Source organism: Flavobacterium piscinae (genome assembly GCF_004122145.1).
Lineage (GTDB): Bacteria > Bacteroidota > Bacteroidia > Flavobacteriales > Flavobacteriaceae > Flavobacterium > Flavobacterium piscinae.
In genome coordinates this window covers 57672-115342 of record NZ_SBKQ01000003.1, presented here as the reverse complement: position 1 = coordinate 115342, position 57671 = coordinate 57672, and the positions used below count along the sequence as shown (strand labels likewise).

Annotated in this window: 49 protein-coding genes (2 of these 49 cut by a window edge); 18 read left to right on the top strand and 31 right to left on the bottom strand. The window is 33.2% G+C overall.

Annotated elements, in window-relative coordinates; translation table 11 throughout:
- Nucleotides 1–688: the 3' portion of a DMT family transporter gene (locus EQG68_RS03475; protein ID WP_129463396.1), read on the top strand. The gene continues 179 nt to the left of window position 1, outside the view; the window shows 688 of its 867 coding nt (coding positions 180–867); its start codon lies off the left edge, out of view; the stop codon is at nt 686–688.
- A 267-nt stretch (nt 689–955) separates the two neighbouring features.
- Here the strand turns inward: EQG68_RS03475 and EQG68_RS03470 are convergent, their stop codons facing one another.
- Nucleotides 956–2995 (bottom strand): M16 family metallopeptidase, encoded by a 2040-nt coding sequence (locus EQG68_RS03470; RefSeq protein WP_187347457.1) that lies wholly within the window; start codon nt 2993–2995, stop codon nt 956–958.
- A gap of 9 nt (nt 2996–3004) precedes the next feature.
- Nucleotides 3005–4330, bottom strand: coding sequence for a M16 family metallopeptidase (locus EQG68_RS03465; RefSeq protein WP_129463395.1), 1326 nt, complete (start codon nt 4328–4330; stop codon nt 3005–3007).
- A gap of 200 nt (nt 4331–4530) precedes the next feature.
- Between EQG68_RS03465 and rplU the strand changes: the two genes are divergently transcribed.
- Nucleotides 4531–5157, top strand: coding sequence for a 50S ribosomal protein L21 (rplU, locus tag EQG68_RS03460; protein ID WP_129463394.1), 627 nt, complete (start codon nt 4531–4533; stop codon nt 5155–5157).
- 31 nt (nt 5158–5188) lie between these two features.
- Nucleotides 5189–5449, top strand: coding sequence for a 50S ribosomal protein L27 (rpmA, locus tag EQG68_RS03455; RefSeq protein WP_129463393.1), 261 nt, complete (start codon nt 5189–5191; stop codon nt 5447–5449).
- A 135-nt stretch (nt 5450–5584) separates the two neighbouring features.
- Here the strand turns inward: rpmA and ahcY are convergent, their stop codons facing one another.
- Nucleotides 5585–6901, bottom strand: coding sequence for an adenosylhomocysteinase (ahcY, locus tag EQG68_RS03450; RefSeq protein ID WP_129463392.1), 1317 nt, complete (start codon nt 6899–6901; stop codon nt 5585–5587).
- A 139-nt stretch (nt 6902–7040) separates the two neighbouring features.
- On the opposite strand from ahcY, the gene EQG68_RS03445 reads away from it, so the two are divergent.
- From EQG68_RS03445 to EQG68_RS03420, 6 genes are all read left to right on the top strand, one after another.
- Nucleotides 7041–7676: a 4'-phosphopantetheinyl transferase family protein gene (locus EQG68_RS03445; protein WP_129463391.1), complete on the top strand. Its 636-nt coding sequence runs from the start codon at nt 7041–7043 to the stop codon at nt 7674–7676.
- Nucleotides 7676–8395, top strand: a complete 720-nt coding sequence (locus EQG68_RS03440; protein WP_129463390.1) for a geranylgeranylglyceryl/heptaprenylglyceryl phosphate synthase — start codon at nt 7676–7678, stop codon at nt 8393–8395. The genes EQG68_RS03445 and EQG68_RS03440 overlap by 1 nt, the downstream gene beginning before the upstream one ends.
- Before the next feature lie 50 nt (nt 8396–8445).
- Nucleotides 8446–9069: a nicotinamide riboside transporter PnuC gene (pnuC, locus tag EQG68_RS03435; RefSeq protein WP_129463389.1), complete on the top strand. Its 624-nt coding sequence runs from the start codon at nt 8446–8448 to the stop codon at nt 9067–9069.
- Complete coding sequence (locus tag EQG68_RS03430) at nt 9030–11144, top strand: DUF4301 family protein (RefSeq protein ID WP_129463388.1); 2115 nt, start codon at nt 9030–9032, stop codon at nt 11142–11144. The genes pnuC and EQG68_RS03430 overlap by 40 nt, the downstream gene beginning before the upstream one ends.
- 1 nt (nt 11145) lies before the next feature.
- Nucleotides 11146–11547, top strand: coding sequence for an alternative ribosome rescue aminoacyl-tRNA hydrolase ArfB (gene arfB / locus EQG68_RS03425; RefSeq protein WP_129463387.1), 402 nt, complete (start codon nt 11146–11148; stop codon nt 11545–11547).
- A 306-nt stretch (nt 11548–11853) separates the two neighbouring features.
- A complete protein-coding gene (locus EQG68_RS03420; RefSeq protein WP_129463386.1) occupies nt 11854–14115 on the top strand; it encodes a TonB-dependent receptor in 2262 nt (753 codons plus the stop codon).
- A 38-nt stretch (nt 14116–14153) separates the two neighbouring features.
- Here the strand turns inward: EQG68_RS03420 and EQG68_RS03415 are convergent, their stop codons facing one another.
- A complete protein-coding gene (locus EQG68_RS03415; protein WP_129463385.1) occupies nt 14154–14582 on the bottom strand; it encodes a Rieske (2Fe-2S) protein in 429 nt (142 codons plus the stop codon).
- A gap of 227 nt (nt 14583–14809) precedes the next feature.
- Here EQG68_RS03415 and greA point away from each other — a divergent pair, with 227 nt between their 5' ends.
- Both greA and EQG68_RS03405 read left to right on the top strand, forming a co-directional pair.
- The gene (gene greA, locus EQG68_RS03410) at nt 14810–15286 is read left to right on the top strand and encodes a transcription elongation factor GreA (protein WP_129463384.1); all 477 of its coding nucleotides are present in this window, start codon (nt 14810–14812) and stop codon (nt 15284–15286) included.
- A gap of 17 nt (nt 15287–15303) precedes the next feature.
- Entirely contained in the window at nt 15304–15693 is a 390-nt protein-coding gene (locus EQG68_RS03405; RefSeq protein ID WP_129463383.1) for an HIT family protein, read from the top strand.
- Nucleotides 15694–15745: 52 nt separating this feature from the next.
- Here the strand turns inward: EQG68_RS03405 and EQG68_RS03400 are convergent, their stop codons facing one another.
- Nucleotides 15746–16894, bottom strand: coding sequence for a sensor histidine kinase (locus EQG68_RS03400; protein ID WP_129463382.1), 1149 nt, complete (start codon nt 16892–16894; stop codon nt 15746–15748).
- A gap of 102 nt (nt 16895–16996) precedes the next feature.
- Here EQG68_RS03400 and EQG68_RS03395 point away from each other — a divergent pair, with 102 nt between their 5' ends.
- From EQG68_RS03395 to aat, 3 genes are all read left to right on the top strand, one after another.
- On the top strand, nt 16997–17875 hold the full coding sequence (locus tag EQG68_RS03395; RefSeq protein WP_129463381.1) for a flavin reductase family protein: 879 nt from the start codon (nt 16997–16999) through the stop codon (nt 17873–17875).
- A gap of 35 nt (nt 17876–17910) precedes the next feature.
- Complete coding sequence (locus tag EQG68_RS03390) at nt 17911–18285, top strand: DUF3127 domain-containing protein (protein WP_129463380.1); 375 nt, start codon at nt 17911–17913, stop codon at nt 18283–18285.
- Nucleotides 18286–18369: 84 nt separating this feature from the next.
- Nucleotides 18370–19011, top strand: coding sequence for a leucyl/phenylalanyl-tRNA--protein transferase (gene aat / locus EQG68_RS03385; protein WP_129463379.1), 642 nt, complete (start codon nt 18370–18372; stop codon nt 19009–19011).
- On the opposite strand, the gene EQG68_RS03380 is transcribed toward aat, so the two are convergent.
- Nucleotides 19008–19568, bottom strand: a complete 561-nt coding sequence (locus tag EQG68_RS03380) for a DNA-3-methyladenine glycosylase I (RefSeq protein ID WP_129463378.1) — start codon at nt 19566–19568, stop codon at nt 19008–19010. The two genes, aat and EQG68_RS03380, sit on opposite strands and share 4 nt — an antisense overlap.
- 161 nt (nt 19569–19729) lie before the next feature.
- Between EQG68_RS03380 and ald the strand changes: the two genes are divergently transcribed.
- Nucleotides 19730–20818 carry an alanine dehydrogenase gene (gene ald / locus EQG68_RS03375; protein ID WP_129463377.1) on the top strand — a complete coding sequence of 363 codons (1089 nt, stop codon included), beginning with the start codon at nt 19730–19732 and terminating at the stop codon, nt 20816–20818.
- Nucleotides 20819–20883: 65 nt separating this feature from the next.
- Here the strand turns inward: ald and EQG68_RS03370 are convergent, their stop codons facing one another.
- The 6 genes from EQG68_RS03370 to rplM form a co-directional block, all read right to left on the bottom strand.
- Nucleotides 20884–21099: a VF530 family protein gene (locus EQG68_RS03370; protein ID WP_129463376.1), complete on the bottom strand. Its 216-nt coding sequence runs from the start codon at nt 21097–21099 to the stop codon at nt 20884–20886.
- 26 nt (nt 21100–21125) lie between these two features.
- Nucleotides 21126–24782: a TraB/GumN family protein gene (locus EQG68_RS03365; RefSeq protein WP_164975380.1), complete on the bottom strand. Its 3657-nt coding sequence runs from the start codon at nt 24780–24782 to the stop codon at nt 21126–21128.
- Between the two features lie 108 nt (nt 24783–24890).
- Nucleotides 24891–25856 carry a translation elongation factor Ts gene (gene tsf, locus EQG68_RS03360; protein ID WP_129463374.1) on the bottom strand — a complete coding sequence of 322 codons (966 nt, stop codon included), beginning with the start codon at nt 25854–25856 and terminating at the stop codon, nt 24891–24893.
- Nucleotides 25857–26001: 145 nt separating this feature from the next.
- Entirely contained in the window at nt 26002–26796 is a 795-nt protein-coding gene (gene rpsB / locus EQG68_RS03355; protein ID WP_129463373.1) for a 30S ribosomal protein S2, read from the bottom strand.
- 144 nt (nt 26797–26940) lie between these two features.
- Entirely contained in the window at nt 26941–27327 is a 387-nt protein-coding gene (gene rpsI, locus EQG68_RS03350) for a 30S ribosomal protein S9 (protein ID WP_129463372.1), read from the bottom strand.
- On the bottom strand, nt 27327–27782 hold the full coding sequence (gene rplM, locus EQG68_RS03345; RefSeq protein WP_129463371.1) for a 50S ribosomal protein L13: 456 nt from the start codon (nt 27780–27782) through the stop codon (nt 27327–27329). The genes rpsI and rplM overlap by 1 nt, the downstream gene beginning before the upstream one ends.
- A 302-nt stretch (nt 27783–28084) precedes the next feature.
- Between rplM and EQG68_RS03340 the strand changes: the two genes are divergently transcribed.
- Nucleotides 28085–29107: a LacI family DNA-binding transcriptional regulator gene (locus tag EQG68_RS03340; RefSeq protein WP_129463370.1), complete on the top strand. Its 1023-nt coding sequence runs from the start codon at nt 28085–28087 to the stop codon at nt 29105–29107.
- On the opposite strand, the gene EQG68_RS03335 is transcribed toward EQG68_RS03340, so the two are convergent.
- The 17 genes from EQG68_RS03335 to EQG68_RS03255 all read right to left on the bottom strand — a co-directional run bounded on the left by EQG68_RS03335 (nt 29091) and on the right by EQG68_RS03255 (nt 52831).
- A complete protein-coding gene (locus EQG68_RS03335; protein WP_129463369.1) occupies nt 29091–30800 on the bottom strand; it encodes a sulfatase-like hydrolase/transferase in 1710 nt (569 codons plus the stop codon). The genes EQG68_RS03340 and EQG68_RS03335 overlap by 17 nt on opposite strands.
- A gap of 11 nt (nt 30801–30811) precedes the next feature.
- A complete protein-coding gene (locus tag EQG68_RS03330) occupies nt 30812–31183 on the bottom strand; it encodes a 6-pyruvoyl trahydropterin synthase family protein (RefSeq protein ID WP_129463368.1) in 372 nt (123 codons plus the stop codon).
- A gap of 10 nt (nt 31184–31193) precedes the next feature.
- Nucleotides 31194–32120, bottom strand: a complete 927-nt coding sequence (locus EQG68_RS03325; protein ID WP_129463367.1) for an MDR/zinc-dependent alcohol dehydrogenase-like family protein — start codon at nt 32118–32120, stop codon at nt 31194–31196.
- Between the two features lie 3 nt (nt 32121–32123).
- Nucleotides 32124–33023, bottom strand: coding sequence for a RibD family protein (locus tag EQG68_RS03320; RefSeq protein WP_129463366.1), 900 nt, complete (start codon nt 33021–33023; stop codon nt 32124–32126).
- On the bottom strand, nt 33024–34418 hold the full coding sequence (locus tag EQG68_RS03315; RefSeq protein ID WP_129463365.1) for a lipopolysaccharide biosynthesis protein: 1395 nt from the start codon (nt 34416–34418) through the stop codon (nt 33024–33026).
- Nucleotides 34415–35182, bottom strand: a complete 768-nt coding sequence (locus EQG68_RS03310; protein WP_129463364.1) for a class I SAM-dependent methyltransferase — start codon at nt 35180–35182, stop codon at nt 34415–34417. The genes EQG68_RS03315 and EQG68_RS03310 overlap by 4 nt, the downstream gene beginning before the upstream one ends.
- A 1-nt stretch (nt 35183) precedes the next feature.
- A complete protein-coding gene (locus tag EQG68_RS03305; RefSeq protein ID WP_164975379.1) occupies nt 35184–35888 on the bottom strand; it encodes a class I SAM-dependent methyltransferase in 705 nt (234 codons plus the stop codon).
- Nucleotides 35885–36505, bottom strand: a complete 621-nt coding sequence (locus tag EQG68_RS03300) for a methyltransferase family protein (protein ID WP_129463362.1) — start codon at nt 36503–36505, stop codon at nt 35885–35887. Before EQG68_RS03300 ends, EQG68_RS03305 begins: the two co-directional genes overlap by 4 nt.
- Nucleotides 36502–37464 carry a glycosyltransferase family 4 protein gene (locus EQG68_RS03295; RefSeq protein ID WP_129463361.1) on the bottom strand — a complete coding sequence of 321 codons (963 nt, stop codon included), beginning with the start codon at nt 37462–37464 and terminating at the stop codon, nt 36502–36504. The genes EQG68_RS03300 and EQG68_RS03295 overlap by 4 nt, the downstream gene beginning before the upstream one ends.
- Entirely contained in the window at nt 37461–38129 is a 669-nt protein-coding gene (locus EQG68_RS03290) for a CDP-alcohol phosphatidyltransferase family protein (RefSeq protein WP_129463360.1), read from the bottom strand. Before EQG68_RS03290 ends, EQG68_RS03295 begins: the two co-directional genes overlap by 4 nt.
- 1 nt (nt 38130) lies before the next feature.
- On the bottom strand, nt 38131–38718 hold the full coding sequence (gene ribA / locus EQG68_RS03285) for a GTP cyclohydrolase II (protein ID WP_129463359.1): 588 nt from the start codon (nt 38716–38718) through the stop codon (nt 38131–38133).
- Between the two features lie 162 nt (nt 38719–38880).
- Nucleotides 38881–39261: a hypothetical protein gene (locus EQG68_RS03280; protein WP_129463358.1), complete on the bottom strand. Its 381-nt coding sequence runs from the start codon at nt 39259–39261 to the stop codon at nt 38881–38883.
- Nucleotides 39262–39452: 191 nt separating this feature from the next.
- The gene (locus EQG68_RS03275; RefSeq protein ID WP_129463357.1) at nt 39453–39800 is read right to left on the bottom strand and encodes a hypothetical protein; all 348 of its coding nucleotides are present in this window, start codon (nt 39798–39800) and stop codon (nt 39453–39455) included.
- Nucleotides 39801–39898: 98 nt separating this feature from the next.
- A complete protein-coding gene (gene polA, locus EQG68_RS03270) occupies nt 39899–42772 on the bottom strand; it encodes a DNA polymerase I (protein WP_129463356.1) in 2874 nt (957 codons plus the stop codon).
- 112 nt (nt 42773–42884) lie between these two features.
- Complete coding sequence (locus tag EQG68_RS03265; protein ID WP_129463355.1) at nt 42885–48323, bottom strand: tail fiber domain-containing protein; 5439 nt, start codon at nt 48321–48323, stop codon at nt 42885–42887.
- Between the two features lie 13 nt (nt 48324–48336).
- Nucleotides 48337–48654, bottom strand: a complete 318-nt coding sequence (locus EQG68_RS03260; RefSeq protein ID WP_129463354.1) for a hypothetical protein — start codon at nt 48652–48654, stop codon at nt 48337–48339.
- Between the two features lie 160 nt (nt 48655–48814).
- Complete coding sequence (locus tag EQG68_RS03255) at nt 48815–52831, bottom strand: hybrid sensor histidine kinase/response regulator transcription factor (RefSeq protein ID WP_129463353.1); 4017 nt, start codon at nt 52829–52831, stop codon at nt 48815–48817.
- 105 nt (nt 52832–52936) lie between these two features.
- Here EQG68_RS03255 and EQG68_RS03250 point away from each other — a divergent pair, with 105 nt between their 5' ends.
- Complete coding sequence (locus EQG68_RS03250) at nt 52937–54169, top strand: metallophosphoesterase (protein ID WP_129463352.1); 1233 nt, start codon at nt 52937–52939, stop codon at nt 54167–54169.
- Between the two features lie 71 nt (nt 54170–54240).
- Nucleotides 54241–54537, top strand: a complete 297-nt coding sequence (locus EQG68_RS03245; RefSeq protein ID WP_129463351.1) for a thioredoxin family protein — start codon at nt 54241–54243, stop codon at nt 54535–54537.
- On the opposite strand, the gene EQG68_RS03240 is transcribed toward EQG68_RS03245, so the two are convergent.
- Entirely contained in the window at nt 54534–55178 is a 645-nt protein-coding gene (locus tag EQG68_RS03240; protein ID WP_129463350.1) for a polysaccharide deacetylase family protein, read from the bottom strand. The genes EQG68_RS03245 and EQG68_RS03240 overlap by 4 nt on opposite strands.
- Before the next feature lie 38 nt (nt 55179–55216).
- Nucleotides 55217–57671 carry the 3' portion of a DUF2723 domain-containing protein gene (locus EQG68_RS03235; protein ID WP_129463349.1) on the bottom strand. It continues 743 nt past the right edge of the window, so 2455 of the gene's 3198 nt are visible here — the last part of the coding sequence; its start codon lies off the right edge, out of view — the gene reads right to left on this strand; it ends in the stop codon at nt 55217–55219.

Here is a 57671-nt window from a genome sequence, read left to right as displayed (position 1 = left end):
TCAGCTTCGGCATTGGAAATACTTGGCTTTGACGGCTTGTTTTGGCACGTTTGTTCCGGTTTATTTATTTTCTTATGCTCAAATGGAAATTAGCAGTACGATTAGTGCCATTTTGAATTCGCTTACTCCTTTAAATACTTTATTGCTTGGAATTTTATTATTTAAAATCGATTTTCAACGCCGGCAGATTTATGGGGTGTTTTTTGGATTGTTGGGTAGTGCATTGCTCATTTTGAATGGAGCAGCTACGCATCCGGATCAAAACTACAGTTATGCTGTTTTGTTAATTCTTGCTTCGGTTTGTTATGCATTAAACGTGAATTTTATAAATCGCTATTTGTCTGATTTAAGTCCGCTCAGCATCACAACCGGAAATTTTGTAGTCATGTTGTTGCCTGCTTTTGCAGTCCTTTTTTACTCCGGTTTTTTTGAGGCGGTTCAAGTAGAAAAAACACAGGATGTTTTGGTTTACATTGCCATTTTGGGCATTGTGGGAACGGCTTTGGCGAACATTTTGTTTTATAAATTGATAAAAATATCCTCTCCTGTTTTTGCTTCTTCGGTAACGTACTTAATTCCTGTTGTGGCCTTTTTTTGGGGATTAATTGACAATGAAGGGTTAACACTCGTGCAGCTATTGGGTGCTGTGATTATTATGTTTGGTGTTTATCTTTCGGCGAAGAAGTGAGAAGTTGTTTTGTTTAAGGTTTCAAGTTTCAGGTTTCAAGTTTCACGTTGAGACCAGTAGAAAGAAAATTTTATATTAAGATAATCTGATTTGAAAATATCAATAAGTGCGAAAATCAGGAAAATAGTTTAAATCCTTATAATCTTTGTTCCATTTAAGAGAAGTGTTTTTTTGTTTTGCGATTAAAAATGAAGTTTCTTCTATCAAGTGATAAAAAAAAGACTGCCATTGCTGACAGTCTCATTTTAAGAATTATTTTTTTATTGATTATTGAAAATCAGCTTCGCTAACCCCTTCGTTAATAATTACTTCTGAAGTGATCATTTCTAACTCCATGCCAATATTCAAAGTAGTTTTGTGGGGAATCTTAATCCCTTTTACATCTTTGTAATCGGCATAATTGGTTGTTTGAGTCATTTTTTGTCCCATTTGTTCCATTTCTTTTGCTTCAGCCACTTTTAACCCTGATTTTACATCATAATAATACGTAGTCTTTCCGTTTTTAATAGCATAAGCATCAGAACCACCAATGTTTTCAATTCCTCCCAAAGTGATTGAGTTATCGTTTAATAAGTTTAACTCCTCAAATGGATAGGCTGCTGCTTTCATTTCGTTTAATTCTTCAGCAGAAAAATCTTTGCGTTGTCCTTGTTGTACCATGTAACCATTATCTTTTGTGACTACTTGTTTCATCATTGTCATTCCCATTGCTTTCATTTCTACCATCATTTTGTTTTCTGCACTTACTTTTGTAGTCAACTCTAAAGCTGTTCCTTGAATTGTTCCACTAGATTTAGTCATAATGGTTTTTACATCAGCAACTGCTTTTAGTCCGCCAATTGCGGCTATGTATTTTTCTAAAACAGACTTAACAGTAACATCTGCACTTGCCTTCTTTTCTTCCGGTTTTTCAACTTTATTTCCATATTTGTCAAAATAGAAGATTGGAATGTTTAGTTTTTCAAGACCAGGCAAAACATCGGCTGCTTTACTCACAATAACGATTCTTAAGTTATCAGCAAGGAAATATTTTTTAGCAACTCTCAAAACATCATCAGCTGTAACTGCGTTAATATTTTTGATGTAGTTTTCATAGAAATCTGCCGGTAAACCTTGTGTTTTAGTTTGCAAAGCATAACGAGCAACAGTGGTTGGTTTTTCAATATCCATAACGAATTTTCCAATATAGCCGGCTTTTACATTTTTCAATGTTTCATCCGTTACTTTTTCTGTTCGGATACGTTTGATTTCTTTCAAAATTTCTACTACTGCACTATCGGTAACAGCATTTCTAACTTGCGTAGTTGCACTGAAGTTTGAGATGTATTTGTTTCCTCTTAATCCTGAACGAGCTCCATAAGTCCATCCGTGAGCTTCTCTCAAATTCATGTTCAAATAACTATTAAAGTCTCCACCTAAGATTTGATTGGCTACAATTGCAGCAAAATAATCTTTATCTGTCATTTTTAAGTTTGTAATGTGAACTGCAGCAATTTCAGATTGCACCGCATTGGGAGCATCTACAAAGTTAATTTGAGTGTATTGAACATCTTTTGGATCAGAATAAGAAACTTGAGGAGCTACTTCTTTTTTCCAAGCACCAAATAATCGTTCAACATTTGCTTTGACTTCATCAAATTTTACATCTCCTACAATGACCAAATAAGCATTTTGAGGTGTGAAGTAAGTTACGTAGTTTTGACTTACATCTGCCAACGTAACTTTATTAATTGTTTCCTCGCTCAAATATTCTCCGTTAGGATGATTTTTTCCATAAGCTAAAACTCTTTGCACTCGACGAGCTATTGAAGGGACGCTTTTTTCATCTGCTTTCAAACCTTCTAACAACTTTGCTTTTTCTTTATCAAATTCTTCTTGAGTAAATACAGGATTTAAAGCACCGTCGGCCATCAATTCCATAATTCTGGTTGAATATTTTGAAAGGCCACTTGCAAAAGCACCACTTGCATCAAAATTAATGCTAGCTCCTAAGAAGTCGATTTCTTCGTTAAAAGCGTCTTTAGAAATGGTTTTTGTTCCATTTCCAATTAAGCTGCTGGTTAAATCTGAAACCCCTTTTTTAGCTCCTTCTGCATACGGAGCATTATCAATGGTTAGGTTATATGAAACTCGTGGAAGTTTGTTGTTTTCTACGACCAAAACTTTTAATCCGTTTTTTAATTCGAAAGTTTGTGGCTTACCAATATTAATTTTGGGAGCCGGTCCCGGTTTGGGTTGAGGTCTGTCTTGTGCTTGCATAGAAAGTGAAATAAACAAGCTCGTTGCTATAATGACTATTTTTTTCATGTTGATATCTTAATTTTGAGCTTTATCTGATTTAGGAGCGTAATCTAATAGTAAACGTTGGTTTGGGTTAAGGTACTTTTTAGCAGCCTCTCTTATTTCTTCTCTTGTGATAGAACGGTAAATTTCAATTTCGGTATTTATTAAATTGACATCGCCATATAACATGTGAAATGTAGCTAAGTTACCTGCAATTCCTTCTACAGAGGAATTACTGTTTACATATTGACTCTCATAAATGTTTTGTAGTTTTTGGAATTCTTTTTCAGAAATTAAATCGGTTTGCAGTTTAACAATTTCTTCATCAATTTCTGTCATTAAAGTTTCCGGAGTTGTTCCTCCCATCGGAAGTCCGTATAAAATGTACATTCCGTAATCTTCTTGACTAAAGTTGAACGCACCTACTTGTAATGCCATTTTTTTGTCGTCAACCAATTTTTTGTACAATCTCGAAGATTTTCCATCAGATAATAAAGTTGAAATCATATCTAAAACTCTAGCATCTCTGGTTTTCATTGATGGTGTTCTGTAGGAAGCCACCACCATTGGAATCTGTATATTTGGATCTTCATAACGGGCTCTGATGGTATTTGTTATAGGAGTTTCTTCAATTTTTTCTCTTGTAACTGGGGCACCTTTTGGGATAGACCCGAAATATTTGTCAATCCAAGCTCTTGTTTGAGCAGGGTCAAACTGTCCGGCAACAACTAAAGTAGCATTGTTTGGCACATAATATTTTTTATTAAATGCTTGAAATTCCTCTAGTGTTGCTGCATCTAAATGTTCCATCGAACCAATGGTTGCCCAACGGTAAGGATGTTTGGTAAACATGTTCTTTTTAACTTCAGCAATTAAATTTCCATAAGGTTGATTGTCTACTCGAAGTCTTTTTTCTTCTTTTACTACTTCGTTTTGTGTGTCTACCCCAATTTGGTTAATTACCGGATGCAATAAACGTTCTGATTCCATCCACAAACCTAATTCAAGGTTGTTTGATGGGAAGATTTCGTAGTAATACGTTCTGTCATCTGAGGTATTTGCATTGTTAGTCCCTCCGTTTCCTGTTACTATTTTAAACCATTCACCACGTCCGATGTTTTGTGTTCCTTCAAATAAAAGGTGTTCAAAAAAGTGAGCAAAACCTGTTCTTTCTGGGTTTTCATCTTTTGCACCTACGTGATACATTACTGAAGTGATTACCACCGGTGCAGAATTGTCCTGATGTAAAATAACATGCATTCCGTTATTGAGCGTGTAATGTTCAAACTCTACTTTTTGAGCAGAAACCGAACCTCCAAGCATAAGAACTGAACTTAAAGCCATTAAAGATTTTTTCATAAAAATTAGTTATTTATTTTTTGCGTTTGAAATAAGTATGCAATTTCGTGATTTTGTTACACTTTTTTAAATTTTAACTAAAAAAATCAAGTGTGTCCACTATTATTTTTTTGCTTTGAATATATTTTTATGTTTAAGTTGTATGATTCATAATAAGTTGTATATTTGCAAACTCAAAAAATTAATTAAAACACATTGTTATGTACGCAATCGTAGAGATAGCAGGGCAACAATTTAAAGTAAGCAAAGACCAAAAAGTATTTGTTCACCGTTTAGCAGCAGAAGAAGGAAACAAAGTTTCTTTTGACAAAGTAATGTTGTTAGATGATAACGGAACAGTTACTATAGGCGCCCCCGCTATAGAAGGAGCTTCTGTTGAAGCCAAAGTGTTACAACACTTAAAAGGTGATAAAGTAATCGTTTTCAAAAAGAAAAGAAGAAAAGGTTACAAGAAGAAAAACGGTCACAGACAGTCATTGACGCAAATTTTAGTAGAAGGTATTTTAGCTTCAGGCACTAAAAAAACGACTGCAAAATCTGAAAGCCCTAAAGCTGCAAAAGCAACTAAATCAGCTGATGATTTAACGCTTATTGAAGGTGTTGGACCAGTTGCTGCTGAAGTATTAGCTGCTGCAGGAATAACTTCATTTGCTAAATTAGCAAAAACAAAAGCAGATGATTTAAAATCTATTTTAGAAGCATCTGAAGCAAAAGTGTCACATTTAGATCCAACTACTTGGGCTCAACAAGCTCAATTAGCTGCTGATGGAAAAATGGATGAATTAAAAAAATTACAAGATGAATTAAATGGTGGTAAAGCTATTTAATTTTAATATTAACTTATAAAACCCTAACATCATGGCTCACAAGAAAGGTGTCGGTAGTTCCAAGAATGGTAGAGAATCAGAATCGAAACGTTTAGGCGTTAAGATTTATGGTGGTCAAGCAGCTATCGCAGGAAATATCATTGTAAGACAAAGAGGTTCTAAACACAATCCGGGAGAAAACGTTTACATCAGTAAAGATCACACTTTACATGCAAAAGTTGACGGAGTGGTTAAGTTTCAGAAAAAAGGTGATAACAAATCATTTGTATCTGTTATTCCTTTTGAAGCATAAGTAGAATTTACTTCAAAATATAAAAAACCCATTTCGTAAGAGATGGGTTTTTTGTTTTTTCACACATTGATTAAAAAAACCCTCACTTTCAGCAAGGGTAATTTTATTTCTAAATTCTGAACTCAAAATTCAAAATTAATATCTGTAATACTCCGGTTTAAACGGCCCTTGAACATCCACACCAATATAGGCCGCTTGTTCTTCGTTTAAAGTTTCTAATTCAACTCCTAATTTTTCTAAGTGTAAAGCGGCTACTTTTTCATCTAAATGTTTTGGTAACATATAGACTTCGTTTTTGTAAGCAGCACTGTTATTCCACAATTCTATTTGAGCTAAAGTTTGGTTGGTGAATGAATTACTCATTACAAAACTAGGGTGACCCGTAGCACAACCTAAGTTAACCAAACGACCTTCAGCTAAGATAATAATGTCTTTTCCGTTTACGGTATATTTGTCAACTTGTGGTTTGATTTCTATTTTAGAAGCTCCGTGGTTTTTGTTTAACCAAGCCATGTCAATTTCATTGTCAAAATGCCCGATGTTACAAACGATGGTTTTGTCTTTCATTTGTTCAAAATGTTTTCCAACCACAATGTCTTTGTTTCCGGTAGTGGTAATTACGATATCAGCATTGCCAATAACGGTATCTAATTTTTTTACTTCAAAACCGTCCATTGCAGCTTGTAAAGCACAGATTGGGTCAATTTCAGTAACCGTTACAATTGAACCGGCACCTCTAAATGAAGCCGCAGTTCCTTTTCCAACGTCGCCATATCCACAAACTACTACTCTTTTTCCGGCTAACATAATATCGGTAGCACGACGAACAGCATCAACCGCTGATTCTTTACAACCATATTTGTTATCAAATTTCGATTTTGTTACCGAGTCATTTACGTTGATGGCAGGAATGTGTAACGTTCCGTTTTTCATTCTTTCGTATAAACGGTGTACCCCAGTTGTTGTTTCTTCAGAAAGACCTTTAATTCCACTAATTAATTCAGGATATTTATCAAAAACCATATTCGTCAAGTCGCCACCATCATCCAAAATCATGTTCAATGGTTGTCTGTCTTCACCAAAAAATAAGGTTTGCTCAATACACCAGTCAAAATCAACTTCGTTCAATCCTTTCCATGCATACACTTGAATTCCGGCAGCAGCTATAGCAGCAGCAGCGTGATCTTGAGTAGAAAAAATGTTACATGAACTCCAAGTAACTTCTGCTCCCAAGGCTATTAGAGTCTCAATTAAAACAGCCGTTTGAATGGTCATGTGTAAGCATCCTGCAATACGAGCTCCTTTTAATGGTTGGCTATCTCCATATTCTCTGCGAAGAGCCATTAAGCCCGGCATTTCTGCTTCGGCTAGTTCAATTTCTTTTCTTCCCCAAGCGGCAAGCGAAATATCTTTCACTTTATACGCTACAAATGGCAATGTTTGTGTACTCATTTATAAAATAGTTATATTAGCTAAAAATTTTTTGCAAATTTACGGAATAGCTTAGGAAATTAAAAACCTTTTTGTGTTTTTTGTGATTTGTTTAGATAACTAACTTTTTGAATTACAATTTGATAAATACATTTTCGCAATGCCATTTTACCAAAGAATTAAGGTTGACGATAAAACGGCGGTTTTTGTTTGGAAGATAACAGAATCGTTTAATGATTTATTTCGTGAAGTTTCTTTAAAAGATACTTCATTAGCCAGATTGGAAGGGATGAAATCCGAAAGTCATCAAAAGGGTTTTATGGCGGTTCGAATGCTTTTACAATACAACGGTTATACTGATTTTGATTTGTATTATGATGAATTTGGAAAACCACATTTGAAAGATGGGGTCAATATTTCCATTTCACATTCTTTTGATTTTTCGGTTATAATTTTATCGGATAAAAATGTAGGAATTGATTTAGAACTTCGCCGTGATTTGGTTAAAAAAATTGCATACAAATTTGCAGAGGAAGTATTTGTTTATGAATGTAAAGACAATTCAGACGAATTTGTAAGTAAGCTAACCGTCATTTGGGGCGTAAAAGAAGCTGTTTTTAAAGTTCGAAACGAAATCGGAATTAGTTTTAAAGACCACATTTTTGTTCGTCCGTTTGAAATGAAGGATGAAAAAACAACCGCTTTATTGGATTTTAATTCGGTAGAAAGAGAATTTTTAGTTTATTTTATTGAAATAGAAAATTACACCTTAGTTTGGCTTTGGGAAGCAAAATGATGCAAAAAATCTACCAAGACATACTAGTGGCAAAAGCCCAAGACAAAAAATTATTAGCCATTTTATTGGATCCTGATAAAATTGAAATGGATAATTTGACTCTTTTATTTGAAAAGATAAAATCAAGTCCGGCCACTCACATTTTTGTAGGAGGAAGTATTGTTAAATCAAATAAAATCGATGAATTAGTGCTTTTTTTAAAAGAAAGAGTTAGTTTGCCAATATTACTTTTCCCTGGAAATCCGTCACAAATATCTACTTTTGCAGATGGCATTTTATTCCTAAGTTTGTTGTCTGGAAGAAATCCGGACTATTTAATCGAACATCATGTGAATGCTGTTCCGATTCTAAAAAAATCAAATTTAGAAGTCATTTCAACCGGATATCTTTTGATTGAAAGTGGAGGACAAACAGCTGTTGAAAGAGTCAGTCAAACCAAACCATTAGACAGGAATAAACACGAGATTGTTTGTCAAACAGCAAAAGCAGGTGAATTCCTAGGTAATAAATTAATTTATTTAGAGGCCGGAAGCGGAGCACAATTAGCCGTTCCGCTAGAGATGATAACAGCCGTTTCAAAAGAGATTTCAATTCCACTTATTGTTGGCGGAGGAATACGTTCGCAAGAAGCGATTCAGGACGCTTTTAATGCCGGTGCCGATTTAGTTGTGATTGGTAATGCTTTTGAAAACGATAGTAATTTTTTTAACTACAGTTAATATTTGCCTCCAAAATATTCCGCAAATTTGCCGAATCAGAATGCCAAAAGATGATTGAATTTCTTTTTTCTCAATATAAAAACTATTCGTATACCGATATTTCACTTGAAATAATTGCGGTCATTTTTGGGTTGTTAAGTGTTTTGTATTCCAAAAAAAACAATGTTTTAGTTTTTCCAACAGGAATCATTAGTACAGGAATTTTTATATATTTATTATGGAAATGGAAATTGATTGGCGATATGACGATTAATTTCTATTATACGATCATGAGTGTATATGGTTGGTATCATTGGACCAGAAAAAAACAAGGGAAAATAGAGTTCCCAATTTCTTGGATGAATCAAAAGGAAAAGAGATGGGCTGTTTTACTATTTGTATTGACCATCACTTTTATCATTATAATTTATAAGTTTTTTGATAAATTTACAAGTTGGACAGCTTATGTAGACACGTTCACTACCGGTTTGTTTTTTGTAGGAATGTGGCTCATGGCCAAACGAAAAATTGAGAATTGGATTTTTTGGATTATTGGGGATATTATTTCAATTCCTTTGTATTTTTATAAAGGTTATACATTCACCGGTATTCAGTATTTTATATTTACAATAATTGCCTTTTATGGCTACATCGAATGGAAGAAAATCTTAAACAGCAACCCACAAGCATTGTAAAAATTGCTATTTACGGTCCAGAAAGCACCGGTAAAACTACCTTGGCAAAACAATTGGCAGAGCATTTTAACACCATTTGGATTCCGGAATTTGCCCGTGATTATCTTCAAAATAAATGGGATACATCAAAAGAAACTTGTCAACAATCCGATTTAATCCCAATTGCCTTAGGCCAAACAAAATTGGAAAATGAAGGATTGTCAAAGGCAAATAACATTTTGTTTGCCGATACGAATTTAATGGTAACCAAAGTTTTTTCAGACATTTATTATGGGGAAACGGATCCTGTTTTGGAAAAAGCAGCAAAAAAACATAAATATGATTTGTTTCTATTAACCGATGTTGATGTTCCTTGGCAAAAGGATGATTTACGAGATAGTCCTCATCATAGAGAAGAAACACTGCGTATTTTTGAAGAGAATTTAATTCATTACAATAAGCCTTATTTAAAATTATCCGGTTCAAAAGATAAAAGATTTCAAAAAGCTGTTGCTCTAATTTCAACTCTTTTGGAAGCCAAAAAAATAGAGTTGAATTCTTTTGATATCATTCAATTGACACATCGTGAAATTAAATTAGAATCAGTTAAAAATCAGATTGAGTTTCTAACCAATGGAATTCAAGCAGTACAATTGGAACGACCGGCCAAACTCCATGACGGAATAGAACCGTTGTCTGCAGAGGAGGCTACTTATTACGCTAATTTTTTTGATGAAAAGCGTAACCATTTAAAACTAAAAAAGTTTGTGCCTGCTTCGGGTGCGGCGAGCCGAATGTTTAAATTTTTAAGTGAGTTTTTACAGGAATATAAATTAGGCGAAGAATCAATTAATGCCTATATCAACAGAAAAAAAGCAAAAAATTTATCACTTTTTTTGATAGGTTTAGATAAATTTCCTTTTTATAAAGAGGTAATAAATCAATTAAGGAATCAATATCCGGACTTTAATAATTGGGGTTATGACAGTAAGCATTATGCGTTTATAAAAACTCTTTTGTCTAAAAATGAATTTGATTTTGCCAATAAACCCAAAGGAGTTTTACCTTTTCATAAGTATTCTTCTCATATTGCCACTCCAATCGAAGAGCATTTGAATGAAGCCGTTGCCTATGCTTCTTCCAATCAAAAAGCACATTTGCATTTTACTGTATCAGAAGAACATCAGTCTGATTTCGAAAAAATTGTAGTAAATGTAAAGGCAAAAATTGAAACAGCTTCCGCAACAGAAATTAATGTTTATTATTCCTATCAAGATAAATCGACAGACAGCATCGCACTTGATTATGACAATAATTTTTTTAGAGAAGATAATGATAGTCTTGTTTTTAGACCGGGTGGACATGGGGCCTTAATTCAGAACTTGAATAACTTGGATGCGGATATTGTTTTTATTAAAAATATTGATAATGTTATTCAAAACCATATTGATGAAATAGCGTTGTATAAAAAAGCATTGGCTGGAATTTTATTAGACAAACAGCAACAGATTTTTGACTTTCTACGACTACTCGATGATAATAATATTAATAAAGAATTGTTGGATGAAATTGTAAACTTTATACAATCAAAATTACATTTTGAAGTGGTAGACGATTTTTCAAAGTACACCAAAGAAAGTAAAATCGATTACCTTAAAAATTATTTAAATCGACCAATTCGTGTTTGTGGAATGGTAAAAAATGAAGGCGAACCCGGAGGCGGACCATTTTGGGTGCGTGACAAAAAAGGGTTGGTTTTCTTGCAGATTGTAGAATCTTCTCAAGTTGATGAAAAGGATTCCAATCAAATGAAAATACTTAAAAATGCTACTCATTTCAATCCGGTTGATTTGGTGTGTGGAATCAGAAATTATCGAGGAGGTAATTTTGATTTAACCGAATTTGTTGATCATAGCAGCGGTTTCATTGTTCACAAAAACAAAGGCGGAAAAGAGCTAAAAGCCTATGAATTGCCTGGTCTTTGGAATGGAGCGATGGCGAAATGGTTAACCGTTTTTGTTGAAGTGCCTCTAATTACTTTTAATCCGGTAAAAACAGTAAACGATTTATTAAAAATAGCACATCAACCTCAGTAAAATGGATACTGAAAAAATTATAAATGAACTTTCATTCAAAGCGGTCAGAAGCAGTGGTGCAGGCGGGCAAAATGTAAATAAAGTTTCATCAAAAGTAGTGCTTTCTTTTGATTTGCTCAATTCACAAAGTTTTAATGATGATGAAAAAACATTGCTTTTCGAAAAATTAAAAACTAAAGTAACATCGGAAGGAATATTTATTTTAAACTGCGATGAAGACCGAAGTCAACTCAAAAACAAAGAAATTGTTACAAAAAGGTTTCTAAAACTCATTCAAAACGCTTTAGTTGTTCCAAAAAAGAGAAAACCAACTAAAATTCCTCGTTCGGTTATTGAAAAAAGAATCAAAGATAAACGTACAACATCTGAAATTAAACATAACAGAAAGAGACCGGATATTTAAAAAGTGTAAAAGCTAAATGGTTTAAGTTAAGGCTTAATTTTACATATCATTAGTTTTTTTTGAAATTGCCATTGCTATCGATTTTTGAAATTGCCATTGCTATTGAAATTCTTTTACTACCTTTGCATCGTCTCAAAGGGGTGCTCTAAATAACGAGCTGAGATCATACCCAACGAACCTGGAACAGGTAATGCTGTTTAGGGAAAAGACAAAAAAATAAAAGTGCACGTTTATTTTGCTGTCTAGAGTATCAATTTTAATTTTTAACTAAGAATAATTACCCCTTTTATTCGTAATCTTTTACGAATGAAAACTATATTCAATAATGGCCTTTTTGGCATAAAATTGTTCAGCAGGTATTGCTTTACGTGTTTTTTTCTATTTTCTTTTAAAGGTTTTTCTCAGGAAACTCCAAAAGATAGTCTTAAAAATATCGATCTTAAAGAAGTCACTGTTTCATCTGTGCGTGCTAAAGAAAAAAACCCTATTACGTTCACGAACGTTTCAAAGGAAGAAATCGCTCTTAGAAATTTAGGACAAGACATTCCTGTTTTGTTACAGTATTTACCATCTGTTGTAACTACAACGGATGCAGGAAATGGCGTTGGTTACACCTACATGCGTGTTCGGGGTTCAGATGGCTCACGAATTAACGTAACGATAAATGATATTCCGTTTAATGATAGCGAAAGCCAAGGAAGTTTTTTCGTGAACTTACCTGATTTTGCTTCCTCTTTAGAAAGTGTTCAGTTGCAACGAGGCGTTGGAAGTTCAACCAATGGAGCAGGTTCTTTTGGAGCTAGCTTAAATATGCAAACAAAATCATTTCAAGAAAAAGGATATGCTGAAATTGCTAATTCATTAGGAAGTTTTGACACTAGAAAGCATACTCTTTCCTTTGGAACAGGGTTGCATAACAGTTTAGAATTGAACGGAAGAATTTCAAACATTGCATCAGATGGTTTTATTGACAGAGCATCTTCTTCTATGTTTGGCTACTTTTTCAACGCAAATTATGCAAGAGAAACTACTTTAATTAAATTATTAGCTTTTGGCGGAAAAGAAAAAACGTACCAAGCTTGGAACGGAAGAGATAACGCTCCTTTGTCAATTTTAAGTGCGACCAATCCGGATTATATATTTGGAAACACTTTTAATATTTCTGGAATTAAAACAAATGACAATGGAAATATTGAAGGTTTTCATGATAATGAAATTGATAATTATTGGCAAAATCATTTCCAATTGCATTGGACTGAAAAATGGACTGAAAAATGGATTTCAAACATTGCATTACACTATACTAAAGGGAAAGGGTATTTTGAACAATATGTTGATGATTATTACTATGCTAATGTTCTTTTTAGTGGTGACTCACAGTTAAGCTTCTTAGGTCTTCCGGATATAACAATTGATGGAAACAGTATTTCCAGTATGGATTACATAAGGAAGCGATGGTTAGACAACGTTTTTTTTGGAAGCACATTTTCATTAAATTATAGGAATAATAAAACTGATTTATTAATCGGAGGGGCTATTAATCGTTATTTGGGATTACACTACGGAGAAGTAACTTGGAACCAATATAATTTTAGCAATATTGGTCGTTATTATGATAATTATGGTAATAAGGATGATATTAATTTTTACGCTAAAGTTACTCAAAATATTAACTCTAAGTTAAGCCTATTCACAGATTTGCAATACAGAATGGTGTTTTATGATGCAACTAGTTTTAGGTTTGAGGATGTTAATGATACTTTCCGATTTTTTAATCCAAAAGCTGGATTGAATTACCAATTGGATTCAAAAAATGTATTTTACGGTTATTTTGGCGTTGCCAACAAAGAACCACGAAGAGACGATTATGAAAACGATGCAACAAAACCAGAACGATTGTTTGATTATGAATTAGGTTGGAAATACAATTCTAAAAAAGTCAGATTTACTGCAAATGCATTTTATATGCGTTATATAGATCAACTGGTCTTAACGGGAGCTTTAAATGACGTTGGAGCTCCAATATTTACCAATAGCGGTAATAGCTACCGTTTTGGCTTAGAAATAGAATCTGTAATTCGATTAAGTGAAAAGTTTTTAATTAGCCCAAATTTCACAGTAAGTCAAAACAAAAACCAAGATTTTGTCTTTCAACGGGATGGTGTTTTACAAAATTTAGGTTCAACGAACATTGCCTTTTCACCCAATTTTATTGCTGCAAATCGGTTAACGTATGTTCCTGTTAAGAATTTACAACTGTCGTTTTTATCCAAACATGTAGGTGAACAATTTATGGGGAATATTGATGCAGAAAGTTCAAAATTAGACGCTTATTTTGTCAACGACCTTAATATTTCATATGAAATTAAGACGACAAAAATTTTTAAAGCTATTCAATTCAACGCCTTAATCAATAATATTTTTGATTTGGAATATGAAAGCAATGGTTATTTTTACACATTTGATGATGATTTTTCATCACCGGGAACTATTACAACCATTGAAGGGGCAGGGTTTTATCCGCAAGCCGGAATTAATTTTTTGGCGGGAATAACGCTCTTGTTTTAATTGATATATGAAATCCTGACTTTACGGTCAGGATTTTTTTAATTATAGATTCGTACTAAAGTACCATTGACTTCCGTTCGATAGCGTTTCAAAGGATATTCTTGTCCATTTAGTCCTTCTCCGGTAAACAATAAATAATCTTCATCATCACAAGGGCATGTCGCAATTTCTGCATTGTTTATGGTCATTATGGAACAAGAACTTATGGGTTGATTTGGACAGGTTGCTTCAAATGCATTAAACCCTGTTCCGGTATAAAAAAGAATTACACCATTAAGGCCGGCATTATTGGTTGTGATAAAAACTGATCTTCCGGTAAATAATAATTCGCTATATTGGGGTAAATTAGTGTCGATAGTAGTATCAAAACGAACGTTAGGAATATAAGGGTTAAAATTGTTGAAACGTTCGCTTTCGCATCCAAAAAAGAAACTACAAATGAAGGTTAGTAAAAATAATTTTTTCATAAACATTTTTTTCATTTGGCAAATTTAATTTAATTACCTTTGACTTTACTTATAAAGGAATAAATTTTCAAATAATTAAAAATTATACTATCTTTGTAGAAAGAAATCCTCTCAAAGGGGATTTTTTCTATTTTATAGAACGATAAAAATAACGATTTTATATTGCAAAGTTCAATTTTATTTGAATTTTGAAAAAATTGAATTGGATTAATAAAACACATGAAGTTATGAGTACAGTTTCGTATTACACCGCAGAGGGTTTAAAAAAATTAAAAGAAGAATTAGAAAATCTTAAACATATTGAGCGTCCAAAAGCTTCTCAAGCTATTGCTGAAGCCAGAGATAAAGGTGATTTGTCTGAAAATGCAGAATATGATGCAGCGAAGGAGGCTCAAGGATTATTGGAAATGAGAATCTCAAAGATGGAAGAGATTTATGCCAATGCTCGATTAATTGACGAATCACAGCTTGATTTATCAAAAGCATTAGTGCTTTCTAACGTAAAGATTAAAAATCAAGCCAACGGCATGGAAATGAAATACACGTTGGTTGCCGAAAGTGAAGCCGATTTAAAATCCGGAAAAATATCTGTTACTTCTCCTATCGGAAAAGGATTATTAGGGAAATCAGTTGGTGATGTTGCCGAAATTACTGTGCCAAATGGAGTTTTAAAATTTGAAGTTTTAGAAATTTCCAGAGACTAATTCTAAATTTTTAAAAAATGGCAAGCATTTTTACCAAAATAATCAACGGCGAAATTCCATGTTATAAAATTGCTGAAGATGAGCAGTTTATAGCTTTTTTAGATGTGAATCCAAACACCATTGGTCACACCCTTTGCGTTCCGAAGCAAGAAATCAATAAGCTATTCGAAATGGAAGAAGACCATTATTTGGCTTTGATGAAGTTTTCGAGAAAGATTGCATTGGGTTTGGAAAAAGCAATTCCATGCAAACGAATTGGAGTAGCGGTAGTTGGATTAGAAGTGCCTCATGTTCATGTTCATCTGATTCCGTTACAAGACATGGATGATATGCGGTTTCAAAGGAAAGTGAGTTTGTCAAAAGACGAATTTGAAGCAACAGTGCAAAAAATAAAAAACGAATTATAAATAAAATCCCGATTCACTCTGGATTTTTTGTTTTACAGCAAACTTATCGTTTTCACACTTTTTTAAAACTAACCAACATGGTCGTGCCTTTGTCTACTTCGGATTGATAAACTCTTATTTTTCCTTTATGGTATTCTTCCACAATGCGTTTTGTTAAAGAAAGACCTAATCCCCAACCGCGTTTTTTAGTAGTAAATCCGGGTTCAAATACCTTTTTAAATTGATTTTTCGGAATTCCTTTTCCAGAATCGGTGACTAATATTTTTACTTCCTTTTCATCTTCAATAATGGTGAGGGATAGTTTGCCGCGACCTTTCATCGCATCAATGGCATTTTTAACTAAATTTTCAATGGTCCAACTGTGTAAAGTTGGGTTGAGGTTCACCAAAATAGTTTTAGTTGGTGCAGAAAATGAAAATTCAACTTGCTTGGAGAAACGCGATTTCAAGTAATCAAACGATTGAATCGTTTCGGTTACCAAATCTAATTTTTCTAAAACGGGTTCGGAACCTACTTTGGAAAAACGATCGGTTATAGTTTGCAGTCTAGTAATATCTTTTTCAATTTCTTTGATGGTGTTTTCTTCAACATTCTCCATTTTTAAAATTTCCAACCATCCAATCAAGGAAGAAAGTGGTGTGCCTATTTGATGAGCTGTTTCTTTTGCCATTCCTGCCCAAAGTTTGTTTTGAGTGGCAATTTTCGTGCTTCTGTAATAATTATAAACCAAAGCGGTAAATAGAAAAATAATTAATATTAACGCAATGGGATAATATTTTAATTTGTTAAGTAGTGACGAATTTCCGTAGTATAAGTACCAATATTTTCCTGGATTGTATTCAATGATTATAGGATTGTTTTCTTTTTTTAATTTTTCAAGAAATTGATCTAATTTTTCTTTTTTAGATATAATATTTTCATCAATGTTTCTTTGATTGATAATTGTGTCATTTTCAGTAAGGATAATTGGAATGGTTTTATTATTATTAATAATTTGAAGAGGCAACTCAATTTCGTCACTTTCCAAATTTGCATTATTTACAGTTTTTAAACTTTCTGCCCAAAGCTCCATTTTCAGTTTTTCTTCATTCTTAAAAATTTGAAAAAATGTATACGTATTCCAAAGAATCAGTGAAACAATCACAAAAGAAGTGAGGATTAAAAACCATCGGGTTACATTTCGACTTTCCGAAAACTGCATAAATCTGTATTTACGATAAAAGTAGTAAAATCTTGTGGGAATTGAAAAATTCAATCGGCAAATACTTTTCAATTTTATACATTTGTATAAACTCAGAAAATAATGGTAAGTATTTCTCCAAAAGATGTTTCTCCTTTAAAATTACAGGGTTATTTGCAAAGTTCAGTAGGTCCGAGACCGATTGCTTTTGCGAGTACAATAGATTTAAACGGGAATCCGAATTTGTCACCGTTTAGTTTTTTTAATGTATTTAGTTCCAATCCGCCAATTTTGGTTTTTTCCCCGGCCAGAAGAGTACGGGACAATACGATTAAACATACTTTAATGAATTGCGAAGCAACAAAAGAGGTGGTAATTAACGTGGTGAATTTTGATATTGTTCAGCAAATGTCGCTTTCCAGCACAGAATATGCCGATGGAGTCAATGAGTTTTTAAAATCAGGTTTAACGATGTTGCCTTCAGAAATAATAAAGCCTTTTCGTGTGGCTGAGAGTCCGGTTCAGTTTGAATGCAAAGTCAATCAAATTATTAGTTTAGGTACAGAAGGTGGAGCAGGAAATTTAATTATTTGTGAAGTGGTGAAATTACACATAGATGAATCCATTTTAGATGAAAAGGGCAATATCGATCAACACAAAATTGATTTGGTTTCGCGTATGGGTGCCAACTGGTATTCACGTTCCAATCAAGGACTTTTTGAAATCCCAAAACCCTTGGCAACGTTGGGAATTGGAGTCGATCAAATCCCGGATTTTATCAAAGAAAGTCCCGTTTTTAATGGAAATGATTTAGGAATGCTAGGAAATGTAGAAAGTTTGCCATCAACCGAAGATATTACTATATTTGTAAATGAAAATATTCAGGTAAAAGGTGTTTTGAGTTCTGCCGATGAAATGAAAGTGCAACAAAAAGCAAAAGAATTCTTGAACAAGCAAGATGCCCTTTCGGCCTGGAAAGTTTTATTAGCCAAACGAGTTTAATATGAGCCAAATTAATAATTTTAAAAATCAAGATCATGGAAGTTTCAGGAAAAATTAAAGTCATTAACCCAGAACAACAAGTTAGTGCATCATTCAGAAAAAGAGAATTGGTGGTTACTACTGAAGAGCAGTATCCGCAACATATTATGGTTGAATTCACACAAGATAAGTGTGATTTACTCAATTCATATAAAGTGGGAGAAGCTGTAAAAGTTTCGATTAATCTAAGAGGAAGAGAATGGGTGAATCCGCAAGGAGAAACTAAGTATTTTAATTCTATACAAGGTTGGAGAATAGAGCGTTTGCAAGCTGAAACTCCGGCAACTCAAATGCCACCGGTTCCGGCAGTAGAAGCTTTTGAACCGGCTACCAACTTTAATGAAGAGGAGCACGACGATTTACCATTTTAATTTATTAAGTATCGTATGAACTAATTCCAAATTCCAAATTTATTTTTTTGGGATTTGGAATTACTTTTTTAGACTGATAAAACAATGTATTTCTTAAGTAAAGAGTTATATTTTCCGCCGGTTTCTGAAGCTTCTTATGAAGGAATACTGGCCGTTGGAGGCGATTTGAGTCCGGAACGCCTACTTTTGGCCTACCGCAATGGTATTTTCCCATGGTTTGAAGAAGATGAGCCCATTTTATGGTGGAGTCCGCCTCATCGAATGGTTGTTTATCCCAAAGATTATAAAATCGCTAAAAGTTTACGTAATATCTTGAACAGAAAGATATTTGAGGTTACGTATAATCAAAATTTTACTGAAGTAATTACATATTGTCAAACTATCAAAAGAAAAGGGCAAAAAGGCACTTGGATAACCGATTCGATGTATGAAGCTTATGTGAAATTACATCATCTAGGAATAGTAAAATCTATAGAAGTGTGGCATGAAAACAAATTAGTTGGTGGTTTGTATGGTGTTGATTTAGGTAAAGTCTTTTGTGGTGAAAGTATGTTTTCACTGGTTCCCAACGCGAGTAAAGTCGCTTTCGTTTCTTTAATTGAAATATTGAAGCAAGAAGATTATCTTTTATTAGATTGTCAAGTGCATAATAATCATTTAGAAAAATTAGGTGCGTTTGAAATCTCGCGAGAAAACTACCTTAAAATATTAAAATCTTCACTTTAACTTCTTTTCCAACAATCTAAAAAATGATCGTTTACCATTCCGGTTGCTTGCATGTGAGCATACATAGTTGTTGGTCCAATGAATTTAAAGCCTCTTTTTTTTAAGTCTTTACTAATTTTTTCTGCCAGCGGAGTGTAAGCCGGAACTTGGTTTAAGGAAGTGAAATTATTGATAATAGGTTTTCCATCCACATAACTCCAAATAAATTTTGAAAACGAACCAAATTCTTCCTGTACTTTTATAAAGGCTTTGGCATTGTTGATGGCCGATTCTATTTTTAACGTATTTCGAATGATTCCCGCATCTTTCATTAACTCTTGCACTTCATAATCACCAAACAAAGCAACCTGTTTATAATCGAAATTGAGAAAAGCTTTTCTGAAATTTTCTCTCTTTTTTAAAATTAAATGCCAACTCACGCCGGCTTGGAAAGTTTCTAAAATTAAAAATTCAAACAATTTTTGGTCGTCATAAACAGGTACGCCCCACTCTTCATCGTGATAATTGCGGTATAAATCATCTTTTTCGCACCAAGTACATCGGTTTTTAATAGCCATCTTGTTTCATTTATTTAACAAATATAAAAAATCAAAGCTTTAATTTGATATTAATGTTTATTTTGGGGGATATAACTTAAAAAATGATAAAAATTACAAATATGTATACAAAAAAAGGGGGTAATTAATAAATTTGTGTACAAATTAGAAACTTTTTAGCGATGAAAATAGGGGTTCCAAAGGAAATTAAAAATAATGAGAGTCGCGTTGGAATGACTCCGGCAGGTGTTTTTGAATTGATTAAAAACAATCATACGGTTTATGTACAACAAGATGCCGGATTTGGTAGTGGTTTTTTTGACACGGATTATGCGGTGGTGGGAGCAATTTTAGTTCCCACTGCTGCAGAAGTCTATGCCAATTCAGATATGATTGTAAAAGTGAAAGAACCTGTTGCAGAAGAATATCCATTAATCAAAAAAGGACAAATCGTATTTACGTATTTTCATTTTGCTTCCAGTGAAGAATTGACAATTGCAATGTTGGAATCTAAATCCATTTGCATTGCCTATGAAACAGTGGAAGAAACGGACGGTTCATTGCCTTTGCTCACTCCAATGTCTGAAGTAGCCGGAAGAATGGCCATTCAACAAGGAGCCAAATATTTAGAAAAACCAATCAAAGGAAGAGGAGTTTTGTTGGGAGGCGTTCCGGGAGTTCCACCCGGTAAAGTGTTGGTTTTGGGAGCCGGTATAGTCGGGATTCAGGCGGCAAAAATGGCAGCCGGTTTAGGAGCACACGTTACGATTTTAGATATTAATATGAAACGCCTTCGCTATGTAAATGATGTAATGCCAAGTCATGTGGTAACTGAGTTTTCCAGTGAATATAATATTAGAAGACATATCAAAAATCATGATTTGATTATCGGTGCGGTTTTAATTCCGGGTGCAAAAGCTCCAAAATTAATTACCAGAGATATGTTAAAAGAAATGCATCCGGGAACAGTAATGGTGGATGTAGCAGTAGACCAAGGTGGTTGTTTTGAAACTACTGTGGCAACCACACATGAGAATCCAACGTATATTATTGATGATGTGGTGCATTATTGTGTGGCCAATATGCCGGGAGCTGTGCCTTACACCTCCACATTAGCTCTAACAAATGTCACTTTGCCGTATGTTTTAAAGTTAGCCAACTTAGGATGGAAAGCCGCCACAGAACGCTATCCAGATTTGTCAAAAGGACTCAACATTGTTGAGGGAGAAATTGTTTATAAAGAATTAGCAGAAACGTTCAATTTTAGTTAATAGGTTTTATTTGTTTGTTTGTTTAAAAATCCCATCGCAGCCAAGGTGATGGGATTTTGTATTTGTTATGTTTTTGAAATCGTTTGACAATACAATTCCTCCACTTTTTTGCGTGCCCAATCTGTTTTTCTCAAAAAAGTTAGGCTGGATTTCACAGAAGGGTTTTCGGTAAAACATTTAATTTTTATTTTTTGGCTTAACGTTTCAAAACCATAAAATTCAACTAAAAATTCTACTATGGTTTGTAGTGTTTTTCCATGAAGCGGATTGGTGTTTTTCATTAGAAAAATTTGAGTTAATCACTAGTCTAAAAGCCATTAAATAAAAAAGGATTAACACCGGAGTGCTTTATTTTTTCAAAACTTGCACGATAATGTTTTTCGTGGATTGATTTCAAGATAGTTCGATCTATTAAATCACTCAATTCCTCGTCTTCATCAATAAGGATACTTCCATAATACTTAAAAGCCAAAGGATTGATTTTTTCATTCTCCATCACAAAAGCCAACGTATGCAGAATTTCTCCTGAAGTGATATACTCAGAGGCTTGTTGTTTTGTTTTATAAAAGTAATAGGTGACTTCTCTTTCGTTTTGAATCAATTTTCTTTTTTCGATAAAACTGAGCGAATCTTTTGCTTTCAAATTTTGTAAATTAGAAATGGCAGCAAGTGCAATCTCATCGTCTGAAAAAGTGACAAGATCTTTTTTGTTCTTGTTTAAAAGTAAATTAACGGTTAAAAAGCGTGTCTCCGGTTTTGAAAGTGCTTCTTTGATTTCGTTTTCAGAAAAAGTATCATTAACTATTCCCAACCTGATTAATTCAATATTCAATTCTTCTATGTTAAGTTTTTTTACGTTTGTCAATAAATCGATTGCTTCTTTATTTTTTGGGAAATAACTTAGAAAGTTTATATACGGAATAAAATCATCCACAATGGTTCTGTCGGTATAACCATTCAATTCATCATCGGTTGTTTCATCCGTTGCATTTTTCTTATTCCAACTCAATAGTCTTTTATAATCCAGTTTCGCATTGGTTAGTATCATTTTCAAATTTGATTCCGCTTTTTTAGCTGGGATTAAATTTTTTTCCAACAAAGTGTTGTAAAAGCTAATAATTGGTTTGCTGTATTCTTTAACTGAATAAAATTGAAATATTTTTGGAAAAAGTTCTTTGCTGTTTTCAGCATCCTTTTCAAAATAATAGAAAAGGCTATTAATTTCGTATTCCAGTTCTGAAATAGGTAATGAAAATTCCATTAGCTCCATTATTTTTTGATAGGCTGCTTTGTTTTTTTGTTCGCTGATTGTTTTTAATATACTCAATTGTACATTGGATAGTGTTTCTTCTTTTTTATAGTAGTCTGTTAAAAACGGAATCACTCGATCGTCTTGAATATCACTCATATTAGCAATCAAAGCTTCCACAACATTATTTTCACTCTGCTTGAATTTATACGTTGTTAGAAATTCTTTAAGCAAATCAAAATCTTCTTTTACTAATTTAAGTTGATAAATATCGTTTATGGCGGTAGTTCTAATCGTGTCTTTTTCACTTTTTAGCTCGTCAATAAACAATTTTAATTTATTCATTTCGGCTAGACTATCTTTCTTTTTGGTGATCTCTATCGAATTAAAAGTATTTTCTATAAATGCGTCGTCATTTTTGTAGTTTTTATTTACCAGCGTTTTTAGTCGATAATAGTTATTTTCTTTAAAAAGAACTTTGTGTTTTACTGCTTGCGTCGCATTTGGTTTAGACACGATTGCATTAAAGACATAGGTGTTTGTATTCTCATTATAATCAAAATCTTTTGAAATGATCTCATAATTGGTTTCATTTTTACTAATCAGCTTATTCCATAACGAAAAAGACAATCCTTTTTTGGTATATAACGAATAATTCAACAACGAAGAGGGAAAGCTGTAATACATTTCATCATCATCTTCATAATAGTTTTCGTAATCATAATCATATTCTTTATTCAAAAAATACTTTTTTATATTGGCTTTTAATGAGTCAATAGGAATTGAGTTGGCAAAACGATGTTTTTTGTTGTGCTCCAAAAAGATTGTCCTACCGGTTTCTGAATTAAAATTATAATTTTTGTATAAGGTGTTGTTTTTGCTTTGATTACTCACAAACAATGATTCGTTTTCTTTGTAAGGAATACTGATTTTGAATTCGGATATACTATCGGTAAAGATTTCTGTTTTTGATTTATATTTTGGTTGGGCTATTTTAAAGGAATCAAAAAAGCGTTTTTTGTTATTATCAGAAACGCTTACAGTTCCTAACAAATAGTATTTGTTTCCGTTAATGATAGTTTTTAGATTAATGTTTTTGTCTCCAATTTTCGAACTGGAAGTGAACGAATTAGAGACTTTATCGTGGTTTGATTCCACAATTTTTACATCGTGTTGCAAATAGAATTCATAGTGAATTTGGTTGTGTTCAAAAGAGGTGTCTTCTAAATTTGAAACATTGTTTAATGTTTTTTCAGTTAAAAAATAATAACCTTTTTCAGTAGAATCATACGCTTGAATGTCAATGTTATTAATTTCTTCTGCTGAATTTCCATACACAAAATTAAAAGAAGGAATTTCTACCAAAAAGCTACCTTTTTCAGGTTTAAATTGGTTCCAATTTGTATTGAATTCTTTTAATTTGATAGAGTTGAATACTTCATTTTCGAATTGACGAACATAATTTCCCGGGCCAATCATTGAAACAGCAATCAATTCCAAAGGCGTTATATAAAAACGATACCGTTGGTTTTTTCCGGTTTTTGAAACATTTTTGATGTCATAACCCGAATAATGTTCCGTTTGGAAGAACTTTTTCTCTAAAATTTCCCCAGGAATATTTTCATAAAGTAAACTATCCAATGATTTTGGATTATACGCTTCGTTGTTTTTATTTAAAAAATAATTCAATGGAATTCGTTTAATGTTAATTACTCCTCCATTTGTGAAATCAGGACTTCCGGTGTTTTGAAATTCATTTATGACGTTTTTGGTTAAAGGCATTTCAATCATTCCATCCCGAATTGTGGTCACTACAAAACCCGGATTAGGGAAATAGGTTTCAATATCTTTTTTAGTTTTTTGACCAATTGAAGTAAGCGTATCGAAAATTGGTGTTACAGTGTATCCTTTCCCTCTCAAAAGTTCTATCATTCCCTCTTTTCCGGCAAGATGTGCGGCTCCAACAGCAGAAAAGAGACTGCCTTTTTTAATTAATTCGTCGATGCTGTTGGCCATGATTTTGTTGCGATTTACAATCAATGCATCATGAGCTTTTTTTGGAAAAATCAGCTTATAAATCGAATCCAGCATTACAACATCCTTTTCTCGATAATATTCATTGAGTACGGTTATAAAAGGTCTGTTTTTAAAAATCTTGGTCAGAATTTGAATGTTTTCTTCTACAGGTTTAACATCTTCTTCGTTTATTTTCATCAGTTGTATGATGGATTCTTTTGCATCCTCCAAACCAACAATTTCTTTTTTATACTTTCTTCCGGTTTGGTAAATAAACATATCTAATACTGTGTCTTCTTGAAAATCGGCTGTTTTTCCCTCCATAGAAGACAACATATTACTGAAATAATTGTTGTTGTTATTAAAGATAGTTTTAATTTCTTCTTTTTTAACCGGCTCTTTGTAAAAGGCAGAATAGGCATTGAAGGAACTTACGATTTCATTTTCCGATAAAAGGTTGGTGATATCATCCCAAGTTTCAGGATCACTTTCGTTTCCAACCATATCAGAAGCCAATAAGTTTTTAAAAAAAGCATCTGAAAGATGATAAGAAACTTTTTCACTTACATGCATCGTTCCATATAAATAGGATTTTTTTGTGAGTCCGTTTCCGGATATTTCCCAAAATAACGTTTTATCGTTTTGAGCGAAAGAATAGCAACTTAAAAATAGAATCGAGAGTAGAATTATTTTTTTCAAAGCAATTTATTTTGATAATAAACAAATATAAATAGAAAAACGGCATCTCAAAATTGAAATGCCGTTTATATGCTAGTAAAATTCAGCTTTTTTAAACTGAAAATGGTATTATCCTAAAGTAACTCTTTTGAAACCTGTAATTTCAACGTTGAATCCTTTTACATAATCCCCAACTTTTTTGCTGTCATCTTTGATGAAGTTTTGATCTAACAAAGCTTTTTCTTGATCTAAAGTAGTGTTGTCAGAGATAAAACGTTGGATTTTTCCAGGAATGATTTTATCCCAAATTTGCTCTGGTTTACCCTCAGCTTTTAATTCTGCTTTAGCATCTTCTTCAGCTTGTTTTAAAACCTCTTCAGTTAATTGAGAAAAAGAAATATATTTAGGAACATTTTTTAAAGTCTTTCCTAAACGTTTTGCTTCTTCATTTTCTTTTTCGATTATCGCAATACGAGCAGCAAGTTCAGAAGCAACGAAAGCAGGATCAAAATCTTTATACGATAAAGTATCCGCTCCCATTGAAGCTACTTGCATAGAAATGTCTTTTGTTAAAACTTCTGCATCGGCAATTGCGGATGAAATAGCAGTTAAAGCAGCGATTTTGTTTACGTGTACATACGATCCAACAAATGCACCTTCTAAAATTTCAAAACCACCAATTTCAATTTTTTCCCCGATAACTCCGGTTTGCTCAATTAATTTTTCAGCAACGGTCATGTTTCCGTCAAATGAAGAAGCTAAAAATTCTTCTTTAGAAGCAAAGTTGATTGCTTTTTCTACTAATTGTTTAGCTAAAGAAACAAACGATTCGTTTTTACCTACGAAATCTGTTTCACAGTTTAAAGTAATAACAGCTCCTTTGGTTTTGTCTGCATTTATAAAAGCAACAGCAGCACCTTCACTAGACTCACGGTCAGAACGGTTAGCAGCCACTTTTTGCCCTTTTTCTCTAAGGATTTGTATAGCTTTATCGAAATCTCCTTCAGCTTCAACCAAAGCTTTTTTACAGTCCATCATTCCGGCACCTGTAGTTTGTCTTAATTTATTTACGTCTGCAGCAGTAATTGTTGCCATTTTGTATCTATTTTTAAGTTTAAATTTTTTTTGTAAAAAACAAATTCCAATAATCAAATTCCAAATTCCAATTTTAATAAATCATCAATTTTTAAAGAGATAATTTTTTGGAATTTGGAATTTTTCCTATCGGAATTTATAGTATTTATTCTTCTGAAGTTGTTTCAGCTTCTTCTGTTTCCACTGCTGGAGCAACAGCTGCTACTACATCTTCTACTACTTCTTCAGTAACCTCTGCATCTTTCTCAGATCCTCTTTCAGAAAGACCTTCGATGATAGCACCGGTTACTAAAGATAAAATTTTATCGATTGATTTAGAAGCATCATCATTAGCCGGGATAACATACTCAACTTGACGTGGGTCAGAGTTGGTGTCAACCATAGCAAAAACTGGAATGTTTAATTTTTGAGCTTCTTTTACTGCGATGTGTTCTGCTTTGATATCTACTACAAATAATGCAGCAGGTAATCTGGACATGTCAGCGATAGAACCTAAGTTCTTCTCTAGTTTAGCACGAAGACGATCTACTTGAAGTCTTTCTTTTTTAGAAAGCGTATTAAAAGTGCCATCTTTCTTCATTCTATCAATCGAAGCCATTTTTTTCACGGCTTTACGAATAGTAACGAAGTTAGTAAGCATACCACCAGGCCATCTTTCCGTGATATACGGCATGTTCGCTGCAGCAGCTTTTTCGGCTACGATATCTTTTGCTTGTTTTTTGGTAGCTACGAATAGTACTTTTCTACCGGAAGCTGCAATTTTTTTCAAGGCTTCGTTAGCCTCTTCAATTTTAGCAGCTGTTTTATACAGGTTAATGATATGAATACCATTACGTTCCATATAAATGTAAGGAGCCATGTTAGGGTCCCATTTACGAGTCATGTGTCCAAAATGAACACCAGCCTCTAGTAAGTCTTTAACTTCAACTTTGTTTGCCATTTTTGTACTAGTTTACGTTCTGTTGATTAGCAATAATGTAGTAGCGATTACTCTGGTCTTCATTATTTAGATGCTAAACTAATTTTCCGATCGCATCGGAATAATAACAACAATAACTTTTTTAATAATAATTTTGTAAATCGATTAACGTTTAGAGAATTGGAATCTCTTACGAGCTTTCTTCTGTCCAAATTTCTTACGTTCTACCATTCTTGGATCTCTTGTTAGCAATCCTTCTGGTTTCAAGATAGCTCTGTTTTCAGCTTCTACCTCACACATTGCTCTTGCAATAGCCATTCTCACAGCTTCTGCTTGCCCTGTTGAACCACCACCATATACATTTACTTTTACGTCAAAGTTGGTTGCATTTTCAGTCATAGACATTGGTTGCATCACTTTGTACTGTAAAGTAGCTGTTGGGAAGTAGTTTTCAAATTCTCTTTTGTTTACGGTGATTTTTCCTGTTCCTTCAGAAACATAAACACGTGCTACAGCACATTTTCTTCTACCGATTTTGTGAATAACTCCCATTACTTTAGATCGTTTAAGTTAACGGTTTTTGGTTGTTGAGCCGCATGTTTGTGCTCAGTACCAACATTTACATTTAAATTGCGGAATAGTTGAGCACCTAATTTGTTTTTAGGTAACATTCCTTTTACAGCCTTTTCTACTAAAGTTGCAGGGTTTTTTTGTTGCATTACTTTAGCTGTTAGGCTTCTTTGTCCACCTGGGTAACCTGTGTGACGGATGTACGTTTTGTCATCCAACTTGTTACCAGTCAGGTTGATTTTTTCTGCGTTGATAACAATTACGTTATCCCCACAATCAACGTGCGGAGTATAACTTGGCTTATATTTACCTCTCAAAAGCATCGCTACTTTTGAAGCTAAACGACCTAAGTTATGACCCTCAGCATCTACAACAATCCACTGCTTGTCTGCGGTAGCTTTGTTGGCTGAAACTGTCTTGTAGCTTAATGTGTTCACAATAATTTATTTTAATTAAACATTCCATCCCCAATAAAGGGGTTGCAAAAGTACAATTAATTATGATAAAAGCAAATAGCTATTTGAGATTATTTTTATTGACTAATTTTTTAGGCACTAATTTTGCTAATACTACTGATTTTAAAGGGGTAACTATACAATTTTTCTCTAATTAATTATGTTCATTTTAAGCTCATTTGATTGAGTTTTTATAACAATTATCTAATTTCATCATCAGATTAACTTCAAATGCATCTAATCTATTTATTATTTTACTATTTTTACGTCTAAATTCGAAAGGTATGAAGCCAAAAGCCACTTTAAAACAAATTTCCAAAGATTTAGGAATTTCCGTTTCCACGGTTTCTAAAGCTTTGAGTGATAGTCATGAAATTAGTGAGCCTACTAAAATTAGGGTTCAGGAATATGCTAAGCTTCAAAATTACAAGCCAAATTCAATGGCTAAGAATTTAAAAAATCAGCGTACGAACACTATCGGTGTGATCATTCCTAATATATTGAATCCCTTTTTTGCCAAAGTATTTAGCGGAATTGAAAAAGCTGCCAATGCAAAAGGCTATAATGTAATTACGTATATTTCCAATGAATCGCTTAGCAAAGAAAAGCAAGCCATGGATTTGTTGAGTAACGGAACTGTTGATGGTTTTATTCTTTCGGTTTCGGAGGAATCTCAAGCAAAAAATATTTCTTCACACTTTAAAGAGATTCTTCGAGAAGGATTGCCTATTGTCATGTTTGATCGAATAATGGAAGATGTCAATTGTGACAAAGTGATTGTAGATGATTTTGAATCATCTGTTGAAGCAGTGAATCATTTATTGAAATTGAAATGTAAAAAAATCGCTTTACTTTCTTGTATTGATAATTTAAGTGTTGGAAAACTTAGAGCAAAAGGTTATGAGCGTGCTCTTCAGGACAACAAAATAGCCATAGATGAAAAATGCATCATTATAACAGACAGTCAAGAAGATTTTGATGTTCGTTTAGAAAAATTATTAGCAACCAAAGAAGTAGATGGCATTTTAGCTGTTGACGAACACGCTTCCACCATGGCCATGAAAATTGCCATCCAAAAAGGAATAAAAATTCCGGATGAGTTATGCGTCATAGGATTTGCAGATGGTGTTTGGTCTAGAAGACTAACGCCAAGTTTATCCACCATCAGCCAACACGGACCGGAAATTGGGGAAGAAGCCGCTAAACTTTTAATCGAAAAACTTGAACGAAAACAAGAAACACCAACGTATAAAACGACGGTTGTAAAAACGGAGTTAAGACAACGGGATTCTACGAGGAGGATGTAGGTTTTTCTTGAAAGTAAGTAATAAATTTATCTAAAAATAAAAACTTAAAATCTTCATGACCTAATTCTTGTTTGTTATTGTGTATTTCCACAGTTGAATTAAATCTTTCCAATTTTACATCAGTTATAAATGCTTTGTCTTTGGAAATAATATGAATGGGTGATTTAAAAGAATTCTTTGTTGTGGTTAATAATGGTGGCTGATGGTCTCCAAAAATAACAAAAATGGAATGCTCATTTTCTGATAAAACAAAATCGGTAATTGTTTTTAATTGATAGTCAATGGCCAAAAAATAATTTTCTTTGATGTTTTTTTCAAGAGCCGTTGTAGGTTTAAATGCATTTCGGTTAGCCAAATTACATTCTTCCCAATTTTTGAACAAATGCGTAGGCGTTTCGAAATTAGCATGTGAATTAATGGTTTCTACAAAAAAACTAATGGGTTGATTGGGATATTTTTCTTTTATAAGTGCTCGAGATTTTTGCAACATATACTGGTCTGGTGCTGAAGGCCCAAAATTGAATTTTTCACCGGTATAGTCTAAATCTTTAAATTTAATCACATTTTTTGTTCCTAAAAAAGAAAGTGTTTCTTCCCATTCAATCGTAAAATTTTCATATCCACCTACTGCTGCTATGAGCGTAGTGGCATAACCTAACTCTTCCAAAATGGTAAAGATGGATTGTGTTTTGTATTTTTCTCTTTCGTGAAAGAGTTTTCGATAAAGTAAATCAGAGGTAATTTTAATTCCCATTAAAAAACTCGAATAGGCCATCCAAGATCCACCACCAGAAACCGGTGAATTTGAAAAACTACTGGTAATATGCCAATCTTTCGACTGTAAATTTTGATTAAAATCTGAAATTAATTTATTGTATTTTTCTTTAAAATAATCATCTTCATGTAAAATTGCTCCATAGGATTCAATTGCGATGAAATAAATATTTGGTTTGCTTTTAAATGGGATATTTTTCGAAAAAGTAAAGGTATTATTCGCGATAATTCCGGGTAAACTCCTTAATTCTTCTTTAGTTTTTTTACAAAAAAAACGATTTGACTGAATTAATAATATTGAAAATTGAATAGCAAAAAAGCTGAGGTAATTGAAATCAAATTCTTTTTTGAAAACAAAAGGATTTGTTTTTTTTACTACTGAAAAAATAAAAGCCACAAAAACTATTATCAAACAAAAAAGAAGCAACGGAAAAGAATTTCCAACATATATTTCATTGATTAACAATGTGTTTGCATAACAAAGTCCAACCAAAAAAACGATAAGAAAAACTAAACCAACTATGAATTGTAATCGATAACCGTTGAGGGCAATTTGAACTCCTTGTTTGATTAATTTCCAATCAGAAGCAATACATGGATACGTTTTATAAATACCCAATATACTGTAATGATAAAAAAATAAAATGCAGGTTAGCAAATAAACAAGTCCAATTAGAACCATTGCCCATGTTAAGGGAATAAAATCCTTAACTAATATCAAAACGAGCACTACACTGCTAAATTCAAAATTAAACCGAAAAATATCATCATTAAATCGATTGATGATTTTTTTTACGTTTAACGATTTTTGCTCAATTAACTCTGATATCGGAAAAAAACTACTGTTGTTTTTATTAAAATAATACCTGGGAATAAACAAGGTAAAATTTAAAGTAAAAAAAAGTAGTAATGCAACCATTGGTTAAAAAATTAAGGTTTAAAGCCAGCCCAGGCACTTGGATTTTCTTTAATAGTAACACCTATTTTTCCTGAAAATGTGTTTTTTACTTTTGCAGAAACTTCTTCAAAAATATGCCTTGCTACAAATTCTGTTGTCGTCAATTTTCCTTTAAACAGTTCTAAATCATCTAGATTTTGATAGTCTAATTTTTTCAAAACCTCTTTCACAATCTCATGAGCTAAACCAATATCAATCACAACATTGTGTTCATCAAGTTGTTCGGATTTAAAGGAAACATCTACAACATAGGTGGCTCCATGTACATTTTGTGCCGGTCCAAAAAAAGGATTTTTTAAGGAATGAGCAATCATAATACTTTCTCTAATTTTTACAAAATACATCGTTTTTAGTTTAATATTTTACAACGGTTATAAAATTTGTATTCATCTTTTGTTTAAAAAATTCGGGTAATTCGTGAAATGAAATAAGCGAAATATACTCGCGAATGGGTAGGGTTTGCAGTAGTTTTTCAGCTAATTTTTTTCGGGATAAAAAATCTTCAGCATTTTTCTTTATCAATGGAATGGCAGAAACTTGAGCACTTATAATCTGTAATCGATTATAATGAAAATGACCACCTAAATTTAACTCAACAGGATGATTTCCATACCAGCTTAATTCAATAATTTTCCCTTCCTCAGCACCATGGTCAATACAATATTGTAACCCTTTTTCATTTGCTGAAACATGAAAAGAAAGGGTAAATTTATCGGTTTCCTGTGCAATTGAAAAACCGTTTTTTGCTAAAATCGCCACTTTATCTTCGTTCTTTTCTTTTACATAAACTTCGGCTTGGCAATAACTTCTCAAAGTTTCGGCTAAAAGCACACCCACACTTCCGAGTCCGCAAACCAACACTTTTTGATTAGGTTGAATAGCTGAAACCCAGATCGCATTGATAACAGTTTCCATATTGGCCAATTGTGTTGCTAAAATCGGATCGGATAGTTCAGAGCATACAAAACAATCTTTTTCATCTACCCAACAGGTTGTTTGATGAGGATGCATCACGTGAATTAACGCTCCATTATTGTTTGTTCCCACCAATGAATAACCGTATTTTATAGGGAAATCGAAAGAACCTTCCATATAGGGAACAGCCATTTTTTCATGTAAAAGCGGAGGAACTTTTCCTTGTGATACGATTGTTTCTGTTCCCAAACTAATGGAAGAATACAGACTTTTGATTTCCATTTTATCCGAATTAGGCATTTCAATACTTTCTGAAATAATTTCAGAGTGATTTTTTCCCAGATGCCAAAAGGATTTATAATGCATTTTTTAAAGGTTTGAAACAGTCATCATGGCGTTACCAATTTTAAAATAAGTCGGATTTTTTAGATGAATGGCACCGGAAAGTTCATTTATTTCTTCTAATTCTATTCCATTTAACCCAGAGCCAAAAAGCAATGGAGCGATATGGAATTCTATCCGAGAAAGCGTATTTTCTTCAATAAATTTCCGAATTGTTTGCGAGCCACCTTCTATTAAAACCGAATGAATACCTTTTTTTTTCAATTCCATCAGTAAATTTTTAGAATCGATCCATCCTGCTTTATTTTTAACAACAATTACTTCGGTTTCTTCCGGCAAATCGCCATAATCCAAATCAGTAGAACTCATCAATAAAGTTTTGCCGGTTGAAAGTGTTTCTAAGGCAAGTGTTGAATTGGCAACAATCACTTTTATTGGGTTTTCTCCTTTGACTAAGCGTACATTCAACTGCGGTTTATCAATTCGAAAAGTGTTTCCGCCAATTAATATAGCGTCTACTAGGGCTCTAATGCGATGCGAATGGATTAAATTTTCCTGATTGCCTATCCATTTCGATTTTCCGGTTGGAGTGGCAATTTTACCGTCAATGGTTTGGGCAATATGTACGCAAGTAAATGGAATTTCTGCGGCTCTATTCACAATAAAATAACCTAAATAAAGCGAGAAAATTTTCTTTACTTTTTTGGGAAAAACATCAGCAAAACCAATTTCATAAAATTCATTTGAATGAAGAAGAGTTGGATTGAAACGAATAATAGCAATACTGTCTAAAGGCAATGAGGTGGAAAGACTTTTATGTGCTTTTAGTTCAGGAGAAATCAAGATAGATTCACGATTACAATCAATCGTTTTATAAATGGCTTTGATTTCCAAAAGTAATTCCCAATAAATCGCTTTGATTTTCATTTAATGCAAAATGGTTTTTAATTTTTTTTGATAAAAATGAACAAACAGTAATCCCAACACAATGCATTGTCCGGAAGCTATCAAATATACAAACTTTGTTTGTGGATTAAAAAGTAAAAATAGATTCAATATGATGAATCCAATAGTAAAAGCCATCACTTTTTTTGATGGGAGTACTTTGTTTTCTATCATAAAATAAAAAATCACCATATTCAGCAGATTTGAAATGCCTATGGAAAGGATTGCTCCATTGATGCCCATGATTGGAATCAATAGATAAAACATTCCCGCCATGATGATAATTTTAATCAAAAGCACGTTGTTTAATTTTGAAACTTTTTGCTTGTAAATGAGGATTAAGGCCATAAAACGAATCCCAATTAAAGGGAAAAAGGCCAAAACCATAGGGATGAAATAGGTGGTTAACCCGACATATTTTTCATTTTGTAAAAACCAATCAATATTAAAACCAAATCCGATTAAAAAGCTAAATACGACTAATCCAATCCATAAATAAAAATCCAATTGTTCTTGAATTTTACTCGGGTTTAAAAACGTTTTATCGCTTAAATTGCTATATAAATCCGGACGAATGGCATTGTCAACCGCATTAAAAAAAGTGTTCGTTGCTCCGATAATGCTTATTAAAACGGCATAGCGGGCTAACTCCGAAAGGGTCAAAAAACGTTCTATAAAAAATCGGTCCATTTGACTTTCTATGCTATATAAAACTAAAAAAGGTAAAAAAGGCCATGAAAAACGGAGCGATTCCATTAAAAGTTTTTTGGAAATAGAAAACTGAAATAAAGTAGAATTTTTAATTAATATAAACGTGAGTACAAGTAAATTTACAATAAGAGCAGCAGCTAAAAATCCAAAAAAGGAAGTGTGAAAAATAAACACACAACACAATTGTAAACCATGAGTGGCAAAAGCTAAAACAATACTAAATAAGCTATACGCTGTAACTTTTGAATTGTTTTGTAAATAAATAAAAAATAAGTTGTTTAAGTTGCCAATGAGAAAACTAGAAAAAATCAGATACGAATATGGAAAAAACTGCATGTCATTTTTGAACAGTACATCAAAAAGGTTTTTACCAAAAAACAAAAATAAAACTAGCCAAACAAGCGAACAAATGACATTGAAATGAAATATCGTTCGAAAAAGGGCAAGTTGTTTAGTTTTGTTTTCTTTCTCGTAAAAGAAAATGGTTCTATAGGCTTGTTCTGTTTTCAAGTTGAAAAAAATGGAAAAAACAACTAAAAATGAATTGGTTAACGCCAGCACCACATATTCTGTTGGTGTCAGAAATTTTAAATAAACAGGGAGTAATACCAACATCAGAATTTGGGAAAGGATTCCGGTGAACGTATATATTACTGTTTTTTTCATTGAATTTTAGTAATAATCATCAACTTGTATTTCATTTGTTTTTTGGTATACAAATAGTCTAATAAAATCCCGCCTTTAAATAATTTTTTATAACGTGAATTTTTTTTAAAAAACCTAAAAAACAGCATTTGTATATGAATTTTCAAAGGTGATTTTAATCGCATTAACGGAGTTAAATCTTCACTACTTATCCTAAAATTAGCACCATCAATTTGTATGTCTTTTTCTGAAATAAGGCTGTTTAAATGCCAATTTTCTTTTAATTGTTGGCTGAAAGTATTCTCATGACCGTCAAAAAAATCATCTACAATAATAAGTTGGCCATTTATCGTTAATGCATTTAGTAAAGTAGCGAATGATTTTTGAATGTCTAAACTGTGCTTTAACGATTCTACGCAAAAAATAAGGTCGAATGGAGTTGAAATTTCATCAAATGAGGCCAATTGAAACTGACAATTTTCCATCTTCAATTTTGTTTTCATTGCATTGGCTCGTTCAATTTCTTTTTTGCTCACACTGATGCCTGTTACCTGTTTTGCTTGATTTTTGGCAAAAAGAAAACTACCAAATCCAACTCCACAACCCGCATCAAGAATTGTTTTTCCATTGCAGTCTACTTTTGAAATCAGGAATTCATAAATATCCGTAAAATGCTCAGGGAAATGTAATTGCTTATGTATTGGATAGACAGCTTCTTTCTTGAATTTAGCTTCCAGTTCAAAAAGTGAATTGTAAAGTTGTGATATGTCTTTTGCGGTATTCAAATTAGGATTTCTTTTTCAAAATAAATATAAACTCATTTGCAAATTGAAGAGGAACCAAACTTTTGCTTACTTTTTTATAGTTTTTAAATAGGCCAAAACTGATGATTTTTTTAATTTTCATCAGTGGCCATTGATCCGCAACACAGGTTTCAATTATAAAATGGTGTTGGTCAAAAAGCGATTTCCATTCCTGATAGGTTTTGGCGTCTTGATGTCCTTTTTTATTAATGGTAAAAAGCATTTTTTTCGTAAAAATCCATCGCCAGGAATTGGCATTTCGAACCATCAAACAAATTTTAGCATCAGGTTTTGTGACCCGATCTATTTCTTGCAAAACACTCTTTTTATCAATCATGCGTTCTAAAGAGCCGAGACAGGTTACATAATCAAAGGTGCTGTTTTCAAATGGTAATTGTTCTGCATTTCCAACTACAATGTTGTCATTGGGTAACTTTAGTTTTGCTTTTTCAACTGCTACTTCGGATAGGTCGATGCCATAGTTGTTTGTTTTATAAAGCTGGCTCACTTCTAGCATTCTACCTAAGCCACACGCCACATCTAAAAAGTTTTTAGCGGGTTGGAGTTGAAGTAATTCTGCAAAAATAAGGTAGGCTTCCTTCGGGCGAAGATAACTTTCTCCTCGTTTCGAGTAGGTTGTGTTAAACCATTTCTCGATGGTTTTTTGTTCTAGTTCAGTTGCGTTCAAAATAATAAAAAGCGTTTGGTTTTTAAACAATAGTCGGTGTATTCTTGTTTGAATAATTCTTTTAAAAATTCTTCTTCAATTCGCACACGAAACAACATGTAAATAAAATAACCTATTAAACCAATCCAGCTTATATAGGTTGGGAAAATGAGTCCAAAGCCAATAAAAAATAAAAACATGCCATCTAACCCAGGATTTCTGGAATACTTAAAAATTCCTTTGGTATGCAATTTAAACGAATCGTTTTTCTGTTTGTTTTCTTTTCTGATATAAAGCATCGAACCGAAAGTAATTCCTCTTCCTAAAAGCACGAACAAAACACCCAAAAGTTGCAATCCGTAAGCAGGTTTAAAAATTTGAAAAGAATCAGCCATTGGATAAAAATAGAAAAAAGAAAATAGAAAATAGCTATTTACCAATATTGTTGGAATTAATAATACCATTATTTTTTTTATAAAGGGCCATCGATAAATGGTTTGAATCAGTGCACTTTCCACCTTAGGATAATTTTTATTTTTGACAAAAAAATTGCTGGTATTGGCCACACTTGGAACGTGAAAAAATACTAATTCAATCACTAACGTTACATAGCCAAAAAGGAAAGCAAATAATATCATTTAAGGTTGAATTGAGCTAATAGTGGTTTAAAATTTTTATCCCAAGTGGCAACTTTTATAGTAGAAACCGCTAGAATTAACGAATAGTATTTGTCTTTCTCTGTGCAAATTTCGCTTATTTTAGTAGCAATCAGGCTTGGGTCAAAGGTGTCCAAAACCCCCGTTGGTTTTAATTTTTGGTTGTCTTTATAATCGCCTACCGGTGTAATGAGTACCGGAAGATGAGTGGCTATTGCTTCTAAAATACCCATACCAAAACTTTCATAATCTGAAAAATGAAAACATAAATCATACTTTAAAAGTAATGCATTAATATCTTGATGGGAAATTTTTCCTTGATAATTGATGTTTTTTGGCTTAATGGCCATGAATTTTTGAAAATAATCATCCGATAATATTTCACCATAACAATCGATTTCTAAGGAATTTGGTTTTGCAATTGAAAGAGCATCAAGTAGGCGAAAATGACCTTTCCCTTCTATAAAATTAGCGAGATAAATTACTTTTTTAGGTAAATCAGGAAATGTTTTTTTATGTTTCCAATGCCAATTTACTCCCGGCGGAATGAGGATTCCGGTATCGGGGATTTTCAAGGTATCAAGAAGGTGTTTCTTGGAATTTTCTCCTGTAAATAGAAGTTTGAAATATTTACCGATTTCTCGCTCAATTTGTTCAAAGAGTTGTTTTTTCTCGGTAGTGGATTGAAGGATTGAAGGCCAAAGATGGATTAAAAACGTAATGGAATAGTTAGCCAATTTAGATAAATCAATATTTTCTGAAATGAATATACCATCCAAAATATAATGACAATTTATGTCAAAAGGATAAGTGTTTACTTCTTCAATAATTTCAATCTTAGTTTCAGTATACTTATTTAAAAATTCATATAAATGAGCATTATAAATGGTTCCGCCACTAATTTTATAATTAATATCGGTTGTGAGTATACAAATCTTCATTTTCTAAAAGTAAAAAATTCATAAAAAGAAATCGAAAATGAAAAAATTATAAAGGCAGTTCCGGCGGTAATCAGGTAAATTCCGATTGTGTTTGGAACTAAAAAAAACAATGGGAATGACACAAAATAAAATCCGGCAATGAAACGAGCATATTTCTTTTTCTGTTCAACAAATGTTGATTGGCTAAAGATAAAGGTGATAATTTTATAAAGATAACGCAGTAATCCGCCAAAAATAATCCAACTTAATTCTGGGTGCAAAACCCCAATAAGTAGTGAAAAAAGCAAACAGTAATACGCATCTACTTCCATATCTAATTTTCCCCCAAAATCGGTTACTTGATTTAATTTTCGGGCGAAGAAACCATCCAGACCATCCAAACTAATGACTATCAGAGAAAGTAGAGCTAGTTCTTTTGTTTCTGTCAAAAATGGGATTGTAAAGAGTAGTACTAAACGAGTTAATGTTATGACATTGGGAATTCCACCCCATTTTTTAAAAGTTGTGAACGATTTCCAATTTTGAAAAATATAAATACTGAACAAAAAGGCTCCCAATAAGAGAGTAAGCAAGAGTTGATCGTAGAATAAATCAACAAAAGCTCCACCAACCAAGCAAATGGAATGAAGAAACAAAAAATCGATGTTTTTCCCCTTTATGAACATTTTATAGTTCTAAAATATGGTTGAAAAACATTTTTTTTGTTTCCAAGTAGTTTTGATTATGAACAGAAGCTTTTATCTCAATAGGAATTCTGCCGATTAATTGGATACTTGATTGTTCAAAAGCAGCCAATTTTTCGGGATTATTGGTAAGTAGCAAGATAGATTTTAGTTGTAAATCTTCTAAAATTTGGATGGCTTCTTCAAAATTACGTCCATCTGCGGGTAAGCCTAATGCTAAATTTGCTTCAACCGTATTTTTACCGTTTTTTTGGAGATTGTAGGCTTTCATTTTATTGATTAAACCAATATTTCTTCCTTCTTGACGCAAGTAAAGTAAGATGCCACCGTTTTCTTGAAAATAAGCAAGCGATTGATGCAGTTGTTTTCCGCATTCGCACTTAGTAGAATGAAAAATATCTCCGGTTAAACACTCAGAATGTAATCGAATAGGAACGGGTTTTTCAAAATCTGTATTTTCATGAATTAAGGCCAAATGGGGCATCCAATCTTCTTCATTTTCCGAATAAGCAATCATTCTAAAATTTCCCCATTCCGTCGGAAGTATAGTTTCAACTTGATTTTTTAACATATAGATTCTAATAGCAATGAACAAATTTAAGTAAACTATTCTAATAAACTTAGGCCGGCACTCTTTTTCACGCATACAAGTGTTAAATAGTGCGAATAGCTAATTTATTATTTTGTTTTAGCAATAGTTTGTCTAATTCAACTAAAAAATGAATGGTAGTTTTTAATCTAAAGCTGCACAAACTCCATCTACACAACCGATTTCTGTGGGAGGTAAAACAACTGCACAATCAGAAGTTGCCCCGGTGTTTATATTAAATTGGTGTTCCATTTCGTTGTAAAGTTCCACTTCGTTTTCCAGAAATGTCAAATCAACAGCATTTGAAAACACTAAATATTCCCAAGGGCCACCGCAAGGTTTTGAGCCAAAAGCGATACTATTGCAACCGATGGATTCATCACAAGGAAAAGAAGCAATATATTCTTTGATTTCATTTTTCTTTTCATTTAGCATCTCAACTGTAATGGAAGTGGCAATATCTTCGTCGCATTGAAAACTTTGAAAAAGTAAAACGATTAGAAAAAGTTTGGTTAGGAGTTTCATAAGTTACTTTTTTTAAAAGAGATGCTGTTTCCTAAAAAAGGTTGCGTGTAACGACTTAATTAATGAGCTTTCAACTTTTTTTCTCTCAATATACAATTCCATAATCAATGGATTCTATAGCAATGGGATTCTAGGTGAAGGGTGTAGATTTAATTTGAATGGAATTTGGAAAAATTGTTTTTTCATTTTTATCATGTTTTCATTTTCCAAAACAAAGCATTTAAAAAGATAACCACATAAACAACTATTCCGATAATTGCAATAGTATCAACTATGCGAATATATCTTACATTATCAAAAAATAAGCAACAAAAAGCAATTAAGATAAAATGTATAATTGAAAGAATGTAATTAGTTTTCGCTTTGATGATGGCTAGAAACAAATATCCAATGAAAAAAGCAAAAACAATATATTTAACGTAATACATCGTAAATCCTGAAAAATCATAAGCCCAACCAACTGTTTTGTTGAAACCATAATTCTCAATCTCAGAAAACCGTATCAATAAAGTTAAGCATAACAGTATGATAAGATACATTTTTGATTCAAAAAGATGTTTTAGTCTCATGCTGAATTTTTTATTGAAATACTATGTTCACGGTTTAACTGAATACTGAAAACTGTGACTGCCAACTTCTAATGAGCCTCCAACCAATCTTTCCCCATTCCTAAATCCACCACTAACGGCACATCAAGTTTAAAAGCATTCTCCATTTCATGTTTTATCATGGGTTGAATCTTTTCTAATTCACTGTTGTGCACATCAAACACCAATTCGTCATGAACTTGCAACAACATTTTGGATTGCCATTTTTCATTTACTAATCGTTTGTGAATGTTTATCATCGCAATTTTAATAATATCAGCGGCACTTCCTTGGATTGGAGCATTCACCGCATTTCGCTCTGCGGCACCTCGTACCACGGCATTGGCAGAATTGATGTCTTTTAAATAACGGCGTCTCCCGGAAACGGTTTGTACAAATCCGTGTTCTCGGGCAAAATCTATTTGTTCCTGAATATAGGATTTCAAGCGAGGATAGGTTTTGTAATACGCGTCAATCAAAGCAGCACTTTCACTTCGGGTTAAATCGGTTTGGTTACTTAAACCAAAAGCTGAAACGCCATAAATGATGCCAAAATTGACTGTTTTAGCATTGCTTCGCTGTTCTTTGGTGACTTCTTCCAACGGAACGTTGAATACTTTTGAAGCGGTAGAACGGTGAATATCTTCGTGGTTTTGAAACGCTTTTATCATATTTTCTTCGCCACTTAAAGCAGCAATAATACGCAATTCAATTTGAGAATAATCGGCAGCCAGTAACGTGTAATTTTCATCTCGGGCAATAAACGCTTTTCGGATTTGACGTCCTCGTTCGGTACGAATCGGAATGTTTTGTAAATTAGGATTGTTGGAACTCAATCGTCCGGTGGCGGCAACGGTTTGCATGTAATCGGTGTGTACACGTTGGGTTTTAGTATCTACTTGTTCCGGAAGTGCATCTACATACGTATTTTGCAACTTGACCAATTGACGCCAATCTAAAATATCTTTCACAATTTGATGCTCATGAGCAAGATAACTCAACACCTCTTCTCCGGTGGCATATTGTCCGGTTTTGGTTTTCTTTTGTTTGGCACCACCAATTTTTAATTTTTCAAATAAAATATCGCCCAATTGTTTTGGGGAAGCCAAATTAAACGTTGAACCGGCTGTTTCATAGATTTTTTGTTCTAAAGCTGCACTTTCTTTGGCAATTTCAACCGACATTGATTTCAGGAAATCCACATCTAATCGAATGCCTTCGGTTTCCATATCGGCCAAGACCTGTACAAGCGGAATTTCGATTTCGTCAAACAATTTTTTGGTACCGGCTTTGTCTAAAATCGGACTGAATGTTTCTTTCAATTGAAAGGTAACATCGGCATCTTCAACAGCGTATTCTTTGATGTTTTCCAACGGAACATCCCGCATAGAGAGTTGGTTTTTTCCTTTTTTGCCAATTAACGTTTCGATAGATTTTGGTGAATATTTTAAATAGGTTTCTGATAAAACATCCATGTTGTGACGCATATCCGGATTAATCAAATAATGAGCAATCATGGTGTCAAACAATTTGCCTTTGATGGAAATGTTGTAGTTTTTCAGAATTTTTATGTCGTATTTGATGTTTTGACCCACTTTTTCAATTGACTCATTTTCAAAAAACGGACGGAATTTTTCCATTAAATTTTGATCATCCTCTTGGTTTTCCGGAAACGGAACATAAAATCCTTTTCCTTTTTCATATGAAAAGGCAATGCCAACCAATTCTGAATGTAAGGTATTGATGCCGGTGGTTTCCGTATCAAAACAAACCGAAGATTGATTCATCAAATTTTGCATCAATAATTTAACCGGTAAATCGCCTTGTACAATTTGATAAAAATGCTCGGTATTTTCTAAAGTGGCGTAAAAAGATTGCGAAGTCGGTTCAGAGGAGTCATCATCCACAAAACCAAACAAGTCAAATTGGTCTTCGTTTGATTTTTTTGCGACCGCTTTCTTTATGCTTTGAATTTTGTTATTGTTATTGTCATTGTCATTGCCATTTCCATTATCACTAATTTCATCATATTCTTTTCCGGTTCCAAACCATTTGTCAAATTGAGCTTTCATTTGACGGAATTCCAACTCCTGAAATAAGGCATCTGTTTTTTCTACATCGGGTTTGGACAATTCATAATCGGTAGCATCAAATGTCACCGGACAATCGAGTAGGATGGTGGCTAATTTTTTCGAGAGCAATCCTTTTTCTTTATTGGCTTCAATTTTTTCTTTGATTGCCCCTTTTAGTTCATGCGTATTGGCCAATAAATTTTCGATAGAACCGTATTCGGCCAGGAATTTTTTTGCTGTTTTTTCTCCAACACCGGGAAGTCCTGGAATATTATCAACGGCATCGCCCATCATCGCTAAAAAGTCAATTACTTGTAACGGATGGTCAATTTCAAACTTTTGTTTGACTTCTTCAACACCCCAAATTTCAATGTCATTTCCCATTCGTGCCGGACGATACATAAAAATATTTTCAGAAACCAATTGGCCAAAATCTTTATCCGGAGTAACCATAAAAACTTGAAAACCTTCTTTTTCGGCTTGTTTGGCTAAGGTTCCAATTAAATCATCGGCTTCGTAACCCGTTTTTTCAATAATCGGAATATGCATTGCTTTCAATAATTCCTGAATATACGGAACTGCAATTTTGATTGCTTCCGGAGTTTCATCGCGATTGGCTTTGTATTCCTGAAACATTTCCAAGCGGTAATCGCTTCCGCCTTTGTCAAACGCAACCGCCAAATGATCGGGTTTTTCGCGTTTAATCACATCCATGAGCGAATTCATAAATCCCATGATGGCGGAGGTATCCATTCCTTTGGAATTGATTCGCGGATTTTTGATAAAAGCATAATACCCACGAAAAATTAAAGCGTAAGCATCAAGAAGGAAAAGACGTTTTTGCGTTGACATAATTCTAAAAATATTGAAGATTTCAAAGATACATTTTTGATTTCTAAAAAAGAAAAATGCCGAAACCAATTTCAGATTTCGACATTTTCCAACCACTAAAAAAAATCCAACTTTATTTTATGTTCATTTGTTCTAATTTGGCTTCCAGAGCATTTATTTTTTCTAAGGCTGATTTTAATGCAGCATTTTCTTTTTCTAATTTTTCAATTTTTTCATTTAAGGCTTTGATGGCTTGAAAAACAATGGGGTCATAATCACCATATGCTGTTTGTAAATAGCCAAGATTATCTTCGGTTACTTTATCCGGGAAAACTTCCGCAATTTCTTGAGCAATAAAACCCATTTGGAGATTTTGTGGTCGAACGGTGCCGGTTTTATCATCATTCCAATAATAAGTTACTCCTCTTAATTTTAGAATTTTATCTAACGCTTCGTCTGGAGAAATGGTTGAAATATCTTTTTTTAAACGACTATCTGAATTTGCTAAGAAACCACCGGCAACTGTTTTTGAAGCTGTTCCTTCCACTTCTAACGCATTTGTTGCTGGGTTTCTCATGATTCCTACTCTTCCTTCACCATTAACCATCACTACATTTCCTGTTACATTATTAAAAATATTAAAAGTACTGTTGGAGTTAGTGTCGTCTGCCCTTCCGTATAATATCCAATTATTGTTTGTTTCTACACTGTTATTGAATCTTATTCGTGCCCCGTCGTTTGCTTGTGCTTCGGTTAATTCTATTTGAGCGTAAGTTCCTGAGCTGTTTTTGTTAATGTTTAATGCCGCATTAGGATTATCTGTAACACCAATGCTTAATCGATCTGAAATATAATTTCTACCTACAAAATAGCCAGCCCAACCATTAGCTTCACTTACATTGTTAAATGTTCCGTAATGTGTCCCTCCTGCAGCAGCTGAAATTAAGTTATAAGTACCATATTTAGTTCCTGTCCCTGTAGCGGCATTGGTAAAGGAGTTTCTAGAGCCATAATAAACACCATTGTTTGAATTGGAAAACTCTGAGAAAACACCCATCATTCCGCTTGTTCCCGGTGTTCCATCTGAGAAGGAATTGTATACCCCGGCAGTTTCATTGGCTATTGATGGAGAGTTAAATTCATTATAAGTTCCATATAAATTTGCAGCTGAAGTTCCTCTCATACCATTGTAAACCCCATATTGATTTCCGGTTCCAGCATTGTCCAAATTATTAAATGTTCCGAAAATGAAAGAGGATGTGTTACTATTGATGAAATTTCTAGTTCCATATTGATTTCCTATTGCACTACTGTTAATGTTGTTAAAAATACCATATTTTTGTCCGGTTCCGGCACCGCCAACATCGGTATATATAGCATGACTTCTTCCTGTTCCTGTTCCAGTTTTTCGAATATATAAACCAGAGGTTTCGGCTGTTGTATTATCGGTTTTATCAATATAAACGCTTTGCGTCGTTGTGGCAACATTTTCAACTATATGCAAGGGGTAAGCAGGGTTGGAAGTGCCTATTCCGATGTCTCCTGTATCTTCTACAAAAAGTACATCTGTGCCATTGTCTTGGATAGCAAAATCACCCGTGCTGTTTAAATTAATTTCAAAACTATTTACACCTTGACTGATTACTGTAGGTTGAATAAGAGTTCCACCTAATTGAAGATTATTCCCTATTTCTGTTAATCCATTGTTGGCGGTGGTGCTTTCCCCTATACTAGGAGTTGTCCAGCTTAGATTACCAAATCCATCGGTTTGCATAATTTGACCATTAGTACCTCTTGTTGAAGGAAACACATAATTATTTCCAGTTGTAGTTCCAATAGAGACATTTCCTAAGAAGTAGCCAGCAAAACTATTTGATTTTAATGCTTCACTGTAAACCCCATAATGGGTACCTCCAGCTGTAGTTTCTATAATATTGTATGAACCATATTTAGAGCCAAATCCAGCACCTCTAATATCGTTATAAGTCCCATATTTAGTTCCGTTTGACCCACCCCATAAATCATTTCTAACCCCTATTTCAGAATCATAATTAGATAATGAAATAAACCAATTTCTCTGTGCAATCATCCCAGCCCCTGAACCTACTAGGGAATTATATATGTTTATCTTATTTCTTGTTCCAATAGATTCATCACGTAAATGGAGACCTGTAACTACACCTCCAACTGAGTATGAACCAGAGTTTAAAACAGAAATACCAGCTCCTCCTTGGTCGTTTTCGATATACAATCCTCCATAATCTCCAGTCCCTGTATCAATTTTTAATCTGTATAAATTAAATCCATCGGTATTATCATTAATACCAATTGCAGTTCTTCCTAAATGATACATATTATCATTAATATTATCTGGAGTTGTATTGGTAGGGTACTCTAACCAATCCACATCACTTCCTGATACATCTTGAAAACTTAGGTTTCCTGATCCATCAGTCATTATTACTTGTCCAGCTGTTCCGTCAGTTCCGGGCATTAAATAACGATTTGTTGTTCCTTGTCCCAGTGATGTTCGCCCTTGAAAGTATGCTGCATAACCATTGGTTACATCTTCAACATTGGTTCTAATTCCATATTCAATACCAGCTCCTGTACCGGTGATATCTGCAAGGAAACCATAGCGAGTAGCTGTCCCACCTGTCATACTAACTACATTCCCATAATTTGTTCCCGTTCCCCCTGTTATTTGCGTTCTCGTTCCATAAAGAGTGCCTATACCTCCTGTTATGATGTTGTTTAATCCGGTAGCATTTCCGTTCACCGTGCTAAAATTATTTTCAAAACCAACTCTTGAACCAAAACTTGTAATATTGAAATTGTTTTGAATTCCATAGGATTGTGTTGTATTATTATTATTGTTGAAATTATTAATCATACCTGTTAAAAATGAAGCCCCAGTAGTAAAAAACCCATTTTGAATTAAAGTTTGACCCCCAGTACCACCTCCTGTATAAGAATTATTGTACATAATTGAGTTGTTACTTCCTGTTAAAGATACATTATTGTTTACAGAGCTATAAGTTAATGAGCCAGCATTGGAAATGGTTTTTGTTACAGTAAGTCCTCCAGAGCTATTAGTAGGTGAAGAAATTGATAGAACTCCATTATTTATATCAACATCACCTTCAGTATAAATATCATCACTTATAGCATTTGGTGCATTTGTAGTTCCTTGTTCATACCAATCAACATCATTCCCAGCTAAACTAGATAAACTTACTGATTGAGATGTACCGTTTTCAATACCAACCGTTAACAAATTAGTTGTAGAATTAAAGGATAGGTTTTGGATATTCTGGTCATCCGTTCCAGTTCCATCTTGAAGCGGAGCTAAATCGATGGAAGTTCCTATTCCGTTTTCAATATTTAGGTTTAAGGTTGTTCCAACTAATGTTGGAGTTGTTAGGTTTTGATCATCAGTTCCCAAAAGTGATGCTAAGTTTACTGTTTGTAATGGTTGTCCGTCATTTTCTAATGAAAGGCGTAAAGTGGTCCCGCTTAAGCTGAAGTTATCAATGGTTTGATCGTCGGTTCCTGTACCGTCTTGAAGCGGAGCTAAGTCGATAGAAGTTCCTGTTCCGTTTTCAATACCTAAATTCAAAGTTGTACCAACTAAATTTGGAGTTGTAAGATTTTGGTCATCAGTATTAATAGATGCTAAATTCACCGTTTGTAATGGTTGTCCATCGTTTTCTAAAGAAAGTCGCAAAGTAGTTCCGCTCAAGCTGAAGTTATCAATGGTTTGATCATCCGTACCAGTTCCATCTTGAAGCGGAGCCAAATCAATGGAAGTGCCGGTTCCATTTTCAATGTTGAGGTTTAGAGTAGTACCTATTAATGTTGGAGTTATTAAATTTTGGTCGTCTGTATTCAAGCTTGATAAATTTACTGAGTTTCCGCCTGAAATGGATAAGTTATTTCCAGCCAAAGTAAGTGTTTGATTATCGGTACCTATTCCATCTTGAAGCGGAGCTAAATCAATGGAAGTTCCGGTTCCATTTTCAATGTTGAGGTTTAGAGTAGTTCCTACTAAAGTTGGTGTAACTAAATTTTGATCGTCTGTATTCAAGCTTGATAAATTTATTGAGTTTCCGCCTGAAATGGATAAGTTATTTCCAGCCAAAGTAAGTGTTTGATTATCAGCACCTATTCCATCTTGAAGCGGAGCTAAATCAATGGAAGTTCCGGTTCCATTTTCAATGTTGAGGTTTAGAGTAGTTCCTACTAAAGTTGGTGTAACTAAATTTTGGTCGTCTGTATTCAAGCTTGATAAATTTACTGAATTTCCGCTTGAAATGGATAAGTTATTTCCAGCTAAAGTTAACGTTTGATTATCGGTTCCAGTTCCGTCTTGAAGCGGAGCTAAATCGATAGAAGTTCCTGTGCCGTTTTCTATGTTTAGGTTTAAAGTTGTTCCTACTAATGTTGGGGTTATTAAATTTTGGTCGTCTGTCCCGGTTGAGGGCGTTGCCCAAGAAACAATACCTGCACCATTGGTTTGCATGACTTGACCATTAGTTCCATCGGTAGTCGGCATGGTATAAGCATCGTTGATGTTCATTCTTCCGTCTTTAAAAATAGTTAAAGCGTTACTAAGATTAGTACTATTTATTCCGTTCCCAATTACAAACAAACGGTCGAAATCATTAAAGGTTGTGGTAGAGTTTGCGGTATAATCTGTATTATTTAACCCAAAAACTGTTTCTCCGTAAGATTTGGATATGACATTAAATCCCTTTGCAAAACTATGAACTCCATAAGAATCAGTACTTTCACCAATTGCCCAAGAGAAATTATCATAGGAATTTGCAGAATCTCCAAAAACTACACTATATTCTGAACTATTTGTATAAGAATTTCTTCCAAAAGCAAACGAGTGATCACCAGTTGCGGCACTATTGTTTCCGGCTACAAATGAAAAATCACCGGTTGCTTCACTATCATATCCAAGTGAAACTGAAGCAAAACCGGAGGCCTGACTTCTTCTGTTGACAGCAAAAGAATAATCACCAATTAATGCATCATTCCAACGTGTACCCTCTGCAAAACCTGCACGAAAAGCTGCTTTTCTGGGATTGAAAAACATTCGAGCTCCATTTCCGGTAATTTCTGTATCGATTGTATTTCCTGTTCCGAAAGTTCCGGTTACCAAAAAACCGTCATCTCCATTGATACGTACTGCACCATCGGTTGCGTTGATGTTTTTTCCAACTCCTGCTCCACCTTGGTCATACGATTGATCCAATGTGTTTCCGGTAATTGTTTGCGTAATGGGCATCCATTGCGTTCCATTAAAAAAATAAAAACCGACACCGTTCCCACCAACGGTTGCAGCATTTGTATTCCAAATTAATAACCCTGTTGCGGCGGTGTTGGTTCCATCCAACATAGTAGTTGTGACATTAGTTAAACTAACTCGTGGTACCAATACTCCTTTGTTAGTTGACGATATATCCAACATAGAGGATGGGTCAGGTGTTGTGGTGTTTACCCCAACCTGCGAAAAAGCAAATTGAGTGAAAAGCACAATTAAAATTAGTGTAATTTTTTTCATAGTGGTTGATGTATTATTTAATTTCAAATAAGATGATGGCTATAATTCCAAAACCAAGAGCTACATATTCTTTTTTTGAAAGTATTTCATTGAAAAAACAAGAATTTGCAACGGTTAACAAAAAGATGTTTATGATTAAGAATAGGACAGAAGCGACCACCATATTTTTTAAAGTAAAACTGTAAGCCAAGAAACTCAGACCTACAACATAAAAACACATTCCGGATATAAAATAGGAAGCAGAGCTATTGACAACCCAACTTTTCATAAGTAAATCTCCAAAAGTATCAAACAGAGCTCCTATAAAAATATAAAGTAGAGCATTATTCATAATCCTTAATTTTTGATATTATTCACCAAAATTAGGAGTAGTATGATTTTCTATTTAGGAGTATTTATTCAAAGGTGTGTACTATTCAATTATAATAGAATATTGTATGTAGTATTATTGCATTTTCATGCAAAAAATAATGTAAACAGCCTATTTTCAGTTAATTACGAATGTCGCTGGGAGAAATATCAAATTCTTCTTTAAAGGCTTTGCTAAACCAACTCGGATCGTTAAAACCGGTTGCATACGCAATTTCAGAAATGCTTAAAGTAGTAGTTTTAAGTAATTGTTTTGCTTTTAATAATCGAATTTTTCGAATAAAAATAGCTGTAGAAGTATTTGTGAGAGCCTTAAGTTTTCTATAAAGTTGCGATTCACTTAAATTTAAAGTACGAGCCAAATAAAATGCATTGAAATTTGGATCTTCCATGTTATTTTGAATTGTTTCAATGACATTATTGATAAATTCATCATTTTTGTTGTCTGCTGAATTGTGAATGGTGAAGGATAAATTTGTATCTAAATTATATTTCTTTTGAAGCGTTTTTCGCAATTCAATCAATTGAGCAACCCGAATCAATAATTCTTTTTTATTGAATGGTTTAGTTAAATAAGCATCTGCACCAATCGATAATCCTGAAATTTTATCTTCTTGAGATGCTTTTGCAGTTAACAAAATGATTGGAATATGATTGGTTTTAATATCTTGTTTTAAAGTTTCGCAAAGCTCAAATCCGTTTTTGATTGGCATCATAATATCGCTAATGATGATATCCGGTGTGTGCTCCATTGCCATATCAATTCCCTCTTGACCATTTTCTGCATTCAATAATTGGTATTCATTTTCTAGGCATAAATTAATGTATGCTTTTACATCCGGATTATCTTCCACAATTAGTGCAATTGATGCTTCTGGGTTGAGGTTTGTTTTTGGTAAAACAATTTTTTGATTCTTTTTTTGAGAAGCTACGTCAAAATTAGTTTTAACAATTTTTGCTTCATTTGTGATAGGTAATTTTATTGTAAAAACGGTCCCTTTATGGAGATTGCTTTCAACCAAAATAGTTCCCTTCATTAATTCTACTAATTCTTTGGTTAATGCCAAACCAATTCCCGTTCCTTCATTTTGTGAATGTTCTACTTGAAAAAAACGATCAAAAATAAAAGGTAAATTTTCTTCAGAAATTCCTTTTCCGGAATCTTTTACTTTTAAAACCAGCAGATTTTTTTGAACATCTCTACTCACATGAACCACGATTTTATCTTTGCTTTCGCAAAATTTTATCGCATTAGAAATCAGATTTGTTAGAATTTGACCTATTTTATTCACATCATAATCCATCATAATTTCTTCTTCTTCATTATAGAAAACTATAGAAACGTCCTTTTCTTGCCCAAAAGAAATAAAGCTTTCCGTTAAATAACGCAAATTCCAAACAATGTCATCTTGAATTAAATTGAGTTCTAATTTGCCTTTTTCCAACTTTGCTAAATCCAACATTTGGTTTACAAGATTGAGTAAATTATTGCCATTTCTTTCAATCATTTCAAGTGATTGAGTGGTTTCCAAGTCGTTTTTTTTGAGTTTCTCTTTTACTACCTGAGCCATTCCTAAAATCACCGTAATTGGAGTTCTAAATTCGTGCGTAATGTTGGTGTATAATTTATTTCTAACCGCATTAAGTTCTCTTAATCGATTGGCTTCTTGGAATTGTAATTTTCGTTGAATTTGGATTTTATAAAACAAAAACAATAATCCCATAGCAATTAAGCCATAAATAATATAAGCCAAATTACTTTTATACCAAGGTGGTAAAATGCGTAACTGAATTTCTAAAGGAGATTTTTCCCAAAGTTTATTCCTGGTTTTTCCTTGAACTAATAACGTGTAATTGCCTTTTGAAAGATCTAATAACTGAATTTCTTTGGTGTCGTTCAACTCGTTCCAAGTATCATTTTTTGGTAAAAGTTTATAAACAAATTGATTGTTTTTGGTTTCTCTAAAATCCAATTCTGAAAAACTAATATAGCAAGGAAATTGGTTGTGTTTAAGCGTAATAATAGATGCTTTTGTAATGTTTTGAGAAATTATATCGGGAAAAACGGAAGGACTAATTTCTTCTCCTTTTATTTTTAAAGAGGTAAAGATTAATTTTCCTTCAATATCCAATTGATTTACGTCGTTTGGATTAAAAAAGTTGAAACCATTTATTCCACCAAAATAGAGTGTGTTAGTTTTAGAATCTTTAAACTTAGGACCTAAATTAAACTCAGAACTTTGAATACCATCTTTTGTGTTGTAATTTGTAAACAATTCTGTCTTTTTATTAAATTTAAACAAGCCTTGATTGGTTGATAGCCAGAGATTATTAGCGTTGTCTTCCAAAATATCATACACGAAAGTATTGGTCAAGCCTTCTTTTTTGCCAAATCGTTTAAATGAATTGTTTTTGTGAATATATTGATGAAGTCCGTCTTGTGTAGCCACCCAAAGTGTTTGGTTTTTATCTATAAAAGTTGATAAAATAGCATTGCTGTTGAGACTGTTTTTGTTTGATTCATCTCTAAAAAAGTTAGTAAATACAGGCTGATTGTAATCGTTATTTGTAAATTCGAGTTTGTTCAAACCATTTTCTGTGGCAACCCAGTAGGTGTTGTTGTTGTCTTGCGTAATGTTAAAAACAAAATCTGAACTCAATGAATTGGCATTATCTTGATGCATGTAGTGTTGAAAAGTGATTTCATTTTTTTCTAAATTTCCAGTGAATCTATTTAAACCACCGCCGTAAGTGCAAACCCATACAACATTATTATGGTCTATAAATGTACTTCTAGTATTGTTAAAACTCAATGATTTAGGGTTTTTATCATCATGAAAAATCGACTTAATAATGGGTTGTTTCGGATTAAAATTTGTCAAATTAAGAACAGAAACTCCTTTGGTGGTGGTTAACCAAAGGTTGTTTTTTTTGTCTTTATTAATTCCTCTAATTACATTATTAGCCAATTTTTGATTGGTATTTTCTTTTGAAATTAAGAAGATGTTTCCATTTTTATCAATGCAGTTTAAGCCGGCTCGCGTTCCCACAAAAGTGTAGTTTTCATCTTTAAAAATTGAATAAACATGGTCGTTGTTCAACGGTTTTTCACTCAATGTGTTTATCGTTTTAAAAACTTTTTTCTGAAGCGATTTCACATCCAATTTATTTGTTCCTATAAAAAGTTTGTCCGAATCAATTAAGGTAGTATATACTCGAGTAGAAGTAATAGTGTTTGGTTTGTTTCTGTCGCCTTTATAAATTGTGCAAGAGGTAAAATTTGCTTTGCTTTCATCAAAATTATTTAATTTAAATAGGCCATTATCTGTTGAGATATAATAGGTTTGGTTTATTTTTGAAATCTGATTTACAGCAAATTTTTCATTTTTGTTGATGTCAAATTGTTCAATAGCGCAATGATGTAGTGTTTTGTTTTGAATATTATAAAAATAGACACCTTCAGAAGTACTTAACCATATTTTTGAATCATCAATAAAAATATCATTTATAGCATTGAGTTTTTTGTTGAGAATAATTTCATTAAAATGTAGAGGTTTTGATGATGTATTTGCTACAAACAACCTTCCTTGTTTTGTGCCAACATAAAGCATTTGGCTTTTAGATATTCCTAACGAGGTAGCTTTGATGTTTTTAGATTTAAAAAAAGTAATATCAATTTCTTTTACTTCTTTTCCTTTTACATCAAAAACCGATACGCCAAAGTCTAGATAGGAAGCATATACAGTACCATTTTTATCCAAAACCAAATCATTACAGTTTGCTTTTTTGTTACCAACACTAGTAAAATTGTTTAATTCAGGATTGTAATAACAAACACCTTTGGTAGCCGTTCCAATCCAAATCGATTTGTTTTGATGTTCAATTAATTTATTGATGTAATTGTCGATAATACTCTTGGAATCATTTGGATTGTTGGTATAAATTGTGAAAGAATTTCCATCAAATCGATTCAAACCGTCTTGTGTGCCAATCCATATAAAGCCATCTGAATCTTTTAATAAGGAAAGCACAGTTTCTTGAGAAAGACCTTCTTCCAAGCCATAATGATAGAATTCATTTTCTTGCGAAAACAAATTTGATATCACCATCAAAAGCAATAATAGAAGTGTTTTTTTCAAAAGCGATTGTTTTTATTCAATTTAAAAATGTTAAATATTACCTTAAGTAAAGTCAAATATTAAAATTAGCCATTACTTTTGATAAAAATATGAAAAAATATAATAATGTATCGATTATTGTTCTTCATCCTTTTTGTTTTACTCATAGAAGTATATGCTTTTCAAGCTTTTAGAACCTTGTCTAAAATTAAATGGGTTCAATATTCGTATGTGCTTTTGAGCGTACTTATTTTAGCGTATATCATCTATTCTTTCACTCAATTTGATCGTAGCGTTGGGCAAACTCCTAAAACACTTTTCACTCTCGGATTGGTTCTGATTGTTTATATTCCTAAAATAATCTTAACATTAATTATGTTTGGCGAGGATTTTTACAGAATAATTTCCGGCACAATTTCCTATTTTTTAGGTAATACTAACCAAAGTTCTTTTCTTCCTGAACGAAGAAAATTTGTGAGTCAAATTGCTCTTGGTGTGGCAGCTGTACCTTTTTTATCGCTTTTGTATGGAATGACTAAAGGGAAATATAACTTCAAGGTCATCAAACAAACTTTGTTTTTTCCTGATTTACCGGATGGTTTTGACGGGACAACAATTACACACATTTCAGACATTCATTCAGGCAGTTTTGATGATCCTGAAAAAATTCAATATGCGGTTGATTTAATCAATGAGCAAAATTCCGATATGGTTTTGTTTACCGGCGATATCGTGAACACACACGCCACCGAAATGCATCCTTGGGTTGATACATTCAAGAAAATTCATAATCCAAAGTTTGGAAAATATTCTGTTTTAGGAAATCACGATTATGGCGAATATATCAATTGGCCAACACAAAAAGAAAAAGCAGATAATTTTGAAGCTATTAAGGACTTACATCGTCAAATTGAGTTTAAATTATTAATGAATGAAAATGTAAAATTGAAAAACGGAACCGATGAAATTGCAGTAGTTGGAGTTGAAAATTGGGGAAAAAGTTTCAAAAAAGCGGGTGATTTGTCAAAAGCTTCAACTGGTTTAAATCAAAATGATTTCAAGATTTTAATGAGTCACGATCCAAGCCATTGGGAATATGAAGTAAAAAATCACGAGCAAAATTTCCATTTGACATTATCAGGTCACACGCACGGTTTGCAGTTTGGAATAGAAATTCCCGGTTTTATCAAATGGAGTCCGGTGCAATATGTTTATAAACAATGGGCAGGATTATATGAAAATGTGGGACGTTACATCTATGTAAACAGAGGTTTTGGCTTTCACGCTTACCCCGGAAGAGTAGGAATTTGGCCTGAAATTACCGTAATCGAATTAAAAAAAGGCGAAAAAGTAGCGTAATTCGTAAAATATGCTACATTTGTATTGAATATGTTAAAAAATAGGTTTAAATTTAAATAAAATTTGTCCTTATGTCAAAGTTTGGTGAACTTATTAATGCTCAAGTTCCGGTGCTAATTGATTTTTACACGGAGTGGAACGAGTCATCCGTTGCGATGCATCCCGTAATTCGAGATGTAGCAGCCGCTTTGGGTGATAAAGCGAAAGTAATTAAGATAGACGTAGATAAAAATCAGGAATTGGCCGATGCTCTTCGTATTAAAGGTCTTCCTACCTTAATGATTTACAAGGAAGGTCAGATGGTTTGGAGACAGTCCGGCGAGTTAGATGCCAATACTATTATTGGATTGGTTAAAGAACAAGTCTAACGAATTATTTCACATTGAAATCCGTTTTCGGATAAAAATTGAAGCGTTTTTGGAAGTACATACTCCAAATTCGGAAACGCTTTTATACTATCGTGAAAAACGATAATACTGCCTGATTCAACATTTTTCAATACATTTTGTAAACATTTTTCTCTCGAAATTTCTTTTTTGTAATCGGCACTCAAAACATCCCACATAATTATTTTATACCCTAGTTTTCGTAATCTTCTGGATTGTGAGGGTTTTATTTTTCCATAAGGGGGACGAAATAATTTTGATGAAAGATTGACGTTTGACGATTTTTGAATTGCTGCTTCACACAATTCCATTTCCTTGAAATATGTTTTGTTTGTAGTATTCCAGCCTTTCACATGGTTGAATGTATGGTTTCCAATGGCGTGACCTTCTTCTATTAGTTTGTTGAATACTTCGGGATGTTTTTCAATATTGTTACCAATACAAAAAAAGGTTGCCTTACAATTATATTTTTTCAGTTGAACTAAAACCCAATCTGTTATTTCAGGAATCGGACCGTCATCGAAAGTTAGAAACACTTTTTTCTCATGGTTGGGAATACTCCATACATAATTTGAAAAAATGCTTTTGATGATTGAGTTTGTTTTTATCCAAAGTAGATCCATATGTGAAACAAAAAGAGCCAAATTAATGGCTCTGTTATTTATTCATTCTCGCGTCTGTATCGTTCAAATCGCTTGTTGTAACCGTTGAATATTTTTCTGTTTTTTTCAAAAAAGGCACTGTCTCCTTTTCTTTTTATTACCTGAATTAATGAGCGATAACGTTCTATGTTTTTAACAATTTCAAACATATTATCATTTTGTTCAGAAGCCTTAAGACTTACAAAATAATTTAGATTATCATTATATTTCTCAGCTAACTTTGCAGTTAATTCTTGAGCTTTTTTAGTTTCACCCACATCATAATAACCTTCAATAAAAGGTTCTAACAAAGTATAAAAACCGTATTTTTCTAATGGTAATTTGGTCATTGCTAAATCGATAACTTTTTTGGCTTTTTCAGTTTTTCCTTCGGAAATTAGTTGTTGCATCAAACGAGATAAATTTAAGCGATAAGTAATGCTGTTTCTTCGGGTTTCTATGTCATGATAAATAGCACCATCACTGTTGCCCCAATCCCATTTCATTACAATATCATACATTTTATCACTATCTATCATACCCATTTCCATTTGACCGTTTTCAGGATTATAAGGCGTTTTAATTGGGACCAATTTATATACCAAGCCATCCAATTGAAGGTATTGTTTCATCCATAAGAAATCTTCATCTGAATCACTACCGCCGGTAAAATAGATTGGTCTCTTCCAATTGTTGTTTTGAATGATGTCAAACATCATAATTCGAGCTTTGTAAATCGCTTTATCCTTTATATCAATATCCATATAAGGGACAATAGAATCATAGAATTTTTCTGAAACCACTTTGTTTTTAATGACAGCATTTTTGTCTACCGTATATCTAATTTTGTTGGTAGGGAAAAAATGTACACTTTGACCGCTTTGCATTTCAAGTTTAGTGTTAGGGTCATCACTTTTTATGAAGTTAATAAAATCCTTCAACTCCCAACGGTTCTGCGTAATTTCGTTATAGAGACAATAATCTAATTTATCTCCAACATATAAATTTCTATCAAAAGAAATCGGCAATGGTTCAGAAGTATAAGCTTTTGCTTTCATCTGATCAATATGCCAATCCGTCATAAACAATTGGGTATTAACCACCCTTACATCTCTACGAATTCCTTCGATTTCTTGAGCATACCATAAAGGGAAAGTATCATTATCACCAATTGTGAACAAGATTGCATTGGGTTCGCAAGACTCTAAGTAGCCTTTTGCATTAGCTAATGCCGTATATTTTCCTGATCGATCGTGGTCATCCCAGTTTTCAGAGGCTAATAACACAGGAGCAGCTAAAAGCGAAGCAATAAAAACAACAGGTAATACGATTTTGGGTTGTGCCCATTTTCGAAGCGTGTCAAAAATTGCATACACACCAATCCCTATCCAAATGGCAAAAACATAAAAGGAGCCTACTAAAGCATAATCTCTTTCTCGAGGTTCAAATGGTCTTTCGTTGAGGTAGATTTTTAAAGCGATTCCTGTAAACAAGAATAAGGCAAGCAGCACATAAAAACTCTTTAAATCTTTTTTAGAATGATAAAGTAAACCAATAATTCCTAAAATAAAAGGTAAAAAGTAATAGACATTTCTTCCTTTATTCGTAAGTACATCTTGTGGAAGGTTTTCTTGTGAGCCTAAAAAGATTTCGTCAATAAAATCAATCCCACTGAGCCAATTTCCTTCGTTGTCATATTTTCCCTGAACGTCGCTTTGCCTTCCTACAAAATTCCACAGCAAATAGCGAACATACATATACCCAAATTGGTATTCAAACATAAATTTAAAATTGTCTGAAGTTTTTGGTTTTTCTACTATAAGATAATTTCCATATCCTTTTAAGAAAGAAATATAGTCCTCAGTGTCTAATCTGCCTGAATTGAAGGCTTGCCTGAATTGCGATACAATATTGACTAATTCTTCTTCATGAGCATATTCCGGATCAATTTTAAAATCCACAATGTTGGTAAATTCCATATAGTTTTGAGCACTTTCACCATTCCACATTCGTGGTAAAAAAGTTTTGTGTGCATTATGGCTATTTTGAGTCGCATTAATATAATTATTGGTAATTATATATTTCCCTGTTTTATAATCACGCTCATAGTTGGGAGCTTTGTCTAGATAAGGTTCGTCCGGGTCCAATCCGGCAAACATATCGGTAAATTGAGGCCCGTAAAATAAAGGATTTTGAGGGTATTGCTCACGATTGTAATAAGCCAATACCTCACGGGCATCAGAAGGACGATTTTCATTAATAACTACATTGGCATTAGCACGTATTGGCAACATCATCCAAGTTGAAAACCCAATAAGAACAAAAAGAATACACAATAAAATGGTGTTATATTGCGGAAGGTTCTTTGTTCGTGTAAATTTCAATCCAAAATAGAAAAAAGCGATTAAAAACAACGTCATGAAAATGGTGCCTGAGTTAAATGGTAACCCAAATGTGTTGACCATAAAAACTTCT

Bases quoted from the DNA above. Each gene is read 5' to 3' on its own strand.
- EQG68_RS03465 (WP_129463395.1), bottom strand. From the start codon at position 4,330: ATGAAAAAATCTTTAATGGCTTTAAGTTCAGTTCTTATGCTTGGAGGT.
- ald (WP_129463377.1), top strand. From the start codon at position 19,730: ATGAAAATAGGGGTTCCAAAGGAAATTAAAAATAATGAGAGTCGCGTT.
- EQG68_RS03395 (WP_129463381.1), top strand. From the start codon at position 16,997: ATGGTAAGTATTTCTCCAAAAGATGTTTCTCCTTTAAAATTACAGGGT.
- pnuC (WP_129463389.1), top strand. From the start codon at position 8,446: ATGATTGAATTTCTTTTTTCTCAATATAAAAACTATTCGTATACCGAT.
- EQG68_RS03380 (WP_129463378.1), bottom strand. From the start codon at position 19,568: ATGGCTATTAAAAACCGATGTACTTGGTGCGAAAAAGATGATTTATAC.
- EQG68_RS03445 (WP_129463391.1), top strand. From the start codon at position 7,041: ATGCCATTTTACCAAAGAATTAAGGTTGACGATAAAACGGCGGTTTTT.
- EQG68_RS03300 (WP_129463362.1), bottom strand. From the start codon at position 36,505: ATGATATTATTTGCTTTCCTTTTTGGCTATGTAACGTTAGTGATTGAA.
- EQG68_RS03320 (WP_129463366.1), bottom strand. From the start codon at position 33,023: ATGAAAATCAAAGCGATTTATTGGGAATTACTTTTGGAAATCAAAGCC.
- greA (WP_129463384.1), top strand. From the start codon at position 14,810: ATGAGTACAGTTTCGTATTACACCGCAGAGGGTTTAAAAAAATTAAAA.
- EQG68_RS03420 (WP_129463386.1), top strand. From the start codon at position 11,854: ATGAAAACTATATTCAATAATGGCCTTTTTGGCATAAAATTGTTCAGC.
- EQG68_RS03400 (WP_129463382.1), bottom strand. From the start codon at position 16,894: ATGCAGTTTTCGGAAAGTCGAAATGTAACCCGATGGTTTTTAATCCTC.
- EQG68_RS03330 (WP_129463368.1), bottom strand. From the start codon at position 31,183: ATGTATTTTGTAAAAATTAGAGAAAGTATTATGATTGCTCATTCCTTA.
- EQG68_RS03265 (WP_129463355.1), bottom strand. From the start codon at position 48,323: ATGAAAAAAATTACACTAATTTTAATTGTGCTTTTCACTCAATTTGCT.
- rpsI (WP_129463372.1), bottom strand. From the start codon at position 27,327: ATGGGAGTTATTCACAAAATCGGTAGAAGAAAATGTGCTGTAGCACGT.
- EQG68_RS03470 (WP_187347457.1), bottom strand. From the start codon at position 2,995: ATGAAAAAAATAGTCATTATAGCAACGAGCTTGTTTATTTCACTTTCT.
- EQG68_RS03440 (WP_129463390.1), top strand. From the start codon at position 7,676: ATGCAAAAAATCTACCAAGACATACTAGTGGCAAAAGCCCAAGACAAA.
- EQG68_RS03250 (WP_129463352.1), top strand. From the start codon at position 52,937: ATGTATCGATTATTGTTCTTCATCCTTTTTGTTTTACTCATAGAAGTA.
- EQG68_RS03325 (WP_129463367.1), bottom strand. From the start codon at position 32,120: ATGCATTATAAATCCTTTTGGCATCTGGGAAAAAATCACTCTGAAATT.
- EQG68_RS03335 (WP_129463369.1), bottom strand. From the start codon at position 30,800: ATGGTTGCATTACTACTTTTTTTTACTTTAAATTTTACCTTGTTTATT.
- ahcY (WP_129463392.1), bottom strand. From the start codon at position 6,901: ATGAGTACACAAACATTGCCATTTGTAGCGTATAAAGTGAAAGATATT.
- EQG68_RS03390 (WP_129463380.1), top strand. From the start codon at position 17,911: ATGGAAGTTTCAGGAAAAATTAAAGTCATTAACCCAGAACAACAAGTT.
- EQG68_RS03340 (WP_129463370.1), top strand. From the start codon at position 28,085: ATGAAGCCAAAAGCCACTTTAAAACAAATTTCCAAAGATTTAGGAATT.
- ribA (WP_129463359.1), bottom strand. From the start codon at position 38,718: ATGTTAAAAAATCAAGTTGAAACTATACTTCCGACGGAATGGGGAAAT.
- EQG68_RS03245 (WP_129463351.1), top strand. From the start codon at position 54,241: ATGTCAAAGTTTGGTGAACTTATTAATGCTCAAGTTCCGGTGCTAATT.
- rplU (WP_129463394.1), top strand. From the start codon at position 4,531: ATGTACGCAATCGTAGAGATAGCAGGGCAACAATTTAAAGTAAGCAAA.
- EQG68_RS03290 (WP_129463360.1), bottom strand. From the start codon at position 38,129: ATGTTCATAAAGGGGAAAAACATCGATTTTTTGTTTCTTCATTCCATT.
- tsf (WP_129463374.1), bottom strand. From the start codon at position 25,856: ATGGCAACAATTACTGCTGCAGACGTAAATAAATTAAGACAAACTACA.
- EQG68_RS03430 (WP_129463388.1), top strand. From the start codon at position 9,030: ATGGAAGAAAATCTTAAACAGCAACCCACAAGCATTGTAAAAATTGCT.
- rpsB (WP_129463373.1), bottom strand. From the start codon at position 26,796: ATGGCAAACAAAGTTGAAGTTAAAGACTTACTAGAGGCTGGTGTTCAT.
- rpmA (WP_129463393.1), top strand. From the start codon at position 5,189: ATGGCTCACAAGAAAGGTGTCGGTAGTTCCAAGAATGGTAGAGAATCA.
- EQG68_RS03415 (WP_129463385.1), bottom strand. From the start codon at position 14,582: ATGAAAAAATTATTTTTACTAACCTTCATTTGTAGTTTCTTTTTTGGA.
- arfB (WP_129463387.1), top strand. From the start codon at position 11,146: ATGGATACTGAAAAAATTATAAATGAACTTTCATTCAAAGCGGTCAGA.
- EQG68_RS03280 (WP_129463358.1), bottom strand. From the start codon at position 39,261: ATGAAACTCCTAACCAAACTTTTTCTAATCGTTTTACTTTTTCAAAGT.
- EQG68_RS03370 (WP_129463376.1), bottom strand. From the start codon at position 21,099: ATGAAAAACACCAATCCGCTTCATGGAAAAACACTACAAACCATAGTA.
- EQG68_RS03405 (WP_129463383.1), top strand. From the start codon at position 15,304: ATGGCAAGCATTTTTACCAAAATAATCAACGGCGAAATTCCATGTTAT.
- EQG68_RS03260 (WP_129463354.1), bottom strand. From the start codon at position 48,654: ATGAATAATGCTCTACTTTATATTTTTATAGGAGCTCTGTTTGATACT.
- EQG68_RS03315 (WP_129463365.1), bottom strand. From the start codon at position 34,418: ATGAAAAAAACAGTAATATATACGTTCACCGGAATCCTTTCCCAAATT.
- aat (WP_129463379.1), top strand. From the start codon at position 18,370: ATGTATTTCTTAAGTAAAGAGTTATATTTTCCGCCGGTTTCTGAAGCT.
- EQG68_RS03240 (WP_129463350.1), bottom strand. From the start codon at position 55,178: ATGGATCTACTTTGGATAAAAACAAACTCAATCATCAAAAGCATTTTT.
- polA (WP_129463356.1), bottom strand. From the start codon at position 42,772: ATGTCAACGCAAAAACGTCTTTTCCTTCTTGATGCTTACGCTTTAATT.
- EQG68_RS03295 (WP_129463361.1), bottom strand. From the start codon at position 37,464: ATGAAGATTTGTATACTCACAACCGATATTAATTATAAAATTAGTGGC.
- EQG68_RS03275 (WP_129463357.1), bottom strand. From the start codon at position 39,800: ATGTATCTTATCATACTGTTATGCTTAACTTTATTGATACGGTTTTCT.